Annotated in this window: 54 protein-coding genes, 1 tRNA gene and 1 pseudogene (1 of these 56 only partly in view); 26 read left to right on the top strand and 30 right to left on the bottom strand. The window is 74.0% G+C overall.

Annotation, left to right across the window (positions count from 1 at the left end):
- The 6 genes and pseudogenes from ACSMHG_RS13725 to ACSMHG_RS13750 all read left to right on the top strand — a co-directional run.
- Positions 1–274, top strand: a pseudogene (locus tag ACSMHG_RS13725) (DNA polymerase III subunit gamma/tau); the annotation flags it as partial.
- 115 nt (positions 275–389) lie between these two features.
- Positions 390–773 (top strand): YbaB/EbfC family nucleoid-associated protein, encoded by a 384-nt coding sequence (locus ACSMHG_RS13730; RefSeq protein WP_435746001.1) that lies wholly within the window; start codon positions 390–392, stop codon positions 771–773.
- 12 nt (positions 774–785) lie between these two features.
- Positions 786–1,385: a recombination mediator RecR gene (gene recR / locus ACSMHG_RS13735; RefSeq protein WP_435746004.1), complete on the top strand. Its 600-nt coding sequence runs from the start codon at positions 786–788 to the stop codon at positions 1,383–1,385.
- Positions 1,378–2,145 (top strand): DUF5063 domain-containing protein, encoded by a 768-nt coding sequence (locus ACSMHG_RS13740; RefSeq protein ID WP_435746006.1) that lies wholly within the window; start codon positions 1,378–1,380, stop codon positions 2,143–2,145. The genes recR and ACSMHG_RS13740 overlap by 8 nt, the downstream gene beginning before the upstream one ends.
- Positions 2,146–2,188: 43 nt before the next feature.
- On the top strand, positions 2,189–3,463 hold the full coding sequence (locus ACSMHG_RS13745) for an aspartate kinase (protein WP_435746008.1): 1,275 nt from the start codon (positions 2,189–2,191) through the stop codon (positions 3,461–3,463).
- 73 nt (positions 3,464–3,536) lie between these two features.
- On the top strand, positions 3,537–4,577 hold the full coding sequence (locus ACSMHG_RS13750) for an aspartate-semialdehyde dehydrogenase (RefSeq protein WP_435746011.1): 1,041 nt from the start codon (positions 3,537–3,539) through the stop codon (positions 4,575–4,577).
- Positions 4,578–4,585: 8 nt separating this feature from the next.
- Here ACSMHG_RS13750 and ACSMHG_RS13755 read toward each other — a convergent pair whose 3' ends face one another.
- The 3 genes from ACSMHG_RS13755 to ACSMHG_RS13765 form a co-directional block, all read right to left on the bottom strand.
- Positions 4,586–5,431 carry a hypothetical protein gene (locus ACSMHG_RS13755; protein ID WP_435746013.1) on the bottom strand — a complete coding sequence of 282 codons (846 nt, stop codon included), beginning with the start codon at positions 5,429–5,431 and terminating at the stop codon, positions 4,586–4,588.
- A gap of 84 nt (positions 5,432–5,515) precedes the next feature.
- Positions 5,516–5,589 (bottom strand) — tRNA-Pro (locus tag ACSMHG_RS13760).
- A gap of 172 nt (positions 5,590–5,761) precedes the next feature.
- Positions 5,762–6,703: a metallophosphoesterase gene (locus ACSMHG_RS13765; protein ID WP_435746015.1), complete on the bottom strand. Its 942-nt coding sequence runs from the start codon at positions 6,701–6,703 to the stop codon at positions 5,762–5,764.
- Positions 6,704–6,729: 26 nt separating this feature from the next.
- Here ACSMHG_RS13765 and ACSMHG_RS13770 point away from each other — a divergent pair, with 26 nt between their 5' ends.
- Entirely contained in the window at positions 6,730–7,188 is a 459-nt protein-coding gene (locus ACSMHG_RS13770) for a GatB/YqeY domain-containing protein (protein WP_435746018.1), read from the top strand.
- A gap of 66 nt (positions 7,189–7,254) precedes the next feature.
- Here the strand turns inward: ACSMHG_RS13770 and ACSMHG_RS13775 are convergent, their stop codons facing one another.
- Positions 7,255–9,390, bottom strand: a complete 2,136-nt coding sequence (locus ACSMHG_RS13775; protein ID WP_435746020.1) for a transglycosylase domain-containing protein — start codon at positions 9,388–9,390, stop codon at positions 7,255–7,257.
- 196 nt (positions 9,391–9,586) lie between these two features.
- On the opposite strand from ACSMHG_RS13775, the gene ACSMHG_RS13780 reads away from it, so the two are divergent.
- Complete coding sequence (locus tag ACSMHG_RS13780) at positions 9,587–9,889, top strand: WhiB family transcriptional regulator (protein ID WP_435746023.1); 303 nt, start codon at positions 9,587–9,589, stop codon at positions 9,887–9,889.
- A 42-nt stretch (positions 9,890–9,931) separates the two neighbouring features.
- On the opposite strand, the gene bagB is transcribed toward ACSMHG_RS13780, so the two are convergent.
- The 6 genes from bagB to ACSMHG_RS13810 form a co-directional block, all read right to left on the bottom strand.
- The gene (bagB, locus tag ACSMHG_RS13785) at positions 9,932–11,143 is read right to left on the bottom strand and encodes an ArsA family ATPase (RefSeq protein WP_435746025.1); all 1,212 of its coding nucleotides are present in this window, start codon (positions 11,141–11,143) and stop codon (positions 9,932–9,934) included.
- A gap of 24 nt (positions 11,144–11,167) precedes the next feature.
- Positions 11,168–12,190 (bottom strand): ATPase BagA, encoded by a 1,023-nt coding sequence (bagA, locus tag ACSMHG_RS13790; protein WP_435746027.1) that lies wholly within the window; start codon positions 12,188–12,190, stop codon positions 11,168–11,170.
- 88 nt (positions 12,191–12,278) lie between these two features.
- Positions 12,279–14,717: an FtsX-like permease family protein gene (locus ACSMHG_RS13795; protein ID WP_435746029.1), complete on the bottom strand. Its 2,439-nt coding sequence runs from the start codon at positions 14,715–14,717 to the stop codon at positions 12,279–12,281.
- Positions 14,714–15,478: an ABC transporter ATP-binding protein gene (locus ACSMHG_RS13800; RefSeq protein ID WP_435746032.1), complete on the bottom strand. Its 765-nt coding sequence runs from the start codon at positions 15,476–15,478 to the stop codon at positions 14,714–14,716. Before ACSMHG_RS13800 ends, ACSMHG_RS13795 begins: the two co-directional genes overlap by 4 nt.
- Before the next feature lie 65 nt (positions 15,479–15,543).
- Positions 15,544–16,206 carry a response regulator gene (locus tag ACSMHG_RS13805; protein WP_435746124.1) on the bottom strand — a complete coding sequence of 221 codons (663 nt, stop codon included), beginning with the start codon at positions 16,204–16,206 and terminating at the stop codon, positions 15,544–15,546.
- Positions 16,207–16,240: 34 nt separating this feature from the next.
- Positions 16,241–17,440, bottom strand: coding sequence for a sensor histidine kinase (locus tag ACSMHG_RS13810; protein ID WP_435746034.1), 1,200 nt, complete (start codon positions 17,438–17,440; stop codon positions 16,241–16,243).
- A 79-nt stretch (positions 17,441–17,519) separates the two neighbouring features.
- On the opposite strand from ACSMHG_RS13810, the gene sp36 reads away from it, so the two are divergent.
- From sp36 to ACSMHG_RS13835, 5 genes are all read left to right on the top strand, one after another.
- On the top strand, positions 17,520–17,678 hold the full coding sequence (gene sp36, locus ACSMHG_RS13815) for a Sp36 family protein (RefSeq protein ID WP_091025199.1): 159 nt from the start codon (positions 17,520–17,522) through the stop codon (positions 17,676–17,678).
- A gap of 3 nt (positions 17,679–17,681) precedes the next feature.
- The gene (locus tag ACSMHG_RS13820; protein ID WP_435746037.1) at positions 17,682–18,164 is read left to right on the top strand and encodes a RidA family protein; all 483 of its coding nucleotides are present in this window, start codon (positions 17,682–17,684) and stop codon (positions 18,162–18,164) included.
- The gene (locus ACSMHG_RS13825) at positions 18,161–19,045 is read left to right on the top strand and encodes an NUDIX hydrolase (protein WP_435746040.1); all 885 of its coding nucleotides are present in this window, start codon (positions 18,161–18,163) and stop codon (positions 19,043–19,045) included. The genes ACSMHG_RS13820 and ACSMHG_RS13825 overlap by 4 nt, the downstream gene beginning before the upstream one ends.
- Positions 19,042–19,842 carry an MBL fold metallo-hydrolase gene (locus tag ACSMHG_RS13830; RefSeq protein ID WP_435746043.1) on the top strand — a complete coding sequence of 267 codons (801 nt, stop codon included), beginning with the start codon at positions 19,042–19,044 and terminating at the stop codon, positions 19,840–19,842. The genes ACSMHG_RS13825 and ACSMHG_RS13830 overlap by 4 nt, the downstream gene beginning before the upstream one ends.
- Before the next feature lie 185 nt (positions 19,843–20,027).
- Positions 20,028–20,942: a type IV toxin-antitoxin system AbiEi family antitoxin gene (locus ACSMHG_RS13835; protein ID WP_435746045.1), complete on the top strand. Its 915-nt coding sequence runs from the start codon at positions 20,028–20,030 to the stop codon at positions 20,940–20,942.
- Between the two features lie 39 nt (positions 20,943–20,981).
- On the opposite strand, the gene ACSMHG_RS13840 is transcribed toward ACSMHG_RS13835, so the two are convergent.
- From ACSMHG_RS13840 to ACSMHG_RS13850, 3 genes are all read right to left on the bottom strand, one after another.
- Positions 20,982–22,316, bottom strand: a complete 1,335-nt coding sequence (locus ACSMHG_RS13840; protein ID WP_435746048.1) for a WD40 repeat domain-containing protein — start codon at positions 22,314–22,316, stop codon at positions 20,982–20,984.
- The gene (locus ACSMHG_RS13845) at positions 22,313–22,831 is read right to left on the bottom strand and encodes a SigE family RNA polymerase sigma factor (protein ID WP_435746050.1); all 519 of its coding nucleotides are present in this window, start codon (positions 22,829–22,831) and stop codon (positions 22,313–22,315) included. The genes ACSMHG_RS13840 and ACSMHG_RS13845 overlap by 4 nt, the downstream gene beginning before the upstream one ends.
- A gap of 79 nt (positions 22,832–22,910) precedes the next feature.
- Positions 22,911–23,588, bottom strand: a complete 678-nt coding sequence (locus tag ACSMHG_RS13850; RefSeq protein ID WP_435746052.1) for a Crp/Fnr family transcriptional regulator — start codon at positions 23,586–23,588, stop codon at positions 22,911–22,913.
- A 221-nt stretch (positions 23,589–23,809) separates the two neighbouring features.
- Between ACSMHG_RS13850 and nth the strand changes: the two genes are divergently transcribed.
- From nth to ACSMHG_RS13865, 3 genes are read left to right on the top strand one after another with little or no spacing between them, the layout of a single operon-like run.
- The gene (gene nth, locus ACSMHG_RS13855) at positions 23,810–24,541 is read left to right on the top strand and encodes an endonuclease III (RefSeq protein ID WP_435746055.1); all 732 of its coding nucleotides are present in this window, start codon (positions 23,810–23,812) and stop codon (positions 24,539–24,541) included.
- Entirely contained in the window at positions 24,538–25,266 is a 729-nt protein-coding gene (locus ACSMHG_RS13860; RefSeq protein WP_435746058.1) for an NUDIX hydrolase, read from the top strand. The genes nth and ACSMHG_RS13860 overlap by 4 nt, the downstream gene beginning before the upstream one ends.
- Complete coding sequence (locus ACSMHG_RS13865; protein ID WP_435746060.1) at positions 25,263–26,438, top strand: MarP family serine protease; 1,176 nt, start codon at positions 25,263–25,265, stop codon at positions 26,436–26,438. The genes ACSMHG_RS13860 and ACSMHG_RS13865 overlap by 4 nt, the downstream gene beginning before the upstream one ends.
- Before the next feature lie 51 nt (positions 26,439–26,489).
- Here the strand turns inward: ACSMHG_RS13865 and ACSMHG_RS13870 are convergent, their stop codons facing one another.
- The 10 genes from ACSMHG_RS13870 to ACSMHG_RS13915 all read right to left on the bottom strand — a co-directional run bounded on the left by ACSMHG_RS13870 (position 26,490) and on the right by ACSMHG_RS13915 (position 37,179).
- Positions 26,490–26,906: a phage holin family protein gene (locus ACSMHG_RS13870; RefSeq protein WP_435746062.1), complete on the bottom strand. Its 417-nt coding sequence runs from the start codon at positions 26,904–26,906 to the stop codon at positions 26,490–26,492.
- 74 nt (positions 26,907–26,980) lie between these two features.
- Positions 26,981–27,415, bottom strand: a complete 435-nt coding sequence (locus ACSMHG_RS13875) for a cation:proton antiporter (RefSeq protein WP_435746064.1) — start codon at positions 27,413–27,415, stop codon at positions 26,981–26,983.
- Positions 27,412–27,672 (bottom strand): MrpF/PhaF family protein, encoded by a 261-nt coding sequence (locus tag ACSMHG_RS13880; protein WP_435746066.1) that lies wholly within the window; start codon positions 27,670–27,672, stop codon positions 27,412–27,414. The genes ACSMHG_RS13875 and ACSMHG_RS13880 overlap by 4 nt, the downstream gene beginning before the upstream one ends.
- Entirely contained in the window at positions 27,669–28,079 is a 411-nt protein-coding gene (locus ACSMHG_RS13885; RefSeq protein WP_435746068.1) for a Na+/H+ antiporter subunit E, read from the bottom strand. Before ACSMHG_RS13885 ends, ACSMHG_RS13880 begins: the two co-directional genes overlap by 4 nt.
- A complete protein-coding gene (locus tag ACSMHG_RS13890) occupies positions 28,076–29,584 on the bottom strand; it encodes a monovalent cation/H+ antiporter subunit D family protein (RefSeq protein WP_435746070.1) in 1,509 nt (502 codons plus the stop codon). Before ACSMHG_RS13890 ends, ACSMHG_RS13885 begins: the two co-directional genes overlap by 4 nt.
- Positions 29,581–29,913 carry a sodium:proton antiporter gene (locus tag ACSMHG_RS13895; protein ID WP_435746072.1) on the bottom strand — a complete coding sequence of 111 codons (333 nt, stop codon included), beginning with the start codon at positions 29,911–29,913 and terminating at the stop codon, positions 29,581–29,583. The genes ACSMHG_RS13890 and ACSMHG_RS13895 overlap by 4 nt, the downstream gene beginning before the upstream one ends.
- Positions 29,910–32,750, bottom strand: a complete 2,841-nt coding sequence (locus tag ACSMHG_RS13900; RefSeq protein ID WP_435746075.1) for a DUF4040 family protein — start codon at positions 32,748–32,750, stop codon at positions 29,910–29,912. Before ACSMHG_RS13900 ends, ACSMHG_RS13895 begins: the two co-directional genes overlap by 4 nt.
- 342 nt (positions 32,751–33,092) lie before the next feature.
- Complete coding sequence (gene acs, locus ACSMHG_RS13905) at positions 33,093–35,093, bottom strand: acetate--CoA ligase (RefSeq protein WP_435746078.1); 2,001 nt, start codon at positions 35,091–35,093, stop codon at positions 33,093–33,095.
- Between the two features lie 113 nt (positions 35,094–35,206).
- The gene (locus ACSMHG_RS13910) at positions 35,207–36,892 is read right to left on the bottom strand and encodes a sodium:solute symporter family protein (RefSeq protein ID WP_435746080.1); all 1,686 of its coding nucleotides are present in this window, start codon (positions 36,890–36,892) and stop codon (positions 35,207–35,209) included.
- Positions 36,889–37,179, bottom strand: coding sequence for a DUF4212 domain-containing protein (locus ACSMHG_RS13915; RefSeq protein WP_435746082.1), 291 nt, complete (start codon positions 37,177–37,179; stop codon positions 36,889–36,891). Before ACSMHG_RS13915 ends, ACSMHG_RS13910 begins: the two co-directional genes overlap by 4 nt.
- Before the next feature lie 254 nt (positions 37,180–37,433).
- On the opposite strand from ACSMHG_RS13915, the gene ACSMHG_RS13920 reads away from it, so the two are divergent.
- The 8 genes from ACSMHG_RS13920 (at position 37,434) to ACSMHG_RS13955 (ending at position 47,928) form a co-directional block, all read left to right on the top strand.
- Complete coding sequence (locus tag ACSMHG_RS13920) at positions 37,434–37,844, top strand: hypothetical protein (protein WP_435746084.1); 411 nt, start codon at positions 37,434–37,436, stop codon at positions 37,842–37,844.
- Between the two features lie 114 nt (positions 37,845–37,958).
- Complete coding sequence (locus ACSMHG_RS13925; RefSeq protein WP_435746087.1) at positions 37,959–39,503, top strand: MFS transporter; 1,545 nt, start codon at positions 37,959–37,961, stop codon at positions 39,501–39,503.
- Between the two features lie 33 nt (positions 39,504–39,536).
- Positions 39,537–41,687 carry a molybdopterin oxidoreductase family protein gene (locus ACSMHG_RS13930; protein WP_435746125.1) on the top strand — a complete coding sequence of 717 codons (2,151 nt, stop codon included), beginning with the start codon at positions 39,537–39,539 and terminating at the stop codon, positions 41,685–41,687.
- On the top strand, positions 41,684–43,138 hold the full coding sequence (locus tag ACSMHG_RS13935; RefSeq protein ID WP_435746090.1) for an FAD-dependent oxidoreductase: 1,455 nt from the start codon (positions 41,684–41,686) through the stop codon (positions 43,136–43,138). The genes ACSMHG_RS13930 and ACSMHG_RS13935 overlap by 4 nt, the downstream gene beginning before the upstream one ends.
- Positions 43,135–45,654, top strand: a complete 2,520-nt coding sequence (nirB, locus tag ACSMHG_RS13940; RefSeq protein WP_435746092.1) for a nitrite reductase large subunit NirB — start codon at positions 43,135–43,137, stop codon at positions 45,652–45,654. The genes ACSMHG_RS13935 and nirB overlap by 4 nt, the downstream gene beginning before the upstream one ends.
- Entirely contained in the window at positions 45,651–46,070 is a 420-nt protein-coding gene (nirD, locus tag ACSMHG_RS13945) for a nitrite reductase small subunit NirD (RefSeq protein WP_435746094.1), read from the top strand. Before nirB ends, nirD begins: the two co-directional genes overlap by 4 nt.
- Positions 46,067–47,182: a uroporphyrinogen-III synthase gene (locus tag ACSMHG_RS13950; protein WP_435746096.1), complete on the top strand. Its 1,116-nt coding sequence runs from the start codon at positions 46,067–46,069 to the stop codon at positions 47,180–47,182. The genes nirD and ACSMHG_RS13950 overlap by 4 nt, the downstream gene beginning before the upstream one ends.
- Positions 47,179–47,928, top strand: coding sequence for a sirohydrochlorin chelatase (locus tag ACSMHG_RS13955; RefSeq protein ID WP_435746099.1), 750 nt, complete (start codon positions 47,179–47,181; stop codon positions 47,926–47,928). The genes ACSMHG_RS13950 and ACSMHG_RS13955 overlap by 4 nt, the downstream gene beginning before the upstream one ends.
- A 15-nt stretch (positions 47,929–47,943) precedes the next feature.
- Here the strand turns inward: ACSMHG_RS13955 and ACSMHG_RS13960 are convergent, their stop codons facing one another.
- On the bottom strand, positions 47,944–48,618 hold the full coding sequence (locus ACSMHG_RS13960) for a hypothetical protein (RefSeq protein ID WP_435746101.1): 675 nt from the start codon (positions 48,616–48,618) through the stop codon (positions 47,944–47,946).
- A 308-nt stretch (positions 48,619–48,926) separates the two neighbouring features.
- On the opposite strand from ACSMHG_RS13960, the gene ACSMHG_RS13965 reads away from it, so the two are divergent.
- A complete protein-coding gene (locus ACSMHG_RS13965) occupies positions 48,927–50,150 on the top strand; it encodes an ATP-binding protein (protein WP_435746103.1) in 1,224 nt (407 codons plus the stop codon).
- Between the two features lie 21 nt (positions 50,151–50,171).
- On the opposite strand, the gene ACSMHG_RS13970 is transcribed toward ACSMHG_RS13965, so the two are convergent.
- The 6 genes from ACSMHG_RS13970 to ACSMHG_RS13995 form a co-directional block, all read right to left on the bottom strand.
- A complete protein-coding gene (locus ACSMHG_RS13970; RefSeq protein WP_435746105.1) occupies positions 50,172–50,630 on the bottom strand; it encodes a SpoIIE family protein phosphatase in 459 nt (152 codons plus the stop codon).
- A gap of 107 nt (positions 50,631–50,737) precedes the next feature.
- The gene (locus ACSMHG_RS13975; RefSeq protein ID WP_435746107.1) at positions 50,738–52,252 is read right to left on the bottom strand and encodes a sodium/solute symporter; all 1,515 of its coding nucleotides are present in this window, start codon (positions 52,250–52,252) and stop codon (positions 50,738–50,740) included.
- Positions 52,253–52,267: 15 nt separating this feature from the next.
- Positions 52,268–52,639: a hypothetical protein gene (locus tag ACSMHG_RS13980; RefSeq protein ID WP_435746109.1), complete on the bottom strand. Its 372-nt coding sequence runs from the start codon at positions 52,637–52,639 to the stop codon at positions 52,268–52,270.
- The gene (locus ACSMHG_RS13985; protein ID WP_435746111.1) at positions 52,636–53,415 is read right to left on the bottom strand and encodes a LytR/AlgR family response regulator transcription factor; all 780 of its coding nucleotides are present in this window, start codon (positions 53,413–53,415) and stop codon (positions 52,636–52,638) included. The genes ACSMHG_RS13980 and ACSMHG_RS13985 overlap by 4 nt, the downstream gene beginning before the upstream one ends.
- Positions 53,412–54,527 (bottom strand): sensor histidine kinase, encoded by a 1,116-nt coding sequence (locus tag ACSMHG_RS13990; RefSeq protein WP_435746114.1) that lies wholly within the window; start codon positions 54,525–54,527, stop codon positions 53,412–53,414. The genes ACSMHG_RS13985 and ACSMHG_RS13990 overlap by 4 nt, the downstream gene beginning before the upstream one ends.
- Before the next feature lie 11 nt (positions 54,528–54,538).
- Positions 54,539–55,444: a class I SAM-dependent methyltransferase gene (locus ACSMHG_RS13995; RefSeq protein WP_435746116.1), complete on the bottom strand. Its 906-nt coding sequence runs from the start codon at positions 55,442–55,444 to the stop codon at positions 54,539–54,541.
- Positions 55,445–55,479: 35 nt separating this feature from the next.
- On the opposite strand from ACSMHG_RS13995, the gene ACSMHG_RS14000 reads away from it, so the two are divergent.
- Positions 55,480–56,085, top strand: partial view of a Fic family protein gene (locus tag ACSMHG_RS14000; protein ID WP_435746118.1) — the 5' portion only. It continues 114 nt past the right edge of the window; 606 of the gene's 720 nt are visible here — the first part of the coding sequence; its start codon is at positions 55,480–55,482; its stop codon lies off the right edge, out of view.

Raw genomic sequence — 56,085 nt, forward strand, 5'->3', positions numbered from 1 at the left:
GCCGCCGCCTGCAGAGGCGCCGCCCGCGCCCGAGCACCACGCCGACCGGCCGGCCGACTCGCCGACGGACCCGCGGGCCATCGCCGCCGCCCGTGCCCGCATCCAGCAGACCCGGCCGGGTGGCCCGGGCGCACCGCCGCCCGAGGACCTGCACGACCCGGACGCCGACGCCCATCCCGACGACCTCGACGCCGACAGCGACGGCCTCGCCGGCGCCGACCTGCTCGCCCGCGAGCTCGGCGCACACGTCATCGAGGAGATCCGGCACCAGTGACCCGGCCGCCGACCGGCCGCCGACGACACGGCGGGAGACGGCCCTCTGAGATCCGCACGAGCGGGCACCGGTCCCTTGATCCGCCCATGACCACCACACACCGAAGGAACACGCCATGAGCCAGAACCCCTTCGACGCCCTCGGCGGCGGCGGACTCGACATGAACGCCCTGCTGCAGCAGGCGCAGCAGATGCAGCAGCAGCTCCAGGCGGCCCAGGAGCGGCTCGCCGACACGACGGTGCAGGGCACCGTCGCCGGTGGCCTCGTGACCGTGGAGGTCAACGGCGTCGGCGAGCTGGTGAAGGTCGACGTCAAGGCCGGCAGCTTCGACGGCGGCGACGCCGACAGCCTCGCCGACCTCGGTGACCTCGTCGTCGCCGCCTACCGCGACGCCAAGTCCCAGGCCGACGCGCTCGCCGGCGAGACGCTCGGGCCGCTCGCCGGTGGCGGGGGCGACGAGGGACCCGGCGGGAACCCGCTGGGCCAGCTCGGCTTCTAGGGGCCACCGCACTTGTACGAGGGTGTCGTCCAGGACCTGATCGACGAGCTGGGCCGGTTGCCCGGGGTCGGTCCCAAGAGCGCGCAGCGGATCGCCTTCCACCTGTTGCAGGCCGACCCGACCGACGTACGCCGCCTCGCCGACGTGCTCGTCGAGGTCAAGGCGAAGGTGAAGTTCTGCTCGATCTGCTTCAACGTCTCCGAGGACGAGCAGTGCCGGATCTGCCGGGACCCCCGGCGTGACCCCTCGGTGCTCTGCGTCGTGGAGGAGTACAAGGACGTCGTGGCGATCGAGCGCACCCGGGAGTTCCGGGGCCGCTACCACGTCCTCGGCGGGGCGATCTCGCCGATCGACGGCATCGGGCCGGACCAGCTGCGGATCAGGGAGCTCATGCAGCGTCTGGCCGACGGCACGATCGTCGAGACCATCCTGGCCACCGACCCGAACCTCGAGGGCGAGGCGACGGCGACGTACCTCACCCGGATGTTGAAGCCGCTGGGGTTGCGCGTGACCCGCCTGGCGAGTGGACTTCCCGTGGGTGGGGACCTGGAGTACGCCGACGAGGTCACGCTCGGCCGAGCATTCGCAGGAAGACGGAGCGCAGATGACTGACGACCACGACCACACCGACCCGACCACCCTGCTCGAGCAGGCGGTGATGGCGGGGGCGCTCCCCGATCTCGACGAGCCACCGCTCGACGTCGACAAGGCGATCGCGGAGCTCACCACCCGCGACCCGGGCGCCGACGAGGCCGTCGGCGCCGTCGACCCCGCCACCCAGGCCTTCGCCCAGCAGATCGCGGACTCCGCCGCCAGCTTCCTCATCGCCCTGCGCGCCGTGGCCCGCGAGGAGGAGCCCGGCCGGGCGATCTCGATGCTGCTGCTCGAGATCAGCCAGGCGCTCCTCGCCGGTGCCCGGCTCGGTGCGCAGCGGGACTTCACCCCGCGGGCGGAGTACCAGCCCGACATCGGGCCGGACAGCGACCTCGACGCGCTCCGGATGCGGCTGGCCGCCCTCCTCGAGCCGGTCGACACCTACAGCCTGGTCTTCGACCCGTACGCGCCCGAGGTCGTCGAGAGCCAGCTCTCCGACGACCTGGCGAGCATCGCGCTCGACCTCGAGACCGGCTTGCGGCACTTCCGGGAGGGCAACACCGAGGAGGCGCTGTGGTGGTGGCAGTTCTCCTACGTCTCCTCCTGGGGCAACCTCGCGGGAGCGGCGCTCAACGCCCTGCTGTCGGTCGTCTCCCACGACCGGCTGGACCGCGACGTGCCCGGTGAGGACGACGCGCTCGCCGCGGCCGAGGCCATGCTGGCCCAGCAGCTGCGGGCTCGTGAGATCGGCGACGGAGGCACCCCGGCTCCTCGGTAGACTCGGGCCCGGCCACCTTCCCCCGAACCCGAGGACTCCCACCGTGGGCATTGTCGTGCAGAAGTACGGCGGCTCGTCGGTCGCCGACGCGGCCGGCATCAAGCGGGTCGCCCAGCGCATCGTCAACACCCGCAAGGCGGGCCACGACGTCGTCGTCGTGGTCTCGGCCATGGGGGACACCACCGACGAGCTGCGCGACCTCGCCGAGCAGGTGACGCCGCTGCCGCCGCCGCGCGAGCTGGACATGCTGCTGACGGCCGGCGAGCGCATCTCGATGGCGCTGGTGGCGATGGCGATCGCGCAGCTCGGCCACAAGGCGCAGTCGTTCACCGGCTCCCAGGCCGGCGTCATCACCGACTCCGCCCACGGCCGGGCCAAGATCATCGACATCACCCCGAGCCGGATCGAGGCCGCCATCAAGGACGGCGCGATCGCGATCGTCGCCGGCTTCCAGGGTGTCTCGCAGGACACCAAGGACGTCACCACGCTGGGTCGCGGCGCGTCCGACACCACGGCCGTGGCCCTGGCCGCGGCCCTCGGCGCCGACGTCTGCGAGATCTACAGCGACGTCGACGGCGTCTTCACCGCCGACCCGCGGATTGTCCCCGCCGCCCGCAAGCTCGACCGCGTCTCCGCCGAGGAGATGCTCGAGATGGCGGCCTCCGGCGCCAAGATCCTCCACCTGCGGTGCGTCGAGTACGCCCGCCGCTACAAGATGCCGGTCCACGTGCGCTCCTCCTTCTCCCAGAAGGAGGGGACGTGGATCATCCCCGAGCCGCAAGAGGGAGAAGAGCCCATGGAGCAGGCGATCATCGCCGGCGTCGCCCACGACCGCAGCGAGGCCAAGATCACCGTGGTCGGCGTGCCCGACAAGGTGGGCGAGGCGGCTCGGATCTTCGAGACGCTGGCCGGCACCGAGGTCAACATCGACATGGTGGTGCAGAACGTCTCGGCCGCCGCGACCGGCCTCACCGACATCTCCTTCACGCTGCCGCGCAGCGACGGCCAGGCGGCCATGGGCGCGCTCGCGCGGATCCAGGACGAGGTCGGCTACGACAAGCTGCTCTACGACGACCAGGTCGGCAAGGTGTCGCTCATCGGCGCCGGCATGCGCTCGAACCCCGGCATCACCGCCCGGTTCTTCGCCTCGCTCGCGTCCGCCGGTGTCAACATCGAGATGATCTCGACCTCCGAGATCCGGATCTCCGTGATCGTCGACGAGGCGCAGGTCGACGACGCGGTGCGCGCGACGCACACGGCGTTCGACCTCGACGCCGACGAGGTCGAGGCGGTCGTCTACGGAGGCACGGGGCGCTGAGCCCCACCACGTTCTCACTCCCCCGCTCCGCTCCTCCGCGACAACGCGGCGGGGACCCCGAAAGGAACAAGACATGACCCGCATCGGGATCGTCGGCGCCACCGGCCAGGTGGGCGTCGCCATGCGCCAGATCCTCGAGGAGCGCGGCTTCCCCGCCGAGGAGGTCCGCTTCTTCGCCTCCGCGCGCTCCGCCGGCACGGTCCTGCCCTTCGCCGGCGGCGAGGTCACGGTCGAGGACGCGACGACCGCGGACCCGAGCGGCCTCGACATCGCGCTCTTCTCGGCCGGGGCGACCACGTCGCGCAACCTGGCGCAGACGTTCGTCGACGCCGGCGTCATCGTCGTCGACAACTCCTCGGCGTTCCGCAAGGACCCCGACATCCCGCTGGTGGTCTCCGAGGTCAACCCGGATGCCGCCCGGCCGGTGATCGAGGCCGGCCGCGGCATCATCGCGAACCCGAACTGCACGACGATGGCCGCGATGCCGGTGCTCAAGCCGCTGCACGACGAGGCCGGCCTGGTCCGGATGATCGCCTCGACCTACCAGGCGGTCTCCGGCTCCGGCGTCGCCGGCGTCGAGGAGCTCGCCGGCCAGGTGGCGGCTGCGGGGGACAAGGCGCGTGAGCTCGCCTACGACGGCGAGGCCGTGGCCTTCCCCGAGCCGGACAAGTACGTGCGGACCATCGCCTACAACGTGCTGCCGATGGCCGGCTCGATCGTGGACGACGGGCTGCACGAGACCGACGAGGAGCAGAAGCTCCGCAACGAGTCCCGCAAGATCCTCGGCATCCCCGACCTCCGGGTCTCCGGGATCTGCGTGCGGGTGCCGGTCTTCACCGGCCACTCGCTGGCCCTGAATGTCGAGTTCGAGCGGGCGATGACCGTCGAGCGGGCGCGGGAGCTGCTCGCCGGGGCGCCCGGCGTCGAGCTGACCGACGTCCCGAACCCGCTGCAGGCGGCCGGCAAGGACCCGTCGTACGTCGGGCGGCTGCGGCAGGACCCTGGCGTCGACGGCGACCGCGGGCTGGCGCTCTTCGTCTCCAACGACAACCTGCGCAAGGGCGCAGCGCTCAACACGGTGCAGATCGCCGAGCTGGTCGTCGCCTCGCGCTGACCGCCGGCTCAGTCCTCCTCGGCGACCGCGGTCGTCACCCAGTGCGAGAGCACGTAGGTGCCGACGGCGAGCAGCGGGATCACCACGACCATCGCCCAGCTGAAGAGCGACTCCACGAGGAAGAGCAGGATCAGCACGGTCAGCAGGCCCACGGCCAAGAAGCTGGTCGACCCGGCGTCGGGGACGTCGAAGAGGCGCAACAGGGCAGAGCCCGCCAGCGTCATCGCGACGAGCACCGCGACGAGCAGGAAGAAACCGGGGTCCCCGCACGAGGTCGTGCCGGTGGCGACCTCGCAGACGCCCAGCGACGCCCAGGTCAGCAGGACGGTGCCGAGGCCCACCACCAGGCCGGTGAGAGCCGCGGCGACCATGCCGTTGACGTTGCTGACCACGCGAGCGGCCCGGACCGGGCGCTCCCGTGGCGGCCGGTGCGCCTGGTCGCGGGTCGTCTCCTCGCGGGGGGTGCGACGCCAACGCGACGACCGCCCCTCCGTGACCGTCATCGGCTCCTCGGCGGCGGCCACCGTGGCGGGGTCCTCCTCGACCGGAACCTCGGCCGCGAACGCCGGCGGCTCCGGGTCGGGGGCGTGGAGCGGCCGCGCGCCGGTCGGCTCCGCGAGCGGGACGGTGTGCTTCTCGACGGGCGCGGGGCGCCGCTGGAGGGGGACGGTGTCCTCCTGGACCGGGACGGGGCGCTCCTCAGGGGGACTCGGCGGCTCCTCGGGCGGGGCCTCGGCGGCGGGGACCGGTGCCTCCGGGGCCGGCTCCTCCGCCCGGCCGCGGCGCCGCTTGCGGCCGAACAGCGAGGGCGGCTCCAGGCTGGGAGCATCCTTGCCGCGGTCGTTGCCATCCATGCGCGCCAGTCTGGCACGCGAGAGGAGCGGGGACGAGGAAGGACCCGGACCCCGTGGTGCTCCCACCGGATCCGGGCCCTGCTGTCGGGCTGACAGGATTTGAACCTGCGGCCTCCTCGTCCCGAACGAGGCGCGCTACCAAGCTGCGCCACAGCCCGATCCGCGAGCACCGGACGACGCCGGGCTCACGAGCATCGGAGCATACCGGAGCCGAGCGGGCCCTCCCCAATCGGGCCGCCCGTATCGGGTCGCCGACCGTGCGTGGTCGCCACCTCGACCGTGCGGGGGTCCCACGTCGACCGTGCGGGGTCCCACTTCGACGGGGAGGGGTCAGCGGCGGGGGGTGAGGGTCAGCAGCGTGGCCTCGGGCCGGCAGGCGACCCGGACCCGGGCGTAGGGGCTGGTGCCGAGGCCGGCGCTCACGTGCAGCCACGACGAACTCGGGTCGCCGGGGCGGGAGTCGGCGGGGTGCCGGTGCAGGCCGCGGGCCCGGGCCGGCTCGAGGTCGCAGTTCGTGGTGAGCGCGCGCCCGCCGGGGAGGCAGACCTGCCCGCCGTGCGTGTGGCCGGCGAGGATGCCGTCACAGCCGTCGGCGGCGAACGCGTCGAGGACCCGGAGGTACGGCGCGTGCGCGACACCCAGCCGCACGTCGGCCGATCGGTCGGCACCGGCCGGGCCGGTCACCTCGGCGAGCCGGTCGTAGCCCAGGTGGGGGTCGTCCACCCCGGCGAAGCCGAACGTCGTGTCGCCCACCCGGACGGTCGCCGTCCGGTTCGTGAGGTCGACCCACCCCGCGTCGGTGAACGTGGCGCGCAGCGCCCGCCAGGGCAGCTCGCCGGTGTCGGTGTGGCGGCGGCCGTCGTCGGGCAGCAGGTAGCGCACCGGGTTGCGGAAGGTCGGCTCGAAGTAGTCGTTGGAGCCGAGCACGAAGACGCCCGGCACGTTCAGCAGCCGCCCGAGGGACCGGCGCAGCACCGGCACGCTGTCGCGGTGGGCCAGGTTGTCGCCGGTGTCGACGACCAGGTCCGGCGCCAGGTCGGCCAGCCCCGCAAGCCACTCCTGCTTGCGGCACTGGCCGGGCGTCAGGTGCAGGTCGCTGAGGTGGAGCACCCGCAGCGGTCGGTGCCCCGCGGGCAGCAGCGGCACCTCGACCCGCCGCAGGGTGTAGGCCCGCGCCTCGCACACGGCGTACCCCGCGAGCGTGCCGCCGAGCGCCCCGCCCGCGGCCGTGACCAGGCCGGCAGCACGGGCGACGGCGGGCAGCGGGGGCACCCGGCAAGGCTGCCACAATGGCGTGCATGAGCCAGCTGAAGGACCGCCTGCGCACCGACCTCACCGCCGCCATCAAGGCACGCGACGAGGTGCGCTCCTCGACGTTGCGGATGGCGCTGACCGCCATCACGAACGCCGAGGTCGCCGGGAAGGAGCACCGCGAGCTCACCGACTCCGACGTGGTGGACGTGCTCTCCAGCGAGGCGAAGAAGCGGCGCGAGGCGGCGATCGCCTTCGACGACGGCGGCCGCAGCGACATGGCCGCGAAGGAGCGCGCCGAGGCGGCCGTGCTCGCCGACTACCTGCCCGAGCAGCTCTCGGTCGAGGAGATCTCCCGCATCGTCACCGAGGCGGTCGAGCAGGTCGGCGCCGCCGACGAGGGGATGAAAGCCATGGGCAAGGTGATGGGCGTCGTCCAGCCGCAGGTCAAGGGCCGCGCCGACGGGGCCGCCGTGGCCGCGGAGGTCCGCCGCCAGCTCGGCTGAGCCGGGCCGGACGTCCCACCCGTCGGGGGGACGCCCCGTGCCGCCGTCAGCCCAGGCCGGCCTGGGTCAGTCGAAGTCGTCGAAGTCGTCGTCGTCGCTGTCGAGCGGCGCCGAGTACGACCCGCCCGCCCCGGCGACGCCGGAGGGGTAGACGAACTGCTCGTCGGGGAGCTTGTCGACGACCCCCCGCATGGCGTCGCCCCACATCGGCGCCGCGTAGGCGGAGCCGGAGGCGGTGTAGATCGTCGCGGGGCCCACGTCCACGCCCTCGAGGGTCTGCGGGGTGCCGGAAGCGTTGGCACCGGCGATCATCGCGGCGGTCGACATGTTGGGCGTGTAGCCGACGAACCAGACCGCTCGGCCGTTGTTGGTCGTGCCGGTCTTGCCGGCGGCGTCCTGGGGAAGCCGCTGGCGCGCGGCGAAGCCGCCCTCGATCACGCCGCGGAGCACGTCGTTGACGGCGTCGGCGGTGGACTGCTGGAGCACCTGCTCGCAGGCGGCGTCGTACTCCTTGAGCACGTTGCCGCGGGCGTCCTCGATGGCGGTCACCGGGCGGGAGTCGCAGTGCAGGCCGCGGGCGCCGAAGGTCGCGTACGCCTCGGCCATCTCCAGCGGGCTGGCGTCGGCGACACCGAGGGTGAACGACGGCACCCGCTCGGCCAGGCCGGGCTTGTCGCCCACCGGGTTGGTGAGGTCGACGCCCATCTTCTTCGCCAGCCGGTAGGGGGCGCAGATCCCGGTGGCCTGCTCGAGCTGGGCGAAGTAGGTGTTCACCGACAGCCGGGTGCCGGTGTACATGTTCATCACGCCCGACGACGTGGAGTTGCCCACCGGCCAGGTGCCGTAGCCGTACGGCTGGCCACCGCAGTCCTCGAAGGTCTCCTCGGCGAACTCCATCTCCTCGCGGGCGTTGAACGTCGTCGAGAGTGGCATGCCCTGCTCGAGCGCCGCCGCCAGGACGAAGACCTTGAACGTCGACCCCGGCTGGAAGCCGGCGGAGTCGCCGTACTTCTGCGGGACGACGTAGTTGAGGTAGGTCTGCCCCGCGCTCTTGTCGCGACCCATCGGCCGGGACTGCGCGATCGCGCGGACCTTGCCGGTGCCCGGCTCCACCATGGCCAGGCCGCCGATCGCCTGCGCCTCCGGGTAGACGGCGGTGGAGACCGCCTGGTCGGCCGCGGCCTGGGCCTCCATGTCGATGGTCGTGCGGATGGTCAGGCCGCCCGAGAAGATCAGCCCCCTGCGCTCCTCGGGGGTGCGCCCGAGCGCGGAGTCCGTCATCAGGTAGCTGAGCACGAAGTCGCAGAAGAAAGGCGCCCGCGAGTTCACGCAGCCGTTGGCGGTCGGCTGGATGCGCAGGCCCAGGCGGCGCTCCTTGACCTTCTCCACCCGCTCCTCGGGCACGATGTCGAGCTGGGCCATCCGGTCCAGGACGACGTTGCGTCGCTCCAGGGCACGGTCCGGCGCGTTGGTCGGGTCGTAGTCGGTCGGGTTCTTGACCAGGCCGGCGAGCATGGCGGACTGCTTGAGGTTCAGCTTGCGGGCGTCGACGTTGAAGTAGTGCCGTGCCGCCGCCTGGATGCCGTGGGCGCCGTCGCCGAAGTAGGCGGTGTTGAGGTAGCGCTCGAGGATCCAGTCCTTGGTGTGGCGCTGCTCCAGGGCGACGGCGTACCGCAGCTCGCGGAGCTTGCGGGCGTAGCTGTCGTCGGTGGCGGCCTTCCGCTCGGCCGCCGTCTTCGCCTGGTTGACCAGCGTCATCTTGACCAGCTGCTGGGTGATGGACGAGCCGCCCTGGACCACGCCGGAGTTGGCCTGGTTGGTGATGAAGGCACGGATCGTGCCCTTCACGTCCAGTGCCCCGTGCTGGTAGAAGCGGTAGTCCTCGATCGCGACGATCGCCTTGACCATGGTCCGGGAGACCTGCCGGAGCGGGACGTTGACCCGGTTCTGGTCGAAGAAGACGGCGATGGTGTCGCCCTGCTCGTCGACCACGCGGGTCCGTTGCGGCAGCGCCTCCGTCTCGAGCTCGGCCGGCAGCTCGTCCATCGTCTGGGCGACGTTCTTCGCGCCGACACCCACGACCCCCGCGAAGGGGATGGCCAGGCCGGCGACGACCACGCCGAGGACGCCGGCGACGGCCAGCATGACGGCCAGGTGGGAGGCGACCCGGGAGGCGGACAGACGCTCGGGCGGGGCAGACATACCACGAGAGTACGTGGCCGGCGGGGTACCCGGCGAAAGATGACCTCCCCGGCGTAGTCATTTGTGACCATGCCACTTGGGCTGAACGTGTCTGTGGCGCTGGGGGTCGGGTCCTTTAACTTTGTGTGCAGGGGAACTCCCGGGTAGGCGTCATGGGGCGCGGACCTATCTCGGAACAAGATGTGGGGACATCATCATGTGGGTTGAGGACTGGGCGTCGCGGGCTTCGTGCAGGTCGGCACAGCCGGACCAGCTGTTCGTGCGCGGAGCAGAGCAGAACAAGGCCAAGCAGGTGTGCGCCGGCTGCCCGGTCCGCACCGAGTGCCTGGCGGAGGCGCTGGACAACCAGATCGAGTGGGGTGTCTGGGGCGGGATGACCGAGCGCGAGCGCCGTGCGCTGCTGCGCCGCCGTCCCAACGCCTCGTGGCGCACGGTCCTCGAGACCGCCCGCGAGCAGTCGACCCAGGCACCCACCGCCACCACGGTCGGCTCGGCCTGACGTCGCTCCCGATGACGCGGTCCGTCGGCTCGGTCGTCGGGCTCAGTCGTCGGGTCGGTGATCGGACGGGGGACCGTCGGGTCCCGCGGCGAGCAGCTCGCCGACCCGGCGCAGCCCGGTGAGGTCGTGGACGTCGCCGGCCAGCGCCGGCACCACCGCGGTGGGCACGTGCGGGTGCGCAGCGGTGAACCGCTGACGCAGCCCGGCCTCGCGCTGCACCGTGCGGACCCGGTCGGCGTGCAGCCGTAGCAGGCCCGCCGTCAACGACCTGCTGTCCTGCGCCTGCAGCCGCTCGGCCGCCGCCGTGGCCTGGTCCGGTGAGAGCGGCTCGGGAGGGGCCGGGCTCGCCCGGTTGACCACCAGGCCCGCCAGCGGCATCCGGTCCTCGTCGAGCCGCTCGACGAAGTACGCCGCCTCGCGCAGCGCGTCCGGCTCCGGCGCCGCGACCACCAGGAACGCCGTCCCGTCGGCCTGCAGCAGCGCGTAGGTCTGCTGCGCGCGGGCGCGGAAGCCGCCGAAGACCGTGTCGAGCGCGGCGACGAAGGTCTGCAGGTCACGCAGGACCTGACCACCGAGGATCTTGCTCAGCGCGTTGGTGACGACGCCGAAGCCCGCCGTCATCAGCTTCGCCGGCCCGCGGGCCGGCGCGAGCATCAGCCGGATGAACCGGCCGTCGAGGAAGCTCGAGAGCCGCTCGGGGGCGTCGAGGAAGTCCAGCGCCGAGCGGGACGGCGGGGTGTCGACGACGACGAGGTCGTAGCTGCCGTCGCGGCGTGCGTCGGCGTGGATCTGGCCGAGCTTCTCCATCGCCATGTACTCCTGCGTGCCGGCGAACGAGCTCGACAGGGCGATGTAGAAGGGGTTCTCGAGGATCTGCCGCGCCTTCTCCGGCGTGGCCTGGCTCAGCACCACCTCGTCGAAGGTGCGCTTCATGTCCAGCATCATCGCGTCCAGGCGGCCTCCCGCCGCCGGGTCGACGCCGGCGACCGGCCGCGGGGTGTTGTCGAGTGTCTCGATCCCCATCGACTGCGCCAGCCGGCGGGCCGGGTCGATGGTGAGGACCACGACCTTCCGCCCGCGCTCGGCGGCGCGCAGCGCCAGCGCCGCGGACGTGGTGGTCTTGCCGACGCCGCCCGACCCGCAGCAGACGATGATCCCGGTGGCGGGGTCGTCGAGCAGGGCGTCGACGTCGAGGGCCCCCGCTGCCGGCGCGGTCGCCGCCAGGGGGCCGACCCGGGTCCGGCTCCTCGTCACGCCCGCCCCCTCATGCCAGCCCCCTCATGCCAGGCCCTGCGCACGCAGCTCGGCGGCGAACCCGTACAGGCCGCCGAGGTCCACACCGCCCGGCAGCCGGGGCAGCTCGTACGCCGGGGGCCCGAGGCCGGCGACCACCTCCCGCTGGGAGTCCTCCAGCGCCCGTCGCTCGGCGTGGTCGCGCGCCTCGGCCAGCAGCCCGTCGACCAGGGCCGGCGACGCGTCGAGCGACACCGACGCCAGGTCGGCCGCGACGCGGTCCCGGTCGAGCGTGCCGGCGCGCGCGGCGGCCAGCGCCGAGGCATCGAGGTCGCGGGGCCGGACCTGGTTGACCACCACCCCACCGACGGGGAGCCCGGCCGCCTCGAGCTCGGCGATGCCGTCGGCGGTCTCCTGCACCGGCATCTCCTCGAGCACGGTGACCAGGTGGACGGCGGTCCGGGGCGAGCGGAAGAGGGTCATCATCGTGTCGGCCTGGTGCTTGATCGGGCCGACCTTCGCCAGCCCCGCGAGCTCGTCGCTGACGTTGAGGAACTGCACGATCCGGCCGGTCGGCGGGGCGTCGAGGACCACGGCGTCGTACGTGGTGGCGCCCTTGTTGCGGCTGTTGCGCTGCACCGCCTCGAAGAGCTTGCCGGTGAGGAGCACGTCGCGCACCCCCGGGGCGATGGTGGTGGCGAACTCGATGACGCCGAACCGGTCCAGCGCCCGGCCGGCGCGGCCGAGCTTGTAGTACATGGCGAGGTACTCCAGCAGCGCCGCCTCGGGGTCGACGTGCAGGGCGTGCACGACGCCGGCGGCCCTCGGCGCCGCGGCCGCCGGAGCGGCGGGGTCGTCGGCCAACCCGGTGGCGATCCGGCGCTCCTCGTAGGGCAACGGGTCCACGTCGAACATCCGCGCGATCCCCTGGCGCCCCTCGACCTCGCACAGCAGGACCTGCCGGCCGTGCGAGGCGAGCGCCAGGGCGAGGGACGCGGCCACCGTGGACTTGCCGGTGCCGCCCTTGCCGGTCACCACGTGCAGCTGCACGCGGGGCCAGTCGCTCATGCCGAGAGACTAGCCACGGGGACCAGCCCGGTGGCGGACCACCTCGACGAGCCACCTCGACCCGCCGGGGCGAGGGTGGCACCGGACCTCAGTCGAGCGTCAGTCCCGCCGCGGGCGCCGTCCGCGCCGCCCGCCGGGCGGGCAGCACGCAGGACGCCAGGCCGGCGACCCCGGCGAGCAGCACCACCAGGGCCAGCTGGCCCCAAGGCAGGACGAGCGCCGCGCCGGGGACCGCGGAAGTCACCAGTGTCTGCACCGCCACCCAGGCGAAGGACACGCCGATGGCGGTGCCCAGCACCGTCGCGACGACCGAGAGGAGCAGGGCCTCGGCGGCCAGGGTGCCCGAGAGCTGCCGCCGGGTCAGGCCCAGGGCGCGGAGCAGGGCGTTCTCGCGGCCCCGCTCGAGCACCGAGAGACCGAGCGTGTTGCCGATCCCGACCAGGGCGATGACCACCGCGATGCCCAGCAGTGCCGCGACGGTCGCGGTCAGCACGTCGAGCTGCACGTGGACCCACGACCGCTCGCCCAGGGTGTTCACCAGGTCGGCGCCGGCGTCGGTCGCCACGGCGTCGAGGTCGCCCGCGAGGTCCTCGGCATCCGCGTCGTCGTCGGCGCGCACCCACACCGCCCGCGGCTTCGGCTCCTCGCCCAGCCGGGCGAGGACCGCGGGCGCGACCACGGCCACCTCGCCCCAGCCCTCGCCGCCGCGCAGGCGGAGCACCTTCGTCCGGCCGCCCACCGCCACCTCGACCCGTGCGCCGTCGGTCCGGTCGGGCACCAGGTCCCAGGGGACCCAGATCTCGCCGGGCTCCGGCGAGGCCACCTCGGGGCTGCCGTGGACCGCCTGGGCCGTGTCGGCGGGTGCCGCGACGACAGGGATCCGACCCACGCCGTCGGAGAGCCGGGCGTCGACGCCCGAGGCCACCACGGCCGCCGCGACGCCGCTGGTCGCGCGCACGTCGGCGAGCAGGTCGGCCGGGAGCGCGCCCTCTCCCGCGACGAGCGCCAGGTCGATCGGGTACTGCGCGTCCATCTCGGCCTCGACCGAGTCGCGTGAGCTGGCGAGCCCGGCCAGCACGGCGGTGGTCAGCGTGACACCGACGAGCAGGGACGCGGTCGTCGCCGCGGTGCGCCGCGGGTTGCGGACCGCGTTGCTGGTGGCCAGCCGGACCGCCGGACCGCCGCCCCCACCAGGCAGCCGGCCGGCGACCAGGCCGGCCAGCCCCCCGGCGGCCTGCACCGCCGCGGGGACGAGCACCGGGCCCAGGAGCAGCACGCCGCTGAAGGCGGCCATCCCGCCGGCCAGCATCGGCACGACCTCGTGGCTCGCCACGGCGAGGGCGAGCAGTCCCACGCCGACCGCCAGCACGGCGCAGCCGAGGGCGACCCGGAGCCGGCCGGCCCGGGTGCGGACGTCGACGTCGTGCGGCCGCAGGGCGGCCAGCGGGTCGACGGAGGTGACCCGCCGGGTCGGCAGCCACGCCGCGACCAGGGTGACCAGCAGGCCGGTGCCGAACGCCGCGACGTACCACAGCGGGGAGGGCGTCGCCAGGCCCATCACGTCGACCCGGCCGCGGGCGAGGGCGACCAGCCCGGCACCGATGGCGGCACCGACGAGCAGGCCGAGGGTGGACGCTGCGGCACCGAGCACCAGCGCCTCCACCCGCACCGAGCGGCGGACCTGACCACGGGAGGCGCCGACGCAGCGCAGCAGCGCGAAGTCGCGGGCGCGCTGGGCGAAGAGGATCGAGAAGGTGTTCGCGATGACGAGCGTCGCGACGAAGAGGGCGATGGCGGCGAAGAGGAGCAGCAGGATGGTGACCACGTCGACCTCCTGGGTCAGCTGCGTCTGCCGCTCCTCCACGAACGCGTCCCGCGGCTGTGCCCGCCCGTCGCTGCCCAGCCTGTGCTGGAGCACGTCCGCGGAGGCCCCGGCGTAGGCGACGCTGTCGACGAACAGCTCGTCGAGGAACGGGTCCAGGGCGGGCCAGGGCAGGTACAGCGACGCGGCGACGCTCGCGGACGGCGTGTCGACGAGGCCGACGACGGTCGCCTCGGCGGTGTCGCTGCCGGTGCCGACGACCACCTCGTCGCCGACGGCGATCCCGTCGCCCTTGGCGGCGTTGACGTCGGCCACCGCCTCGGCGGGCGACCGCGGGAACCGGCCCTCCTCGAGCCGCTGCCAGCGCAGCTGCGGGCTGTCGGCGAGCGGGCCCACGTCGATCCGCTCCGGCAGCAGGCGGCCCTCGACCCGGGTCTGCTGGAGCGTCCAGCCGAGCACCGCCGCCCGCTCGCCGCGGTCCGCGGCGTCGCCCACCAGCTCCTGGGCGGTCGCCCCGTCGAGCTGGTCGACCACCGCGTCGGCCCCGCGGTAGGGGAGCTCCACGCCGGCGACCATGCCGTTGCGGGCGGAGGACGCCAGGGCGGCCGTGACGACGACGAACGCGACACCGACGACGACCGCGACGGTGGCCGCGACGTAGCGGCGGGTGTGGGTGCGCAGCGAGGCGAGCAGCACGGTCCTCATCGGGTCCGCTCCCCGCGCAGCACCGCGACCAGCTGGTCGGCGGTGGGCTCGACGAGGTGGTCGCGGACCTCCCCGTCGGCGAGCACGACGACGTCGTCGGCGTACGCCGCTGCGTCGAGCTCGTGGGTCACCATGACGACGGTCTGGCCGAGCTCCCGCACCGAGCGGCGCAGCAGGTCCAGCACCTCCGCCGACGCCTCGCTGTCGAGGTTCCCGGTCGGCTCGTCGGCGAAGACGATGTCGGGGGCGGTCACCAGCGCCCGCGCGATCGCCACCCGCTGCTGCTGCCCGCCCGAGAGCTCGCCGGGCCGGTGCTCGAGCCGGTCGCGCAGCCCCAGCACGTCGACGACCAGGTCGCGGCGCGCCCGGGTGGCGGCGTCGGGGCGCCGACCGGCCAGCTCGAGCGGGAGGTCGATGTTCTGGCCGGCGGTCAGCATCGGCAGCAGGTTGAAGGACTGGAACACGAAGCCGACGTGCTCGCGGCGGAAGACGGTGAGCGCGGTGTCGTCCATCTGCTCGAGCGCGCGGCCGGCGACCGACACCGAGCCGGAGGTCGGCACGTCGAGGCCGGCCAGGCAGTGCATGAGCGTCGACTTGCCGGACCCCGAGGGGCCCATGACGGCGGTGAACCGGCCGGCGGGCAGGTCGAGGTCGACGCCGCGGAGGGCGTGCACGGCGGTGTCGCCGCGGCCGTGGACACGGGTGAGGTCGCGCGCGGTCGCGGCGAGTGCGCTGCGCGGGCGGGAAGGCGTGGTCGTCATGGCTCCGACGATCCCGTCCCGGCGGCCGCGGGTCGTCCGACCGCGGGACGGACCCGGCGTACGACTCAGGTCGTACGTGCCAGCCCGGTCTCGTACGCCAGGACGACCAGCTGGACCCGGTCGCGGGAGGCGGTCTTCGCCAGGAGCCGGCCGACGTGGGTCTTCACGGTCGCCTCGGCGACCACGAGCTCGGCGGCGATCTCCGCGTTCGAGCGGCCGCGGCCGACCAGGGTGAGCACCTCCCGCTCCCGCTCGGTGAGCCCGCCGAGCCGGCCGTCCGCGGGCGTGGCGCCGGCCGGGTCCGGGAGGACGGCGGCGAACCGGTCCAGCAACCGCCGGGTGGTGCTCGGTGCGACGACGGAGTCGCCGGCGTGGACGGCGCGGATCGCGCCCAGCAGCTCCTCGGGGCCGGCGTCCTTGAGCAGGAAGCCCGCGGCGCCCGCCTTGATCGCGGCGAACGCGTACTCGTCGAGGTCGAACGTCGTGAGGATCAGGACCCGGGGGCCGTCCGGCCGCTGGGCGAGCGTGCGCGTGGCCGCCACGCCGTCCACACGGGGCATCCGGACGTCCATCAGCACCACGTCGGCGCGGGTCACGGAGAGCCGCTCGAGCGCCTCGGCTCCGTCGCCGGCCTCGCCGACCACCTCGAGGTCCGGCTGGCTGTCGACGAGCATCCGGAACCCGCCGCGCACCAGCTGCTGGTCGTCGACGAGGAAGACCCGGATCACGTCGCTCACCCCGGCATCCTCACAGGCGGGGTCTTCACAGTGGGATCCTGGCGGCCACCGCGAACCCGCCGCCCGGCCGGGGGCGGGCCTCGACCGTTCCGCCGTGCGCGGTGACGCGCTCGCGCATGCCGAGCAGCCCGAGGCCGCGGCCGTCGTCCTCCGCCGCGGCGCCACGGCCGTCGTCCTCGACCCGCACCTCGACCACTCGGCCGCCGCCGCTGGCCGTGCCGCTCACGGCGACCTCGACCCGGACGGCGGCGTCCGGCCCGGCGTGCTTGCGGACGTTCGAGAGGGCCTCCTGCACGACGCGGTACGCCGTGAGGCCCACGCCGTCGGGCACGTCGGCGGCGGTGCCGGGTCCGGGCAGACGGGCGTCGACCCGGGCGCCGGCGGTCCGCGCCTCGGCGACCAGCGCGTCCAGGTCGCCCACGCCCGGCTGCGGCCGGAGGGCCGGCGCGCCCTCGCCGTCCTCGGCGCGCAGCAGCCCGAGCATCCGGCGCATCTCCGTGAGCGCCTCGCGCCCGGTCGCAGAGACCGTCTCGAGCGTGCGCGCGGCGACCGCCGGGTCGGTGCGTGCGGCGTACCGCGCCCCGTCGGCCTGCACGACGATCACCGACAGCCCGTGGGCGACGACGTCGTGCATCTCCCGGGCGATCCGGGCGCGCTCGTCGGCCGCGGCGAGCGCGACCTGCTGGGCGGCCTCCCGCTCGACCCGCTCGCTGCGCTCGACCACCGCGTCGACGTAGGCCTGGCGGGTGCGGCCCAGCGTGCCGAGCGCCCAGGCGGTCGCGGCGACCGCGCCGAGGAAAAGCGTGTTGGCGACGATCGTCTCCAGCTGCATGGTGGTGGCCGTGCCGCCCCAGTCGAGCGCCGCCGTCACCGCGGCGCAGGCGCTCACCGCGAGGGCAGCCCACCCGTGCGCGGCCGGCGCGTACCGGGCGACGGAGTAGACCGCGACCGGCCAGGCGAGCTGGCCGAGCACCGGCTCGTCGACGACGAAGACCTGCAGCACGTGCACCGCGGTCACGGCCCAGAACACCGCCACGGGGTGCGCGCGGCGCCACAGCAGCGGCAGCACCGCGAGGACGCTGAGCACCGCAGGCACCGGGTCACCGGCGAGCACCGGGAACGGGACCGGCGCCAGGAGGCCGAGGACCAGCAGCCGGTCGAACCACACCCGTCCCCGCGGGCCCAGTCGCCGCGGAGGGCCCTGGACGGGCAGGTACGCGCTCACGGGCTCGACCCTAGGCGGCGGCGGGCGCCCGCGCGTCCGACCACGGGATGACCTCGACCGGCCGCAGTAGGGTGCGGCCATGACGAAGTGGGAGTACCTGACCGCGCCGATCCTCACGCACGCCGCCAAGCAGATCCTGGACAACTTCGGGGCCGACGGCTGGGAGCTGGTGCAGGTGGCGCCTGGGATGAACCCGGAGAACCTCGTGGGCTACTTCAAGCGGCCGGTCGAGGGCTGAGCCGTGCCGGAGAGTCCCGCGACGCCGGAGGAGCGCCTCGCCGAGCTCGGCCTCGAGATCCCGGAGGTGGCCGCGCCGGTGGCGGCGTACGTGCCGGCCGTGCGCTCGGGTGACCAGGTCTTCACCTCGGGCCAGCTGCCGATGCGCTCGGGCGAGCTGCTGCTCACCGGCAAGGTCGGCGGCGAGGTGAGTCCCGAGGAGGCCTACGCGTGCGCCCAGCAGTGCGCGCTCAACGCCATCGCGGCGATCCGCGCCGAGGTCGGTGACCTCTCCCGCGTCGAGCGGGTGGTCAAGGTGGTCGCGTTCGTCGCCTCGACGCCCGACTTCACCGGGCAGCCCGGGGTCGCCAACGGCGCGTCCGAGCTCTTCGGCAACGTCTTCGGCGACGCCGGCGTCCACGCCCGCTCCGCGGTGGGCGTGCCGGTGCTGCCGCTGGACGCGCCCGTCGAGGTCGAGGTGGTCGTGGCGGTCCGGGCGGACGCGTGAGGATCCCGCTGCCGCCGGTCCCGCTGCCCGAGCACCTGCTCGACGTCGCCCGGGCCTACGACGCGGGGGACCGCACGCCGGTCGAGCCCCGGGACGCCGCGACCGTCGTGCTGCTCCGCCCCTCGGACGGCGCCGGCCCGGAGGTCTACCTGCTGCGCCGCCAGGTCTCCATGGACTTCGCCGGCGGCATGGCGGTCTTCCCCGGTGGCGGGGTGGACCGGCGCGACTTCGACGCCTCGGTCGCCTGGGCCGGCCCCGGCCCGGCGGAGTGGGCGCGCCGGCTCGGGACCGACGAGGAGCGTGCCCGCGCGCTGGTGTGCGCAGCGGTCCGCGAGACCTTCGAGGAGTCCGGCGTCCTGCTCGCCGGGCCGTCGGCGGAGACGGTCGTCGACGACACCACCGGCGAGGACTGGGAGGCCGACCGGGCCGCGCTGGAGTCGCGCGAGCTGGCGATGACCGACTTCCTCAACCGCCGGGGCCTGGTGCTGCGCACGGACCTCCTTGGCGCCTGGGACGGGTGGCTGACGCCGGTCTTCGAGCCCAAGCGCTACCGCACCTGGTTCTTCGTCGCCCGGCTCCCCGCCGGCCAGCGGACCCGCGACGTCTCCACCGAGTCGTCGTCGGTGACCTGGCTGCCGGCGCGGGTGGCGGCCGAGCAGGCCGACGACGGCGCGCTGGCGATGCTGCCCCCGACGTACCTCACCTGCCTGGAGATCGGCACCCATGCCTCCCCCGAGGAGGTGCTCGAGGTCGCGGGCCACCGGACGGTGGAGATGTTCACGCCGAGCGTCGAGCCGCTCGAGGACGGGTGGACGCTCTCGATGCCCGACCGGTTGCGGCCGCTCGTGGCCCAGCGGTCGACACAGCGGCGCCGCCCGTGACGGGGGCCTGGTCCGGTGGGACCTTCGGCGAGCGGGGCACCTGCGTGCTCGCCCCCAACGCCGACATCATGACCCTCGACGGCACCAACACCTGGGTGCTCCGCGAGCCCGGCGCCCGCCGGTCGGTCGTGATCGACCCCGGCCCCTCGATCCTCGAGCACCTCGACGCGGTCGCGGAGGCCGCCGGCGAGGTCGGGGTCGTCCTGCTGACCCACCACCACCTCGACCACTCCGAGGCGGCGCGGGAGTTCGCCGACCGGGTGGGCTGCGGGGTGCGCGCGCTCGACCCGGCGTACCGGCTCGGCTCGGAGGGCCTCGGCGGTGGGGACGTCGTCGAGGTCGACGGCCTCGAGGTCCACGTCGTGGCGACGCCGGGCCACACGGCGGACTCCCTGTCGTTCCTCCTCCCGGGGGAGGGCGCGCTGCTGACCGGCGACACCGTGCTCGGGCGCGGGACGACGGTCGTGGCTCACCCGGACGGGCAGCTCGGCGCCTACCTCGACAGCCTGGACCGGCTCCACGCGCTCGCCGAGACCCACGAGGCCCGCACCATCTGGCCCGGCCACGGCCCGGTCATCGACGACGCCCTCGGCGCGCTGGACTTCTACATCGCCCACCGGCGCGAGCGGCTGGCCCAGGTCGAGGCGGCCCTGGAGCAGCTGGCCGGCGCCGAGGTGCCGGCCGAGGAGCTGCCGCGCCGGGTGGTGGAGGTGGTCTACGCCGACGTCGACCCCGTCCTGTGGGGCGCGGCCGAGCTCTCGGTGCGGGCGCAGCTCGCCCACCTCCACGCCCGTTGAGTCGGGACCTCTGACGGTCGAGTCGGGACCTCTGACGGTCGAGTCGGGACCTCTGACGGTCGAGTCGGGGCTTTGTCAGGGTCCCCGAGCCCGCCCGTCGTCCACAGGCAGCCTTCGTCCGGCTCTCGTCCACAGCGGGTCGCCGGACGTCCCCGCGGCCGCGGTGACGGCCGCATCGTCCCGGCATGGAGACCGTCTGGCCCGACGAGCCGTTCACCCGTGCCGAGCAGGTCGTACTGGGCTTCACCGCGGCCGATCTGAGGCGCGCACTCGAACAAGGTGATCTCCGGTCGCCGGCGCGAGGCGTGTACGTCGCCGCGCACCTGCCCGACACCATCGACCTGCGAGCCCGTGCCGTCGCGAAGGTGGTCAGCGAGCACCACGTCATCACGGACCGCACCGCTGCCTGGCTGCACGGCGTCGACACCCACGTCCATGGTGAGCACGACGGCGTGCCGGTGATCGAGTCGTGCGCCCTGCGGTGGCACGAGCCGACCACGCTCCCGGGGGTCGACGGCCGCACTCGCGACCTGGCCCCGCGCGACGTGATGACGGTGCACGGCGTACGGGTCACGACGCCGCTGCGCACCGCCCTCGACCTCGGCTGCTGCCTCAGGCGCCGGGAGGCCTTCGGTGCGATGGTGATGCTCGCGCGGCTGCACGGCCTCACCGCGGGCGACCTCGTGCGGGAGAGCGGCCGCTACCGCCGGCGGCGTGGAGTGGTGCAGCTGCGGAGCCTGACCGGCCTGGTCGATCCCCGGCTCGAGTCCGAGCGCGAGGCGTGGGTGCTGCTCGCGATCGCCGACGCGGGCCTGCCGCTCCCGGAGCCGCAGGTGTGGGTCGACGTCGACGGGGTCCCGACGTACCGGCTCGACTTCGCGTACCGGCGCCGGCGGGTGGCGGTGGAGTACGACGGGGGCGAGGGCCACTCGAGTCCCGCGCAACGTGAGCATGACGAGCGCCGTCGGGCCTGGCTGCGCGAGCACGGCTGGACCGTCATCGTGGTGCGCGCCGGTGACTTCACCGGCGAGGCGCTCGATCGGTGGCTGGCGGAGCTTCGCGAGGTTCTGCGCGCGACGTACTCGAACAGGCGCTGGTGATACCTCCCTAGTGGAACGGCAGAGGTCCTGACTCGACCGTCAGAGGGCCCGATTCAACGCGCGGCGGCGGACGAGGAGCACCAGCAGCAGCACCCCGCCGAGCCCGACGGCGATGGTGGCGACCCACCGCTCGGTCGACCAGGGCCACTCCGGCTCCGGCCGGGCCACCGTCGGCTCCTCCGGGCTCATCAGGTCGACGGCGACGGTGAGCGTGTCCGGCACGTCCGACTCCACCGTCCCGACGACGCGGGAGCCGCCGTCGCGGTCGAGCAGGAGCAGCTCGCCCGGGGCCTGGTCGAGGGAGCGCGTGCGGAGCAGCACCTGGTCGTCCACCGCGCCGAGGGCGTCGGTGGACCCGCCGCCGACGGGAGGCAGGCTGCCGGCGGCCTCGATGGCCGTCGTCCCCCCGTCCTCGACCAGGACGGCCGCGAGATCCTCCGTGCCGAGGGCGAGCGCGCCGTCCGGCAGCGCAGCGGCCGTCAAAGGGAAGCCCGGCATGCGCAGGCGCGTGCGCCGGGGATCGCCCTGGCCGTCCCACCGGTGCAGCTGCCCGTCGACCACCCAGGAGACGACGCCGCGCTCGCCGACGGCGAGGGCCAGCTGGTCGTGGTCGATGCGGACGCTGCCGGCGGGGGCACCGTCGCGACCTATGCGGCCGACGACGTCGTGGTCCGGCCCGTAGGAGCCCGCCGTCCAGCTCCGGGCCACCTGCCCCGCCCAGGCCAGCCACCGGCCGCCCGGCGACCACGCCAACCGGGTGACTGCGGTGCCCTCGCCCGCGGTCAACGGCACCTCCTCGACCTCGCCGGTCACCAGGTCGACCACCCGCACGCCGCTCGGGATGGGCGCGGTCGCCGCGTCGGGGCCGATGACACCGTAGGAGTACGCAAGGCGCGCCCCGTCGGGGGAGAGGGCGAGCGCCGGCGGGGCGAGCCCGTGGGCCATGACCATCTGGTTGCCGGTGAAGTCCGGCAGGTCCAACAGGTGGTAGCCGCCCTCGGCAGCGTCGACCACCACGGGCAGGCCGCTGTCGAGGAGGTACGCCGCGGCAGCCCGTCCGACCGCGAGCTCGTCGGTGACCAGGTCGGCCGACCAGCCGCCGTACCCGTCTTGCTCCGTCAGCCGCTCCGGCACGCCGTACAGGTGGTCGGGCACGCCCAGCCCGCCCACGTCGGTGTCGGCGACGGGCGGATCCGCCGTCGGCAGGCCGGGTCCGGCCACCAGCGCCACGACGGCGACCACGGCCGCGGCCAGGCCAGCCGCCCCGAGCCGTTCGCGGCGCCGCGAGCGCCGGGCGCGGTCCCAGGTGTCGGCGGGGACCTGCGCCACCGGCGCCCGGTCGGCGACCCGGGCGAGCTCCTCGTGGAGGGTCATCGCGCCTCCTCAGCCGTCACGCCGACGAGCTCGCCGAGCTCGGGGCTCAGGGCACGCAGCCGCCGCAGGGCCTGCCGGGCGGTCGACTTCACCGTCCCGGCGCCGATCCCGAGGGCGCGGGCGGTCTGCACCTCGGTGAGGTCCTCGTAGTAGCGCAGCACCAGCACCGTCCGCTGCCGAGAGGTCAGCCGCGCCAGCGCCTGCTCGAGGGTGATCCGCAGGTCGGGGTCGACGGCCGGCGCGGGGGCGTCGTGGGCGCCGAGCGCGGTCTCCGCCACCCGTCGGCGCCGCCACCGGGAGACGTTCTGGGTGTAGAGGATGCGGCGGACGTAGGGCTCCGGGTCGCCGGAGATGCGCGGCCACGCCTTGGCCGCCTGGAACAGCGCCGTCTGCACGAGGTCCTCCGCGTGGTGGGCGTCCCCGGTCAACAGGTACGCCGTGCGCGTCAGGGCAGTCGTGCGCGCGACCACGAACGCGTCGAAGCGCTCGCGGTCGGTCGGTTCCTCAGTCGGCACGTCGCCCCCTTCCACCCGTGAGTACGCGGCGGAGGGGGCCGCCGGGGGTCACCCCGGCGTCACTTCCTGGCGGCCAGCCTCAGCGGGCGCGGCGGGAGAGCCGCTCGACGTCCATGATGACGACCGAGCGCGGCTCCAGGCGGAGCCAGCCGCGGGAGGCGAAGTCGGCGAGCGCCTTGTTGACCGTCTCGCGGGAGGCGCCGACCAGCTGGGCCAGCTCCTCCTGGGTGAGGTCGTGGTGGACGTGCACGCCGTCGTCGGCGGTGCGGCCGAATCGGTCGGCGAGGTCCAGCAGCGCCTTGGCCACGCGGCCGGGCACGTCGGAGAAGACCAGGTCGGCGACGACGTCGTTGGCCTTGCGGAGCCGGCCGGCGAGCTGGGTGAGCAGGCCGCGCGCGACGACCGGGCGGCCCTCGAGCCAGCGCAGCAGGTCCTCGTGCGAGAGCGAGGCGAAGGAGGCGTCGGTGACCGCGGTGACCGTGGCCGAGCGCGGGCCCGGGTCGAAGAGCGACAGCTCGCCGAACATCTGCCCGGGGCCGAGGATCGCCAGCAGGTTCTCCCGGCCGTCGGAGGAGGTGCGGCCGAGCTTCACCTTGCCGTCGAGGACGATGTAGAGCTTGTCGCCGGAGTCGCCCTCGTGGAAGAGCACGTCGCCGCGGCGCAGCCGGTTCTCCGACATCGAGGCGCGCAGCGCCGTGGCAGCCTCGTCGTCGAGCGCGCTGAACAGCGGCGCCTGACGCAGTACGTCGTTGTCCACCGGACCTCCTGGCTCTGCGCGACCCACGGACACGGGCCACGTACGGGCCGATCCTATCCGTGTGGCAGGTCACAGGCCGCATCGCGGTCGGCCTCGGCGCGGGACGCGCTCGCCGGGCGGGTGCACGGGCGCGTGCACGGGCGGGTGCGCGCGGCGGCCAGACGGGCCGAGCAGGCGAGCGTCCGCGCCCGCCGTCGGCGCTGGTCCGTACCCTTGGCGCCGTGCCCGCCGACCCGATCCCCGCCGAGGACCCCACCGCAGAGTCGCCCACGGCGCTGGTCCGGCGGGCGCGCAAGATCAACCGCGTCCTCGCCGAGACCTACCCCGACGCCCGGTGCGAGCTGGACTTCGACGACCCGTTCCAGCTGCTGGTCGTCACGGTGCTGAGCGCGCAGACCACCGACCGGCGGGTCAACGCCGCACGGCCCGCGCTCTTCGCGGCGTACCCCGACGCCCGCGCGATGGCGGCGGCCGACCGGGCGCACCTGGAGCAGCTGGTCGGGCCGCTCGGGTTCTTCCGCGCCAAGACCGAGGCGCTGCTGAAGCTGAGCGCCGCGCTCGTCGCCGACCACGGTGGCGAGGTACCGCCGCGCCTCGACGACCTCGTCAAGCTGCCCGGGGTGGGGCGCAAGACGGCGAACGTCGTCCTGGGCAACGCCTTCGGCGTCCCCGGCATCACGGTCGACACGCACTTCGGCAGGCTGGTCCGCCGCTTCGGCTGGACCGAGGAGACCGACCCGGTCAAGGCCGAGCACGCCGTCGGCGCCCTCTTCCCGAAGCGGGACTGGACGATGCTGTCCCACCACGTCATCTGGCACGGCCGCCGACGCTGCCACGCGAAGAAACCGGCGTGCGGGGCGTGCCCGGTGGCGCGCTGGTGCCCGTCGTACGGCACCGGCCCGACCGACCCCGAGGAGGCGGCGGCGCTGGTGAAGACCCAGGGCCCCGCATGAGCGCCGGGCGGCGGGCGTCGAGCTACCCGGGCTGGATGGGCGAGGTGGTCGACGCGGTCGACACCATCGAGGCCGGCGACCTGACCCGGTTCGTCCCTCCTGAGGGCGCCGACACCCGCGCCGGCGCGGTGCTGGTGCTCTTCGGGGAGGGCCCGCGCGGGGGCGAGGTGCTGCTCACCGAGCGCGCGCACGACATGCGCAGCCACCCGGGACAGGTCTCCTTCCCCGGCGGGTCGCTCGACCTGGGGGAGACGGTCGTCCAGGCCGCGCTGCGCGAGGCCGAGGAGGAGATCGGCCTGGCGCCGGGCTCGGTGGAGGTCGTCGGGTGCCTGCCCGAGCTCTGGCTGCCTCCGAGCAACTTCGCCGTCACGCCGGTCGTCGGCTGGTGGCGGGAGCCCTCGGCCGTCTCGATCGTCAGCCGCGCCGAGGTGCACGCGATCCACCACGCCGTCATCGAGGACCTCCTCGACCCGGACAACCGGATCACCGTGCGCCACCCCAACGGCTACACCAGCCCCGGCTTCCTCATCGGGCCCGAGCGCGACGTCATCCTCTGGGGCTTCACCGGCGGGATCATCGCCCGGCTCTTCGACTACCTCGGCTGGACCCGCCCGTGGGACCCGGCCCGGGTGCGGGACCTCCCGCCGTACATGCTGCAGGGTGAGTCGCCGACCCAGCGCAACGCTCGCGCGGGCATGCTCGACATCGAGGAGCCCGACCGGTGAACCCGCTCGACTGGGTGCTGGTCCTGCTGGTCCTCGCCTACGCGCTCTCCGGCTACTGGCAGGGCTTCGTGACCGGCGCCTTCGCCACCTCCGGCCTCCTGCTGGGCGGGCTCGCGGGCGTCTGGCTGGCGCCGATCGCCCTCGGGGACGCGGCGCCCTCGCTGCTGGTCTCCCTCGGCGCGCTCTTCATCGTCATCCTGACGGCCTCGCTGGGCCAGGCGGTGCTCCAGTACGCCGGGTCGCGGATCCGGGATCGGATCACCTGGCAGCCGGCCCGCGCCGTGGACGCCGTGGGCGGGGCGGCCCTCAGCGCGGCCGCCGTGCTGCTCGTGGCCTGGGCGCTGGGCGTGGCGGTGTCGGGCTCCGCGATCGCGGGCGTCACGCCGTTGGTCCGCGACTCCACCGTGCTGGCCAAGGTCGACCGGGCGCTGCCGCAGTCGGCGGGGAGCGCGCTGGACGCCTTCAACGACGTGGTCGGCACCACCTTCTTCCCGCGTTACCTCGAGCCGTTCGCGCCGGAGCGGATCGTCGAGGTCGGCCCGGGCCCCAAGCGGCTGCTCCGGGACCCCGACGTGGAGGCCGCCCAGGCGAGCGTGCTGAAGATCCGCGGCAACAACGTCTGCGGCCGAGGGATCGAGGGGACGGGCTTCCTGTACGCCCCCGACCGGGTGATGACCAACGCGCACGTCGTCGCCGGCGTCGCGGACCCCGAGGTGGAGATCGACGGGCAGATGTCCTCCGCCGAGGTCGTCTACTACAACCCCGAGCTCGACGTGGCCGTCCTCGCGCTCGAGAGCGGCAGCCGGCCCACGCTCGCCTTCGACGAGGGCGCCGGCCCCGAGGACGGGGTCGCGATCCTCGGCTACCCCCAGGACGGGCCCTACCACGTCAGCGCGGGCCGGATCCGCTCCGAGCAGCGGCTGCGCTCGCCGAACATCTACGGCGACGGGACCACCATCCGCGAGGTCTTCTCGCTCCGCGGCATCGTGCGCCCCGGCAACTCGGGCGGCCCGATCGTCTCCTCGGGCGGCGATGTCGTGGGTGTCGTCTTCGCCGCGTCGGTCACCGACGACGACACCGGCTACGCCCTGACCGCCGCGCAGGTCGCCGACGCCCGACGGATCGGGATCACCAACACCGAGGAGGTCTCGACCGGCGACTGTGCCGGTTGAGGGGCCGGTCGAGGGGCCGGTCGAGGGGCCGGTTCAGGATCCCCCGGTGGGTCAGGCCTGGCCCTTGAGGGCCCTCGGGATCTCGCGACCCTGCTCGATGGCACGCTCCGGCGCGCGCACCTGCTTGACCTTCTTCAGGCCGACGAAGCCGAGCACGCCGGCGAGGAGCAGGTAGAACCCGAAGACGATGAGGTAGGCCCAGTGCAGGTCCAGCCCGTCGCCGTTCCAGTGGATCAGGTAGGCGATCGCGAACGACAGCATGATGATCGCAAGGACGGCCAGGAAGCCGGCGGCGGCGAAGAGGCCGACGCCGATCCCGCCGGCCTTGACGCTGACCTTCAGCTCCGACTTCGCCAGCTCGATCTCCTTGGAGACCAGCGTCGAGATGTCGCGGCTGGCGTCGGCCACGAGGCGCCCGATCGTGGGCTCCTCCGGCTGGGGTCGGGCCGCGTCGATCTCGGTTGCCATCTGGGGTGCTCTCCTCTGTCTGGTACGGCGTCGTCGGTGACCCTAGCGGAGTCCGCCGGCGCCCCCGGCACGGTTCATGCTCGGTCGCCGGTGCCCGGATCGCCGTCCGCTGACACCTCGTCCTCCGGACCGGACGACGGCTCCGGCGGCTCCGGCCTCTCCAGCGTCTCCAGGGCGTTCGCGACCGTGCGGGGGTCGAGCTCCCGCTGGGTCCGGTAGGCCGCTCGTCCCAGCATGTTGCTGGCGACCGAGGAGACCGCGAGCGAGGCGCCGATCGCCAGGACCGCCTTGACGCCGTCCGTGACGGTGAGCTCGTCCTGTGCGAGGTGGTGCACCACGGCGCCGAGGATGATCAGTGGCAGGCCGGCACCGGTGGCGGGGCTGAGGTTGTTGACCCGGCTGATCGCGTCCCGCGCGCGCATCATGCCGACGGCGGTCACCAGGAAGAACAGCGAGCCGACGAGGAGCAGGACGCCCCCGGCGAGCGAGCCGGCGGTCGAGGCGCTCATCGCTGCCCCCTGGTGAGCATCCGGGCGAAGGCGGCGGTGGCCAGGATCCCGCACAGGGTGCCCAGCAGCACCACGTCGAAGAGCACGCTGGAGCCCTGCAGCACCCCGACGACGACGAAGATCGCGATGGCGCAGAAGAAGAGCAGGTCGCCGACGACGGCTCGGGTGGCGTCGTCGGGACCGAGGGCGATCCGGACGGTGCCGAGCAGCGACGAGACGACCAGGACCCCGATCGCGATGGAGGCCAGCACGGTCATGGGGTCTCCCGGAGCAGCTCGTCGGTGTGGGCCCGCGCCTCGGCGCGCCCTCGGGTGGCCAGCAGGACGCGGTGCCGCATCTCCTCCAGGCCCTCGACCAGGGCGCGCTCGTCCTCGCCGAAGAGGCCCTGCACGTAGATGGTGGCCGGGTCGTGGCCGCGCTCGGGAGCGATGCCGAGCACGAGGGTGCCCGGAGTGATGGTGATCGAGCTGGTGAGCAGGGCGACCTCCAGCTCGGTCAGGCCGGCGACCGACAGCGCCACGATGCGCGGTCGTTGCGTGGATCGCGGTGTCCCGACGTCCCGGGCCAGCGCCAACGTCGAGACGACCAGCTGCCAGGCCAGCCACGGCCCGAAGAGGAGCAGGACGCGTAGGGTGGTGGCGACGGAGGCGCGCAGCCTGGTCATCGGCCGGCCACCTCCTCGGCGTACGTCGAGACGTCGAGCAGGCCGTCCACGGCTCGGAGGGCCGCGTCCCAGGGCGGGGCCGGCACGACGAAGAGCAGCAGCGACGTGGCCAGCAGGACGGTCGCCGGAGCGGTGAGGCGGCGCGGCGACCGGGTGCCGGGCGGCACGTCGATCGGGTCGGTGTCGGTGCTGCCGCGTGAGGGCATCTCCTCCAGCGGTGGACCCCAGAAGACGTCGCGCCACAGCTTGAGCATCGCGACGAGCGTGCCGAGGCTGGCGAGGACCACGGCGGCCAGGACGACGACCCGCTCCGGTTGGTCCAGCTCCGCGGCCGCCCGCACGATGCCGACCTTGGCGAAGAAGCCGGAGGACGGGGGGAAGCCGACGAGGGAGAGCAGCGCCAGCGCGGTGACCGTCGCCAGCAGCGGCTCCCGACGCATCAGCCCCGACATGCGGACGAACTGGCCGCTGCGGTAGGTCTGCTCGATGGCCGCCGCCGCGAGCAGGAGCGCGCCCATCACCAGGATGTGGTGCACCATGTAGAAGAGGCCGGCGGCCAGGCCGAGCCGGGTCCCGATGAAGAGCCCGAGCAGGATGTAGCCGACGCCGGCGACCATCTGCCAGGCGAGGCTCCGCCGGATCGCCCGCTCGCCGAGCGAGCCGTAGGCGCCCACGAGCATGGTGACCACGGCCAGGGCCAGGGCGGGCAGCGCCCAGTCGGGCGCGCCGTCGAGGACCACGCTGTGGACGCGGTAGATCGCGTAGAGCGCGACCTTGGTGTGGAGGGCGGAGAAGAGTGCCATCACCGCTCCGGAGGTCGCCGGGTAGGCGCGGGGCAGCCACCCGTGCACCGGCACCACGCCCGCCTTGACCATCAGCGCGAGCAGCACCACGCCCACGGCGAGGAGGAACCGCGGGTCGTCGTGGTCGGCGTCGGCGAGCACCGCCATGTTGACCGACCCCGCGACGCCGTACACCAGGCCGACGCCGGCCAGCAGGATGGTCGAGGTCACCAGGTTGACCACGACGAAGAGGCGGCCGATCCCCAGCCTCCGCCAGGTGCCCGTCATCGCGATGAGCGCGTACGACGGCAGCAGCATGACCTCGATGAACACGAACAGGTTGAACAGGTCGCCGGTCAGCAGCGCGCCGTTGACCCCGGCGGTGAGCATGAGGGCGAGGCTCGGGAAGAAGCGCAACCGCGCCTCGCCGCCCAGCACGGCGTACGCCACGCAGACGGCACTGGTCAGCCCCGTCACCGTGAGCATCACCGCGGACAGGGTGTCGGAGACCAGGGGGATGGCGATCCCGGGGACGAAGCCGCCGACCTGGTGGACCAGCACGGGGTTCTCGGTGTGCTCGACGAGGAGCGCCAGGGCGCCCGCGGCGCCGAGGAGGGGCGTGGGGACCAGCACCGCACGCGCGGCGCGGGACGGCAGGACGACCGCCAGGGCGGCCACGGCCAGGGGCACGGCGACGAAGAGGGGGAGGACGGCGGCGGTCATCCGTGGTGGTCCTCTCCGGTCTCGGGCACGTGGTAGGTGTCGTCGTCGCCGCCGATGCGGGCCAGCGCGAGCATCAGGACGGTGACCGCGAGCGTGATGACGATGGCGGTGAGCACGAAGGCCATGGGGAGCGGGTCGGCGCTGCGCGAGCCCTCGGACGTCCCCAGCGGCTCGGTGCGCCAGGCCGTCACGCCTGCCGCGAGCAGCATCAGGTTGGCGCCGTGGCTGAGCAGGGTGATGCCGAAGATGATCCGGACCATGCCGGCCTGCAGCAGCAGGTAGGCACCGCCCGCCATCAGCACCGCGACGGTCAGGGGCAGGACGCTCATCGGCGCTCCTCCTGCAGGACGGGCGCCGGATCGGCCGGGTCGCCGGTCCGGGCGTCCGGCTCGGCGGCGCCCAGCCGGTCGAAGGTGACCATCACCAGGCCGAGCACCGCGGCGTAGACCCCGACGTCGAAGAGGATCGAGGTGGTGAGGTGGACGCCGGCGACGTAGCCGTGGAGGGGAGCGAGGAAGGCCTCGTGGGCGTACCCGATGACACCGGTGAGCAGCGCCGTCAGCACCCCGCCGGCGATGAGCAGGAGGTGCACGCGCGGCCGACCGACGGCGCGGTCCTCGGGCCGGGCGAGGTACACGAGGGCGACCGCGGCAGCGGCCACCAGGGCGGCGATGAAGCCGCCGCCCGGCTCGTTGTGGCCTCGCCAGAAGATCAGCGCGGAGAGGGCGGCGAGGACGGGGACCACCACCCGCAGCAGGAGCTGCAGCGGGCGGAGGTTGGTCGCGGCGTCGGTGAGCGCGCGGCCGGCGCGGGTGTCGGCGGCAGCGGGGCGAGGCGGCGAGTCGTCGTCGGCCTCACCGCCGGCCCGAGCGGGGACGGTGGCCAGGATCGCGATGATGGCGACGCCGGCGAACCCGAGCACCGCCAGCTCGCCGAGCGTGTCGAGCGCGCGGAACTCGACGAGGATGACGTTCACCAGGTTCTCGCTGCCGGTGACCTCGGCGCCCTCGTCGATGAAGTACCGGGCGGGGTCGGACTGCTCCCGCCGGCCGGTCAGCAGCCAGGTCGCGGCGCCGGCCGACGCGCCGAGGGCGAGTGCCAGCACCACCGGGGCCCGGCGTCGGCTCAACCGCCGGTGGCCGAAGCCGGCGGGCAGGCCGCGCAGCACCAGCATGATCACGATGACCGTCAGGACCTCGACCATCAGCTGCGTCAGCCCCACGTCGGGCGCGCCGAGGGCGAAGAGCTGCACGGTCACGGCGATGCCGACCCCGCCGAGGTAGACCGTCGCCGCGATGCGGGAGGAGGACAGGCAGACGCCGACGACGGCGAGCGCGACGAGGACCAGCAGGGCCGCGTCGATCGGACGACCGAGGCCGGGCTGGGCCGCGGGCACGTCACCGAGCGCGACCACGGCCAGGGTGCCGCCACCGAGCAGCACGGCGAGCACGGCGAGGGGCGGGAGCACGTGACGGCGGGGACGGTCGACGGCCACCAGCTGGCTGAGCCAGGACCCGGCGTCGGCCGCGGAGTGGACGACGCGCTCGATCACCTGGGCGCCGTCGAGCGGGAGCAGGTCGCGCTCCAGGCGCGGGCGCAGCCAGGCGCGCCGGCTGATGACCAGCACGCCGCCGAGCACCACCACCAGGGTGGCGAGCAGCTCCGGGGTGACGCCGTGCCACAGGTGCAGGGCGTAGCCGGCACTGCCGCTGATCGCCTCGACGGCGGTGTCCACGGGTGCGTCGAGGACCGTCACGAACAGGCCCAGGGGCAGGCCCGCCCAGATCGGGAGCATCGCCGGCACGAGCAGCGCGGGCCCGGCCTCCTTGACCTCGTCGACGGGGCAGTCCTCGAGATCACGTCCGCCGTCGATGAAGGCCCCCAGCACGATCTTCGCGCAGTACGCGAAGGTCAGGACCGCGCCGGCGGTCGCGGCGACGAAGGCAGCCGGGCCCGTCCACGACGGGCCCGGTGCGTCGAGCATCGCCCCGAGGATCATCTCCTTGCTCACGAAGCCCAGCAGGGGCGGCAGGCCGGCCATGGCGGCCGTGCCGGCGATCACCGTGGCGAAGCTGACGGGCATCAGCCGCCAGAGCACGGGCAGTCGACGGATGTCCCGGCTGCCGGTGTGGTGGTCGATGACACCGACCATCATGAAGAGACCGGACTTGAAGAGCGCGTGGGCGATGGTGTGCAGGACCGCGGCGGTGAGCGCCTTCGGGGTGCCGATGCCGATGGCCGCCGTGATCAGCCCCAGCTGGCTGACCGTCGAGTAGGCCATCAGCCGCTTGAGGTCGGTCTGGCCGAGCGCGAAGAGCGCGGCCATCGCCGCGGTGAAGAGGCCCGTCGTCACGAGGAGGGCGTTCCAGGCAGGCACCTCGGAGAACGCCTCGGAGAACCGCAGCATCAGGTAGATGCCGGCCTTCACGACAGCCGCCGCGTGGAGGTAGGCGCTCACGGGCGTCGCCGCTGCCATCGCGTCCGGGAGCCAGGGATGGAAGGGGAACTGCGCTGCCTTGGTGAAGCCGCTGACCGCCACGAGCAGCGCGACGACCGTCGTCAGCGCGCCGTTCTCCTGCCACACCGGTGACGCCAGGGCCTCGGAGAGGCTGGTCGTGCCGGTGGCGCCGATCATCAAGGCGACCGCGACGAGCAGGGTGAGGCCGCCGATGAACGTGATGAGCAGGGTCCGCGTGGAGGCGGCCTCGCCGCCCGAGCCGGACCGGGCGATCAGCAGGAACGAGGCGAGGGAGGTGATCTCCCAGCACAGGAAGAGCAGCACCAGGTCGTCCGCGAGGACGAGCCCGACCATCCCGAGCGCGAAGACCGTCATCCACAGGTAGAACCCGAGCTGTCGGCCGGGCGCGAGGTACTCCGCGGAGTAGGCGAACACCGCCGCCCCGATGACCAGGGCGATCATCACGAACACCAGGCTGAGGCCGTCCAGCCGGAGCGCGAGGTCGACGTCGAGCGCCGGCAGCCACGGACGGGACCAGGTCACCTCCCCGCCGCCGACGACGTCACGGCCGGTGGGCACCAGGGCGGCGGCCAGAGCGAGGAAGACGACCGCCAGCGGCCATCCGGAGCGTCGGCCGGCCACGTGCGCGAGCGGGACGACCAGCACCGGGACCGCGGCCATCGCCACGAGCAGGAGGAGCGCGGTCATCGACCACCTTCCGTGGGCCCCGGCGGGGCGGTGCGGAACGGCTGCAGCATGTGGTCCCCCTGGGGTCGGCACGGCAATGCCGACCAGACTTCCCGGCGCACCGCCGACCAGCCTAGAGGGCGACGTGTGACCCCGGTGCCGCCCCGGTCGTTCACCTGCCGATCACCGTGCTGTCGATCACCGTCTGGGCCGAGCCCTCTCCTCCGTCGTCGCCGGTGGCACTCGCCGCTGACTGCCCGTGGCGGGACAGTCACCGACGGTCCCGGCCGTTGGCGGGGTGGTCAGGCACCGAGGCGTCCGTGACCACCCCACCAGCCGCCGTGTGGGTGCGCGCGGGGTCGGTCAGTCGTCGCCGCCCTGGCCGGAGGTGAGTCGGCCCTGGATGAGGTCCATGACGGTGGAGTCGGCGAGCGTGGTGACGTCCCCGACCTCGCGGTGCTCGGCCACGTCGCGCAGGAGCCGGCGCATGATCTTCCCCGACCGGGTCTTGGGCAGCTCGGGCACCACCATGACCTGGCGCGGCTTGGCGATCGGCCCGATCTGGGTGCGCACGTGGTTGCGCAGCTCCTCGACGATGTCCGCACCGCCGTCGCCCGCCTCGTCGCGGAGGATGACGAACGCGCAGACCGCCTGGCCGGTGTCGTCGTCCGCGGCGCCGACGACCGCGGCCTCGGCCACCTTGGGGTGGGAGACCAGGGCCGACTCGATCTCGGTGGTGGAGAGCCGGTGGCCGGAGACGTTCATGACGTCGTCGACCCGGCCGAGCACCCAGATGTCGCCGTCGTCGTCCTTCTTGGCCCCGTCGCCGGCGAAGTACCAGCCCTTGCCGTCCTCGCCGAAGCCGGCGTACCGGGACCAGTAGGTGTCCTTGAACCGCTGGTCGTCACCCCAGATGGTGCGGAGCATCGAGGGCCACGGCTCGGTGAGCACGAGGTAGCCGCCGGACCCGTGCGTGACCGACTCGCCCTCCTCGGTGACGACGTCGGCGGAGACGCCGGGGATCGGCGTCATCGCGGAGCCGGGCTTGCCGTGGGTGACGCCCGGCAGCGGGCTGATCATGATCGAGCCGGTCTCGGTCTGCCACCAGGTGTCGACGACCGGCGTGCGCCCGCCGCCGACGACCTCGCGGTACCAGACGTAGGCCTCGGGGTTGATCGGCTCGCCGACCGATCCCAGCACCCGCAGGCTCGACATGTCGCGGGCGTCGGGGATCTCGCGGCCCTGCTTCATGAACGAGCGGATGGCGGTGGGTGCGGTGTAGAAGATCGTGACGCCGTACTCCTCGATGATCCGCCACCACCGCCCCTTCTCGGGGAAGTCGGGGGTGCCCTCGTAGAGCACCTGCGTCGCCCCGTTGGCCAGCGGGCCGTAGACGATGTAGGAGTGGCCGGTGACCCAGCCGATGTCGGCGGTGCACCAGTAGACGTCGGTCTCCGGCTTGAGGTCGAAGACCGCCCAGTGGGTGTACGCCGAGCCGACGAGGTAGCCGCCGGTGGTGTGCAGGATGCCCTTCGGCTTGCCGGTGGTGCCGGAGGTGTACATGACGTAGAGCGGGTGCTCGGCGTCGAAGGCCTCCCACTGGTGCTCGGCCGGCGCCTGCCCCACCGTCTCGTGCCACCACACGTCGACCTGCTCGTCCCACTCGACGTCCTGGCCGGTGCGCCGGACGACCAGCACCTTCTCGACCGTGTGGCCGTCCCGGTCCGCGGCCTTGGCGCGGGCCTCGTCGACGGCCGGCTTCAGGGCCGACGGCGCCCCGCGCCGGTAGCCGCCGTCGGCGGTGACGACCACCCTCGCGCCGCAGTCGACCAGCCGCGAGGCGAGCGCGTCGGAGGAGAACCCGCCGAAGACGACGGTGTGCGGCGCGCCGATCCGGGCACAGGCCAGCATCGCGACGATCGCCTCGGGGATCATCGGCATGTAGATCGCGACCCGGTCGCCGGTGCCCACGCCGAGGTCGGTCAGCGCGTTCGCGGCCCGGCAGACCTCCGCCTGCAGCTCGGCGTAGGTGATCGAGCGCTTGTCGTCCTCCGGCTCACCGACCCAGTGGAGAGCCACCTTGTCGCCGCGGCCGGCCTCCACGTGCCGGTCGACGCAGTTGTACGCCGCGTTCAGCCGCCCGCCGACGTACCACTTGGCGAACGGCGGGTCGGACCAGTCGAGCACCTCGTCCCACCGCTGGGCCCAGTCCAGCCGCTCGGCCTGCTCGGCCCAGAAGCCGAGCCGGTCCCGGGCGGCCCGCTCGTAGGCGTCGGCCTTCAGGTTGGCGTCGGTCGCCAGCTGGGCCGGCGGCTCGAACCGGCGCTCCTCCTTGAGGAGGTTGGACAGGGTCTCTTCGCTCACGTCTGCTCCTGGGCTCGAAGTCTGGCTCGGAAGTCTGGCTCGGAGGTCCGGCTCGGGAGTCCGGCCTGGTGCCGCCACACTAGGCCGGACCTCCCGGGTCCGCGAGGCGCTGGTCAGCCGAGCTCCCCCTCGGCGTGCTGGGCGACGAGCCGGGTGCGGCCGGGGTAGCGGATCTCCTCGACCAGCTCCTGCATGACCGGGCTCGGCTTGGGGGTGAACTGGGAGACGATGATCGTCACGGCGAAGTTGATGAGCATGCCGATCGTGCCGAAGCCCGTCTCGAGGATCCCGAAGATCCCGTCGCCGTTGCCGTAGATGTCGATCGTCCACAGCATGTAGGCCATCGTGGTGCCGAGGCCGGCGATCATGCCCGCCGTGGCCCCCATCGCCGTGCAGTTCTTCCAGAAGATGCCGAGCACCAGGACCGGGAAGAAGCTGGCGGCCGCGAGCCCGAAGGCCAGGGCCACGACCTGGGCGACGAACCCTGGTGGGTTGATGCCGAGGTAGCCAGCGACCAGGATCGCGCCGGCCATGGCGATCCGGCCGACCATGAGTTGCCGGGCCTCCGTGGCCTGCGGGTTGATCTTCTTGAAGTAGACGTCGTTGGCGACCGCGCTGGAGATGACCAGCAGCAGGCCGGACGCCGTCGACAGCGCCGCGGCCAGCGCGCCCGCTGCCACCAGGCCGACGATCGGGGCGGGCAGCCCGCCGATCTCCGGCGAGGCCAGCACGATGATGTCGTTGTTGATCAGGATGTCGCTGTAGTTCACCGTGGCGGTGGCGCCCAGCTCGGAGATCGGCGAGCCGTCGGCCTGGGTGATCAGGCCGACGTCGGCCCAGGTGTCGAACCACGACGGCATCTCGTCCAGGGCGGTGCCGTTGACGTCCTGGATGATCTGCAGCTTGCTGAACGCTGCCACCGAGGGGGCGGTGGTGTAGAGCAGCGCGATGAAGAACAACGCCCACAGTGCGGAGTACCGCGCCGCGCGCACGCTCTTGGCGGTGTAGAAGCGGACGATCACGTGCGGGAGGCCGGCGGTGCCGAACATCAGCGCCGCCGTGATCAGCACCATGTTCAACATGTTCGTGCTGCCGAAGGCCGCGGTGTACTCCGCGATCCCGAGCTCGGCCTGCAGGGCGTCGAGCTCCTCGAGGATCCGGCCGAACCCGACCTGGGGGATCGGCACGTCGGTCACCTTCGCGGAGACCGCGACCGCCGGGATCAGGTAGGCCACGATCAGCACGCTGTACTGCGTCACCTGGGTCCAGGTGATCCCCTTCATCCCGCCGAGGACGGCGTAGAAGAACACGATGGCCATGCCGATGACGACGCCGGTGGTGGTGTCCACCCTCAGGAAGCGGGTGAAGACCAGGCCGACGCCGGCCATCTGGCCCGCGACGTAGACGAACGAGACGACGATGGCGGCGACCACCGCCACCAGGCGCGCGGTCTCGTTGTAGCGGTCACCGACGAAGTCGGGGATCGTGTACTTGCCGAACTTGCGCAGGTACGGCGCGAGGAGCAGCGCGAGGAGCACGTAGCCGCCGGTCCAGCCCATGAGGTAGACCGAGCCGCCGTACCCGTTGCCCGCGAAGGCGATGATGCCGGCCATCGAGATGAACGACGCCGCGCTCATCCAATCCGCCGCGATGGCGGCGCCGTTGGCGGGGGCCGGGATGCCGCCGCTGGCGACGTAGAAGCCCGCCGTCGTGCTCACCCGGCTCCGGTAGGCGACGAAGATGTAGGTGCTGAAGGTGAGGATCACGAACACCAAGGTCCAGGTCTGGATGTCGCTCACGAGTGGTGCACCTCCTGCTCGTACTCGTCGACCCCGAACTCGGTGTCGAGCTTGTCCATCCGGGTGACGTAGACCCAGATCAGCACCACGAAGGTGAGGATCGATCCCTGTTGGGCGAACCAGAAGCCCACCGGGAAGCCGGCGACGACGATCTCGTTGAGGGGCTCGACGAACAGGATGCCGGCCCCGAAGGACACGAGCGCCCAGATGGTGAGCAGGACCGCCATCAGTCTCAGGTTCCGGCGCCAGTAAGCCCGGCGCTGCGCTTCATCCACGGTGACCTCCACAGGTGAACGGACACGATGGCCGGAGCGAAACAGTGGGCCCGGCGGGCGGTCAAGGCTGGAACGTGACTGCGGTCACACCGATCGGCGAGCGGTAGGAACTCGTCGGTGAACGGTGCGGCTGCCGCCTCGCGTGGCGGGCAGCCGGACCGCGGCGGCCCGTTCGTCGCGCGCGACCGACCGCTCGTCGCGCCAGCAGCGCCGTTCGACGTCCTGGCTCCTGCCGCCTGCCCCGCCGGTTCCGTACAGTCCGACCCATGACCGGAGCAGCGGGCACGAACCTCGTGCGGACGCGCCGCCGGCCGGACCCGGCGAGGCGCCGGCTGGCCGGTGCGGTCGCGATGGTGCTCCTGGGCTCTTTCCTGCCCTGGGTGGACACGGCCGTCGGCTCGGTGTCCGGAGCCCGTGGCGCCGGGCTGTGGACCTCCTACGCCGCGATGCTGGGCCTGGCCGGTGCGCTCGTGCCGCTGCGTCGGCTCGCGGCGGTGCAGGCGGCCGTGTTCGCGGCCGTGGCGCTGCTGGTCCCCGCCTGGCAGGTGGTGCACCTGCTGGGGCTGGTCGGCACGGAGGGCTGGGTCCCGGGGCCGGGCCTGGTGCTGGTCCTGGGCGGCGGGGTGCTCGCCGCCACCGCTGCGGCCCAGCTGTTCCGCGCGCCTGCCCACGGCTGACGACGCACACGGCCACGGGGGAGCCGCCGGGTCCGTGAGGTTGTGAGGACAAGTTGACGTCGGCGATGCAGTGGCCGGCGCGTGGTGTTACGTCCGGCGGCGACGGTGGTCCGCATGACCACCACCGCTCCCTCCCCAGGTGCTTCGACAGGTGCTTCGACGGGCGCTCCGGCCGGTGCCCCGGCCACGACCGACGCCGGCGCCACCGCTCGCCGCACCGGCCGCTGGATCGAGGACTGGCGCCCCGAGGACCCCGAGTTCTGGGAGTCGACCGGCCGCTCGGTGGCCCGGCGCAACCTGGCCTGGTCGATCTTCGCCGAGCACCTGGGCTTCTCGGTGTGGTTGATCTGGAGCGTCAGCTCGGCGTTCCTCGTCTCGATGGGCTTCGACTTCACCGCCCAGCAGCTCTTCCTGCTGATCGCGCTGCCCAACCTGGTCGGGTCCCTGCTGCGGATCCCCTACACCTTCGCGGTGCCGAAGTTCGGGGGACGGAACTGGACGATGGTCAGCGCCGGGCTGCTCCTGGTCCCGACGCTGCTGTTCGCCTACGCCGTGCAGCACCCGGGCACGCCGTACTGGCTCTTCTGCCTGATCGCGGCGACGGCCGGTCTCGGTGGCGGGAACTTCGCCTCGTCGATGGCCAACATCAACTTCTTCTACCCCGCGGCCAAGAAGGGCGCCGCCCTGGGCCTCAACGCCGCCGGCGGCAACATCGGTGTCGCGCTGATCCAGCTCCTGCTGCCGGTCATCGTCGGCGGCGCGGGCATCTTCGGGATGGTGCAGGCCAGCGAGGGCGGGATCCACCTCGAGCGCGCCGCGTGGGTCTACGCCGGCCTGGCGGTCGTGGCGACCTTCGCCGCCTGGCGCTGGATGGACAACCTGGGCACGGCGGTGAGCCGCCCCCGCGAGCAGCTGCAGGTGGTGCGGAACCGGCAGACCTGGATCATGGCCTTCCTCTACATCGGCACCTTCGGCTCCTTCATCGGCTACTCCGCCGCGATGCCGCTCCTCATCAAGCTCAACTTCTGGGTCCCGGACCCGGCCCCGCTGGGCACCGGCATCTTCTTCGCCTACTACGCCTTCCTCGGCGCGCTCGTCGGCTCCGCCACCCGTCCGCTCGGCGGCTGGCTGGCCGACAAGTACGGCGGCGCGAAGGTCACCCTCGGCGCCTTCACGGGGATGATCGGCTTCACCCTCGCGGTGCTGTGGACCCTCACCCGGCTCACGCCGAACCCGGGCCAGGACCCCGCGATCGCCACCGACAACCAGTCCTGGTTCCCGTGGTTCCTCGGGTTCTTCCTCTGCGTCTTCGCCGCGACCGGGATCGGCAACGGCTCGACCTACAAGATGATCCCGGCGATCTGGCGTACCCAGGCGGAGCGGGCGACGACCCCCAGCACCCCGGAGCGGGCGAGCGCGCTCGACCTCGCCACCAAGCAGGCGTCCGCGGCCATCGGCGTCATCGGCGCGGTCGGTGCCGTCGGCGGCTTCCTCATCCCGCTGGCGTTCAGCGCGCCGTGGGTGGCCGACCCGATGTCGGCGACCAAGGGCGCCTTCCTGGTCTTCACGGCCTTCTACGTCGTCTGCGCCGCCGTCACCTACGGCGTCTTCCTGCGCCGCACGGCCGGCGCGACCAGCCTGGCGCGGGCGGGGATCTGAGCCGTGGCCCCTTCGACGACCCCGGCCACCGGGGTGCGGACCCACTGTCCCTACTGCAGCCTGCAGTGCGGCATGACCCTCGAGCCCGGCCGCCGATCGCTCGAGGTGCAGCCGTGGGCGGAGTTCCCGGTCAACGAGGGCGCGCTGTGCCGCAAGGGCTGGACCGCCGCCGGGCTGCGCGGCCACCGGGAGCGGCTCACCACCCCGATGGTGCGCGACCGGGCCACCGGTGAGCTGCGTGCGGCCGGCTGGGACGAGGCGCTGGACCTCGTCGCCGACCGGATGCTCGCCCTCCAGGACGTGCACGGACGTGACGCCGTCGCCGTCTTCGGCGGCGGCGGGCTCACCAACGAGAAGGCCTACCAGCTCGGCAAGCTCGCCCGGGTCGCGCTCGGGACCAGCCAGGTCGACTACAACGGCCGGTGGTGCATGAGCTCGGCGGCCTCCGCCGCCAACCGCGCGCTCGGGATCGACCGCGGCCTGCCCTTCCCGCTGGCCGACGTCGAGCGGGCCGACGTCGTCGTGCTCGTCGGCTCGAACATCGCCGAGACGATGCCGCCGGCCGCCCGTCACCTCGACCGGCTCCGCGAGAACGGCGGCACCGTCGTGGTGGTGGACCCGCGACGCACGGCCACCGCAGACCGGGCCGACCACGTCCTGCAGCCCGTGCCCGGCACCGACCTCGCGGTGGCCCTCGGCCTGCTGCACCTGCTCGACGCGGCCGGCGCCGTCGACGAGGAGTACGTCGCCACGCGCACCACCGGGTTCGACGAGGTGCGCCGGTCGGTCGCCGGCTGGTGGCCCGAGCTGGTCGAGCGGGTGAGCGGCGTGCCGGCCGCGCAGCTGCGCGCGCTGGCCGGGCTGCTCGCCGGCTCCGAACGGGTGATGGTGCTGACCGGCCGGGGCGCCGAGCAGCACAGCCAGGGCACCGCCACGGTGCACGCCTGGCTCAACCTCGCGCTCGCGCTCGGCATGGTCGGGCGCGAGGGTGCCGGTTACGGCTGCCTCACCGGCCAGGGCAACGGCCAGGGCGGGCGCGAGCACGGCCAGAAGGCCGACCAGCTCCCGGGCTACCGGATGATCGACGACCCGGCCGCCCGCGCGCACGTCGCCCGGGTGTGGGGCGTCGACCCCGACGACCTGCCCGGGCCCGGACGCTCGGCGTACGAGCTGCTCGACGCCCTCGGCACCGAGGACGGCGCCCGGGCGCTGCTGGTGCTCGGCAGCAACATCGTGGTCTCCGCGCCCAACGCCACCTCCGTCACCGAGCGGCTTGCCGCGCTCGACCTGCTCGTCGTCGCCGACCTCGTGATGTCGGAGACCGCGGCCATGGCCGACGTGGTCCTGCCGGTCACCCAGTGGGCGGAGGAGACGGGGACGATGACCAACCTGGAGGGCCGCGTCGTCCTCCGGGAGCGGGCCGTCGCGCCGCCCGACGGCGTGCGGACCGACCTCGAGCTGATGGCCGGCCTCGCCGCGCGGCTCGGCTCCCCCGTGCCGTTCGCCACCGACGCCGAGGAGGTCTTCGCCGAGCTCGGCCGCGCCTCGGCCGGGGGTCGGGCCGACTACGCCGGCATCACCTACGACCGGATCCGCGCCGAGCACGGCGTCTTCTGGCCCTGCCCCGCTCCTGCCGACGGGCCCACGGGCGGGCCCACGGGCGGGCCCACGGGCGGGCCCACGGGCGGGCAGAGCCACCCGGGCACGCCACGGCTCTTCGCCGACTCCTTCCCGACCCCCGACGGGCGGGCGCGCTTCGTCGCGGTCGACCACGTCGGTGCGGCCGAGCAGCCCACCGCGGACTTCCCGGTCCACCTCACGACGGGCCGGGTGCTCGCGCAGTACCAGTCCGGCGCGCAGACCCGCCGGGTCCGCGAGCTGCCCGACGAGGGGCCGTTCGTCGAGCTGCACCCGATGCTCGCCGAGCGGATCGGCGCCACCGACGGCACGCCGGTCGTGGTCGCCACCCGGCGCGGGGAGCTCACCGCCCCCGCCCGGGTGGTCACGACGATCCGGCCCGACACCGTCTTCGTGCCCTTCCACTGGGTGGGCGCCAACCGGCTCACCTCCGACGCGCTCGACCCGGTCAGCCGGATGCCGGAGTTCAAGGTGTGCGCTGCGAGGGTCGGGGTGCCGGCCTCGGCCCCCCGCGCGGACGAGACCCGGGGCCGGGTGGTCGTGTGAGGACCGTTGTCGTCGGGTCGGGCATGGCCGCGACCCGCCTGGTCGAGCACCTCGTCGCCCGGGGCCTCGGCGCGGGCCTCACCGTGCTCGGGGACGAGCCGCACGCGCCGTACAACCGGGTCCTCCTCTCCGCCGTCCTCGAGGGGACGCACCGGGTGGACGCACTGACCCTGCGCGACCCCGCCTGGTACGCCGAGCACGGCGTCGACCTGCGCCTCGGAGCGCGCGTCCTCGAGCTCGACCGCGAGGCCGGCGAGGTGGTGCTGGTCGACGGCGACCGGGTGCCGTTCGACCGGCTGGTCCTGGCGACCGGATCGATCCCGACCCTGCCCCCGATCCGGGGGCTGGTCCGGATGGACGGCCGGCTGCACGAGCGGGTGCACGCCTTCCGCAGCCTCGACGACTGCCTGCGGCTGCTGCGGGCGTTGGGGTCTCGACAGGCTCGACCAGCGAGGAACCGCGCGGTCGTGGTCGGCGGCGGCCTCCTCGGCCTGCAGGTCGCCCGGGCCCTCAGCGTCCGGGGCCTGGCCACCGAGGTGGTCGAGGGCGGCGAGCACCTGCTGCGCAGCCAGGTCGGTGCGCCCGCCGGCGCGGTCCTCGCCCGCGACCTGCGCCGGCTCGGCACCACCGTCTACACCGGGGCCCGCGCGGTGCGGCTCACCGACGAGGGGACCACCAGCAGGCTCAGCCTCGACAACGGCTTCGTCCTCGACGACATCGACCTCGTGGTCCTGACGGCCGGAGGCCGGCCCTCGACCGCGCTCGCCCGCCACGCCGGGCTGACCGTCCGCCGCGGGATCGTGGTCGACGACCAGCTCCGCTCGCCCGACGACGACCGGGTGCACGCCCTCGGCGACTGCGCCGAGCACCTCACGCCCGAGGGCGGCCGGACCACCGGCTTCGTGCCGCCGGCCTGGGACCAGGCCGCCGTCCTCGCCGCGCACCTCGCCGGCGAGCAGGCGGCGTACGACGGCTCGCGCACCGTGGCCCGGCTGCGCGCCACCGACCTGGACGTGGCCGTGCTCGGCGAGCCCGAACGGACCGACGGCGAGGTGGTCGAGATGACCAACCCGGTCGCCGGCTCCCACCGCAAGCTCGTGGTCCGCGACGGCGTCATCGTCGCCGCCACCTTCGTCGGCGACCTGTCGCGCATCGGCCTGGTCACCCAGCACTTCGACCGCCGCACCGTGCTCGGCCCGGCCGAGCCCGGCGCCCTGCTCCTGGCCGACCGCGCCACCGCGCCCGCCGGCCCGGCCACCCTGCCCGACGACGTGGAGGTGTGCGCCTGCGCCGGCGTCACGGCCGGCGCCGTCCGGGCCTGCTCCTCGCTCGCCGACGTCCGGGAGACCACCCGGGCCACCACCGGCTGCGGCGGCTGCGCCGCCACCGTCCGTGACCTGCTCGCCAGCCCCGCCCCCTCCGGCACCACCCTCGAGAGGACCCCCCGATGAGCCCCCACCTGCGCAAGACCCTCGTCGTCGTCGGCCACGGCATGGTCGGCCACCGTTTCGTCCAGGCCGCCGTCGAGCGCGGCCTCACCGAGACCCACGACGTCGTGGTGGTCGGCGAGGAGCCGCGGGCGGCGTACGACCGCGTCGCGCTCACCTCCTTCTTCGAGGTCGGCGCCGACGCGCTGTCCCTGCTCCCGGACGGCGAGTACGACGACCCACGGGTGCGGCTGGTGCTGGGCACCGCGGTCACCGGCGTCGACGCCGGCGCGCAGGTCGTCGCCCTGGACGACGGCACCGAGCTCGCCTACGACGAGCTGGTCCTGGCGACCGGCGCGGCGCCGTTCGTGCCGCCGGTCCCCGGCCACGACCTGCCGGGCTGCTTCGTCTACCGCACCATCGAGGACCTCGAGGCGATCCGCGAGGCGGCCGCCGGCGCCCGGACCGGCGCGGTGATCGGTGGCGGCCTGCTCGGGCTGGAGGCGGCCAACGCGCTCCACCAGCTCGGGTTGGAGACGCACGTCGTCGAGATGGCGCCGCGGCTGATGCCGGTCCAGGTCGACGACGCGGGCGGTGCCGTGCTCGCCCGCCACGTCGAGGCGCTCGGCCTGCAGCTGCACACCGGCGTCGCCACCAAGGGCGTCGTCGAGCGGGCGGGCCGCGCCGCCGGGCTGGACCTCGGCGAGGCCACGGTGGAGGCCGACGTGGTCGTCTTCTCCGCCGGCATCCGGCCGCGCGACGCACTCGCCCGGACCGCCGGCCTGGCGGTCGCCGAGCGCGGCGGCGTGCTCGTCGACGAGCAGTGCCGGACCTCCGACCCGCACGTGTGGGCCGTCGGGGAGTGCGCGGCGCCGGCCGGCCGGATGTACGGGCTGGTCGCCCCCGGGTACGCCATGGCCGAGGTCGTCGTCGACGCGCTGCTCGGCGGCCCGGGCGCCTTCACCGGCGCCGACATGTCCACGAAGCTGAAGCTCCTCGGCGTCGACGTCGCCTCCTTCGGTGACGCCTTCGCGGCGACCGAGGGCGCGCTCGAGCTGGTCTTCGCCGACGCGGTCGCCGGCATCTACAAGAAGCTGGTCGTCAGTGACGACGGCCGCCGGCTGCTCGGCGGGATCCTCGTCGGCGACGCCTCGGCGTACGGCGTGCTCCGGCCGATGGTGAGCTCCGGCATCGCGCTGCCGGACAACCCCGAGGAGCTCATCCTGCCCGCGTCGCGGGGCGGGGCCGAGATCGGCCTGCCCGACGAGGCCCAGGTCTGCTCCTGCAACGACGTCTCGAAGGGCGACATCGTCGCGGCGGCCGCCTGTGACGGCACCACCCGCGCCGGCGCCACGTGCGGCTCCTGCAAGACCCTGGTCAAGTCGATCATCGAGGAGTACTACGCCAGCCAGGGCAAGGTCGTGGACCGCAGCCTGTGCGAGCACTTCGCGATGACCCGCGCCGAGCTCTTCGACGTCGTCGCAGTGCACGGCTACACCCGCTTCGACGACATCATCGAGGCGCACGGCCGGGGCCGGGGCTGCGACGTCTGCAAGCCCACGGTCGCCTCCATCCTCGCCAGCCAGCTGGGCGGCCACGTCCTGGAGGCCGAGCGGGCGACGCTGCAGGACACCAACGACGCCTACCTGGCCAACATCCAGCGCAACGGCACCTACTCGGTCGTCCCGCGCATCGCCGGGGGCGAGATCACCCCGGAGGGGCTGATCGTGATCGGCGAGGTCGCCCGCGACTTCGGGCTCTACACGAAGATCACCGGAGGCCAGCGGATCGACCTCTTCGGTGCCCGGCTGGAGCAGCTGCCGGACATCTGGCGGCGGCTCGTCGACGCCGGCTTCGAGTCCGGCCACGCCTACGGCAAGTCGCTGCGCACGGTGAAGTCGTGCGTCGGCTCCACCTGGTGCCGCTACGGGGTGCAGGACTCGGTGCGGATGGCGATCGACCTGGAGCTGCGCTACCGGGGGCTCCGGTCCCCGCACAAGCTCAAGGGCGGGGTCAGCGGGTGCGCCCGCGAGTGCGCGGAGGCGCGCGGGAAGGACTTCGGGATCATCGCGACCGAGAAGGGCTGGAACCTCTACGTCGGCGGCAACGGCGGTGCGAACCCGGCCCACGCCCGGCTCCTCGCCGGCGACCTCGACTCCGAGACGCTGGTGCGCTACCTCGACCGGTTCCTCATGTACTACGTGCGCACGGCCGACCGGCTGCAGCGCACCGCGCCGTGGATCGACTCGCTCGAAGGTGGGCTGGACCGGGTCCGCGCGGTCGTGGTCGACGACGTGCTCGGCCTCGGCTCGGAGCTCGAGGCGGCGATGGCCCGCCACGTCGAGGGGTACGTCGACGAGTGGAGCGCCACGATCGAGGACCCGGAGAAGCTGGAGCGCTTCGTCTCCTTCGTCAACGCTCCCGGGACGCCCGACCCGCACATCTCCTTCCGTGCCGAGCGCGGGCAGGCGGTTGCCGACGACGGACCGGCCGCGCCGGTGGTGCTCGGGTCGACCATCCCGGTCGGGGTGCCGCGATGAACCCCGCGACGAACCCCGCGACGAACCCCGGGACCGACGCCGGCACGGCGGCGTACACCGTGGTCTGCCCCGTCGACCGCATCCCCCGGGACGGCGGGGTGTCGGCGCTCGTGGACGGCCACGCGGTCGCGGTCTTCCGGACCTGGGACGACGAGGTCTACGCACTGTCCAACTACGATCCCTTCTCGCGGGCGTCGGTGCTGGCCCGCGGCATCGTCGGCACGCGCGAGGACATCCCCTTCGTGGCGTCGCCGATGCACAAGCAGGCCTTCGACCTGCGCACCGGCCAGTGCCTCGACGACGCGGCGGTGCAGGTGCGGACCTACGAGGTGGAGGTGCGAGCCGGCACCGTGCTGGTGGGGCCGGCGCGGACGACCAGGACGCCGACGAGGAAGACATCCAGGGAGGGTTCGTGACGCAGGCGCTGCCGCTGCTCGGCTACCGGATCGGCGTGACCGCCGCCCGCAAGGTCGAGGAGCAGGTCGCGCTGCTGGAGCGCCGCGGGGCCACGGTCGAGTGGGCGCCCGCACTCTCGCTGGACCCCCACCACGTCGACGACGCCTCGCTGCGTGCCGCGACCGAGGAGGTGCTGGCGCGCCCGGTCGACATGTTCCTCGCCACCACCGGGGTGGGGATGAAGGCCTGGTTCGCGGCGGTCGACGCCTGGGGCCTCACGGACCGGCTGGTGGCGGCGCTGGCGGACGCCGAGATCCTCGCCCGCGGTCCGAAGTCGGTCGGCGCGCTCCGCCGGCGTGGGCTCCGCGAGCTCTGGGCGCCGGAGTCCGAGCGTTTCGAGGACGTGCTCGAGCACCTGCGGGGCCGCTCGCTCTCCGGGCTCCGGATCGTGGTGCAGGAGCACGGGCAGTCGCTGTCGATGGTGGCCCACGCGCTGCGCCGGCAGGGCGCCGACGTGACGGTGGTGACGGTCTACCGCGTCGACCCCGCCGAGGACCTCGACCCGCTCTTCCGCCTCGTCGACCTGGTCGCCGACCGGCAGCTCGACGCGGTGACCTTCACCTCCGCGCCGGCGGTCGCCGCCCTGATGGAGGCCGCGGGACCGACCGGTCGCCGCGAGGAGCTGGTCGCGGCCTTCCAGGCCGACGTCGTCGCCGCCTGCGTCGGTCCGGTCACCGCCGCGGCGTTCGAGCTGTGGGGGGTCCCGACCATCCACCCGGAGCGCAACCGGCTCGGCGCGATGGTCAAGCAGCTGGAGTCCGAGCTCCCGTCGCGCAGCGCCGGCGTCAGCCTCGAGGTCGCCGGCCACACGCTCCTCCTCCACGGCGACGAGGTGCTGCTCGACGGCGCGGAGGTGAAGCTGTCGCCGGCGCCCTTCGCGCTCCTGCAGGCGCTGCTGGTGAACCCCGGGCACGTGGTGTCACGCCGCGAGCTGCTCGCCGCGCTGCCGTCAGGCACCGCCGGCTCCGAGCACGCCGTCGAGATGGCCGTGGCCCGGCTCCGCGCCGCGATCGGCACCCGGCTCGTCCAGACGGTCGTCAAGCGGGGCTACCGGCTGGCCGTCTCCCCGTGAGCACCGGTGACGGCCCGGTGGCCCCTCGCCTGGTCACCGTCGCCCACGGCACCCGGCACGGCCCGGGGAACGACGTGGCCCGGGAGATCTGCGCCGCGGCCGCCGCCCGGCTCGGCGTGCCCGGCACCTCGGCGTACGTCGAGCTGGCCGAGCCGCTCCTCACCGACGTCGTCGCCACGACCCCCGGCCCGGGCGTCGTGGTGCCGCTGCTGCTCTCGACCGGCTTCCACGTCCGCTCCGACCTGCCCGCCATGCTCGCCGGCTCGGCGTACCTGCTCGGCCGGCGGCTCGGGCCGCACGCGTTGCTGGCCTCGGCGATGGCGGACCGCCTCCGCGAGGCCGGCGCCGAGCCGGGCTGCCCCGTGGTGCTCGTCGCCGCCGGCTCGAGCGACCCCCTCGCCACCCCAGACCTCGTCCGGGCGGCCGACCTGCTCGGTACGGCATGGGGGGCGCCGGCGCGGGTGGCGACCCTCTCGGGCCGGGGCGAGCGTCCGGCCGAGGTGGTGCGGCCGGGCGACGCGGTCGCGCCGTACCTGCTCGCCGGAGGCTTCTTCTCGCGCCGGTTGGCGGACGAGGCCCGCGCGGCCGGTGCCGGTGTGGTGGCCGGCGTCATCGGCGCGCACGACGCCGTCATCGACCTCGTGGTCCGGCGGGCCCGGGCGCTCCTCGACGTGTCAGCGATCCCTGGCGCTGGCCCGGACGCGACGGTGGGGACGGACCCGAGGGTCCGCCCCCACCATGGGTGACTCCGGTACGTCGTGTCAGCGGACCACGCCGCGGGCGTCGCTCGCGCTGGTGCGCGCCGTGTCGCGACCGGGCCAGATCTTCGCGCCGACGGCACCACCGGCGGCCGAGGAGAGCAGCGCCAGCAGCAGGCCGAGGAGCGACCAACCGGCCGCGGTGCGCGCGCTGTCGAGGGCCTGGCTCACCTGGTCGCTCGAGACGTTGTCGAGGTTGGCCTCCTGCACCTGGACCAGGTCGCTGGCCACGGTGGAGATCGGTCCGAGGAGGGCGCCGCCGCCGAGGAGGGCGAGCAGCACGAGGCCGACGGTCGCGAAGGCCCAGAGGATGATGCCGTTGAAGAGGCCGTCGGACACGCTGTGCCACAGCGCGGTGGCCCCGGCGACGAGGCCGCCGAGGAAGAAGGCGATGAGCGCGGCGGCAGCGGTCAGCCAGGTTCCGGCGTCGCCCTGGGAGCCGAAGAGGTCAGCGGCGAAGATCGCCAGCTGCATCACCAGGAAGCTGGCGATGGTCACCAGGACGCCCGCCCAGAGGGGGCCCCAGCGGACGCGGTCGCGATGGGCGGCGAAGTCCCCGTCATGGCGCCCGTGGTGGGTGTCGTGCTGGGTCTCGTGGACGGCGGTCGGGTGCGCCCCGGCGTCCTCGTGGCGGCCGGTGACAGGCACGCCGTGGTTCCCGTCGTGAGGGGTCGTCATGTGTCGCTCCTTTCGGACGGAGGGCCGACCGGACGTCGACCCGCGCTGTTGAGTTCCCACTCCGGTGCCCGTCGCCGGACGAGGCATCCCCCGACACGCCCGCCAGCCTTCGGGATCCAGGACGTGTCACCATGGGTACCGGAAGGTGCGTCCCCGCTCGCGGGCGTCGTCGTGTCCAAGACGGCTCTTCGTGCCAGACTGCGGCGCGCGCCTGACCCAGGCGTGGTCCGGACAGACGCGAGCCAACCGGTGGGGCGGGTGGGACGATGAGGTCGACTGACGCGGGTGCCCTCCGCCTGCCTTCCGACGTGCGCAGCGTCGGAAGCGCCCGGCGGCACCTGCGGGAGGCCCTCGAGGGGAGCGCAGCCGCGTACGCCTTGGACGCCGCCGAGCTCGCCGTCTCCGAGCTGGTCACCAACGCGGTGGTCCACGCCGGGACCGCCGTGGTGCTGCGCATCCACACCAGCGGCCGGGCGCTACGGGTCGAGGTCGGCGACGGCAGCCCGCACCTGCCGGTGCGCCGCAGGTTCGCCACGACGTCGGGCACCGGACGGGGCCTCCACCTGGTGGACGAGTGCGTGGACCGGTGGGACGTCGAGGTCGAGGACGACGGGAAGGTCGTCTGGTTCGAGATCGGGCGGCCGGAGGGAGAACGCCTCGCGGCCAGGCCCCCGACCGCGGGACCGACGACGGTGGAGGTGGTCCTCCAGCAGGTGCCGCTCCTCATGCATGCCGCCTGGCAGGAGCACGCCGCCTCGCTGCTGCGCGAGCAGCTCCTCGCCACCCTCGACGAGGACGTCGACGCGTTGGAGCAGCACTCCCAGGCCAGCGACGCCCTGAACGTCCTGGCCGAGCAGCTCCCCGTGCCCGACCTCGCCGAGGAGCCCGATGCCCTGATGTCGGACGCCACGGAGCCGCGCGTCAGCGCCGAGCAGATCTCGCTCCACGTGCCCGTGGCGACGGTCGAGCGGTTCGCCGTCCTCGACGAGCTGCTCGGCCGAGCGGTCCGCGAGGCCGCCGCGGGGCGGTTCCTCGGCCCACCGACCCAGCCCGAGATCGACGAGATGCGGCGCTGGTTGTGCAGGGAGGTGGTGGCGCAGGCGGCGGACGGTCAGCCCCCCACTCCGTGGGCGGCCCGCGTGGACACGAGGTCGCCGCTCGAGATCGACGAGGCGGTCGGAGGGCTGTACCGCGAGCTCGCCGCGTCCGACGAGGCCGTCGTCGTCACGAACGAGGCCAGCGTGATCGTCGCCGTCACGACGCCGTTGCTCGAGGCCCTCGGCTATGCCGACGAGTCGGACATCATCGGTCGCCGGGTGCTCGCGGTGGTGCCGGCCCGGTTCCACCAGGCGCACATCGCCGGCACGACCCTGCACGTCACGAACGGGCGGGCGCCGCTGATCGGTGTGCCGGTCACGGTGCCGGTGTTGCGCGCCGACGGCACGGAGGTACCCCTCCGGCTGACCGTGGAGGTCCGGCGGCTGGCGCCGGGGCGCCAGGTCTTCCTCGGACGCTTCGACCTGTCCGGCTGAGCGCCGGGGACCGGGTCGGCCTCAGGCCCGCCGCTCGACGAGCAGGAGGGCGAGGTCGTCGTCGAGCTTGCAGGCGGCCAGCTGCCGGAGCCGGGCGAGCACGCCCTCGAGCGCATCCTCCAGGCTCGGTCCCCGGACCGGACGGAGGATCTCCGCCAGGTCGACGAACCCCCCGTCGGGGCCACGGGTCTCCACCAGCCCGTCGGTGAAGAGCAGCAACCGGTCACCGACGCCGAGGTGCCCGTGGCCGACCGTCGGCTCTCCGCCGAGGCCCAGCGGTGGTGCGTGGTCGGCGAGCCCGCCGATGACGGCCGTGGGACGGGGGTCGGCGCTGGTCGAGGCGACGACGGCCGAGGCGTACACCGCGGCGAGCTGGACCTCGCTGACCGCACCGATGCCGAGGAGGACCACCAGCAGCGCGACCGCGCCTCCGAGGGCGAGGCCGGCGCCGTGCCGACCCGTGCCCGCGACGTGTGCCATGCCACTTCCTCCGAGGACCCGTCACTGCCGACCCTGGTCGGACCCGCGCGGCACCGGCCGGGTCCGCCACCGGAGTCCAGGCTGCCTCCCTGCCCTCGGTGGGGCGTTCAACCACGGTCGAGAGGGAGCGCCTCCGGGGTGTGCAACCGGACCATGAACCGACGGGTGTGTGGCGGCACCCGGGAGGCGGTCGCGAGGCTCGCGACCGCCATCGTGGCGAAGGCCAAGGGCACCGACCAGGCGGCCGGCTGCTCGACCAGCGCCGCCGCCCATCCCGACCTGGGGCCGCCGGTCAGGGTGAGCACGACGGCGGTGCCCGACCCCAGGCCACCGGCGGCCAGGCCGGCGATCGCGCCCACGTCGGTCAACCGAGGCCACCAGATCCCGAGCAGCAGGAGCGGGCAGAACGTGGAGGCGGCGACCGCGAAGGCCAACCCCACGGCCCGAGCGACCCCGACGTTCGGCGCTCCGAGCGCGGCCACCGCGGGCAGCAGCACCGCCAGCACGGCGCCCAGGCGGAACGCTGTCACGCCGCTGAGCCGCCGGCCCCGCCACGGTCGCCCGGTGACGTCCTGCGACAGGACTCCGGCGACCGCGATGGCCAGCCCCGAGGAGGTCGACAGGAAGGCCGCGAACGCCCCCGCCGTCACCAGTCCGGTCAGCACCTCGCCCCACAGGCCCGGGACCATCAGCCGGGGCAGCTCGAGCACCAGCGCGTCGGTGCGGCCGGAGGCCGCGAGCTCCGCGGCGTACACCCTGCCGAGCGCGCCGTAGACCGGCGGCAGCAGGTAGAAGACGCCGAGCAGCACGAGCACCACGAGCGTCGTGCGCCGAGCGGCCCGGCCGTCGGGGTTGGTGTAGAAGCGGACCACGACGTGCGGGAGGCCCATGGTGCCCAGGAACGTCGCCAGGATCAGCGAGTAGGTGAGGTAGAGGCCCTGCCCCCCGCCCGACGCGAGGGGCGCGGACCAGGCGAGGGTCGACGTGGTGTCCGTGGCGCCCGGGCGGCCGTCGGCGAGCCACACGGCGCCGAGGACCGCGGCCGGGAGGAGGAGCGCCCAGAGCTTCAGCCAGTACTGGAAGGCCTGGACGAGCGTGATGCTGCGCATCCCGCCGGACGCGACGTTCGCGAGCACCACGAGCGCGACCATCACCGGCCCCACCCACAGCGGCGCGCCGACGGCCGAGCGCAGCGTCAGGCCCGCGCCCTGGAACTGGGGGAAGAGGTAGAGCAGCCCGATCAGCACCACCAGCGCCGAGCAGACCGACCGGACCGGGCTCGACCCGAACCGCGCCTCGGCGAAGTCGGGCAGCGTGTAGGCGCCGGATCGGCGCAACGGGGCCGCCACGAGCACCAGCAGCACGAGGTAGCCCGCGGTCCAGCCGACCGGGTACCACAGCATGTCGGCGCCGAAGGCGAGCACCAGGCCGGCGACGCCGAGGAACGAGGCGGCGGAGAGGTACTCCCCGCCGATGGCGGTCGCGTTGAGGCGGGGGTTGACCGACCGGGACGCCACGAGGAAGTCGCTGGTCGTGCGCGAGACGCGCAGGCCCCACGTGCCGATCGCGAGGGTCAGCACCGTCACGAGCGCGACCGCGACGACCCCGGGCGCGGCGTTCACCGCCGCCCCGGACGCTCAGGCATCGGCTCCGCCCATCAGCTCCGCGAAGTCCCGCTCGTTGCGCTCGGCACTGCGGACGTACCACCACCCGAGCCCGACCAGCACCGGGTGGACCAGGACGCCGAGCAGGAGCCACGGCAGCGGCAGGCCGCCCACGTCGAGGCCGGCCAGCCCCGGCCAGAGGTGGAAGAGGAGCGGCAGGGAGCCGACGCTGACGGTCAGGACACCGAGCACCCGGGCGGCCAACCACAGCTGGACGCCCACGAGCGAGCCCATGTAGACCCCGCCGAGGCGGGTGCCGGCGTCGATGTCGCGGGTCCGCGCCGCAGGGGTACGGCGCCGTGGTGGGCCGGTGACGCGCACCCGCGGTGGTGGCTGGCCGGTCACGCGCCGGACCGCCGCAGCAGCAGGTCCCGCAGCTCGCGGGTGTGCCGGCGACTGACCCCGAGCTCCCGGCCGCCGGTGACGAGCACCGAGCACCGCCCGGCGTCCATGCGGACCTCCGTGACGTGGGCCAGCGCGACCAGCAGGGAACGGTGGATCCGCACGAAGCCGGCGGCGCGCCACTCCTCCTCCAGCTGCGAGAGCGGAGCACGCACGAGGTGGGAGTCACCCGGGACGTGCAGCCGGGCGTAGTCGCCCTGCGCCTCGACGTGGGTGATCCCGGAGCGCGCGAGGAACCGGGTGACCCCGCCGCGCTCTACCGGCACCTGCAGGTCGTCGGCCGCCGACGCCCCGTCGTCGCGCCGACCGCGGCCGGTGGCCGCGACCACCCGGCGCACCGCCTCGGCCAGGCGGTCTGCGCGGACCGGCTTGAGCACGTAGTCGACCGCGGCCACGTCGAAGGCCTCCACGGCGTGCTCCTCGTGGGCGGTGACGAAGACGATCGCCGGAGGGGTCCGGAACCGGCCGAGCAGCTGGGCGAGGTCCAGCCCGGTCAGCCCCGGCATCTGCACGTCGAGGAAGACGACGTCGACGTCGGCGTCCTGGAGCACCCGCAACGCCTCGGTCGCCGAGTCGCAGGCCACCACCGTGCCGACGCACGGATCCCGCTCGAGGAGGTAGCGCAGCTCGTCGAGCGCGGGCGGCTCGTCGTCGACCACCAGCGCGGTCATCGGGCCGGGTGCGGACACCGGGCCCGGCCCGGCGAGCGGCGCGGTCATGCGCGCACCCCCGCCGCGAACTTCGGCACCCGCACCACGACCTTGGTCCCGGCACCCGGCGCGGTCTCGACGACCAGCCCGAAGTCGTCGCCGAAGGCGTTGCGCAGGCGGGCGTCGACGTTCCCGAGGCCGATCGAGTCCAGGGACGCGTCGCCGGCCAGCGCCCGGCGCACCCGCTCGGGGTCCTCGCCGGCGCCGTCGTCCTCCACCTCGATGACGCACTCCTGCCCGCGGTCGTGCGCGGTGATGGTGATCCGCCCGCCGCCATCGGCCGACTCCAGGCCGTGGCGCACGGCGTTCTCGACGAGCGGCTGGATGCACAGGAACGGGACCGCGACGGGGAGCACCTCCGGGGCCACCCCCAGCGTCACGCGCAGGCGCTCGCCGAACCGCGCCTGCTCCAGCATCAGGTAGCGCTCGACCGAGCGCAGCTCCTCGGCCAGGGTGGTGAACTCGCCGTGCCGGCGGAAGGAGTACCGGGTGAAGTCGGCGAACTCCAGGAGCAGCTCGCGGGCGCGCTCGGGGTCGGTGCGGACGAAGCTGGCGATCGCCCCCAGGGAGTTGTAGATGAAGTGCGGGCTGATCTGCGCCCGCAGCGCGCGGACCTCCGCCTCCATCAGCCGGGTCCGCGAGGCGTCGAGCTCGGCCAGCTCCAGCTGGCCCGACACCCACTGGGCGACCTCGTCGGCCGCGCGCGCCAGGCCGGCGGTGGGGTACGGCGCGAAGGCCTGCAAGGTGCCGACGACCCGCTCGTCGACCACCAGCGGCGAGGCCACGGCCGTCCGCACCGGGCAGCCGGCCTCCCGGCACGACAGCTCGGCCCGGTCGAACCCTCGGGTCGCGCCGCGCTCGACCGTGGCCGCCACCAGGGCCGGCACCTGCGCCGCGTGGTGCCGGCCCGTCCCGTCCCAGGCGAGCAGTCCGGCGGTGTCGGTCATCGCGAGCGCCGGCGTGCCGAGCAGGGACCGCAGGTGGCGGATGCTCCGCTCGGCCGACTCCACGGTCAGGCCCTGACGCAGCGCGGGGCTGGCGAGCGAGGCCGAGTGGAGGGCGCGGAACGTCGCGCGGTCGGCCTCGCTGCCGAGGTGCGTGCGGCGCCAGCGACGGACCACGGCTCGTCCCGCTACCGGAAGTCGATCAGCAGCATGTCGGTGTCGGTGCCGTCGGAGACCGGGTCCGTCGCCGGGTCGCGGGGCTCCTCCGGCGACGCGACCGGCCCGTCCGGCTCCGTCCGCGGTCCGCCGTCGGGCGCCGGTGTGACGTCCTCGGCAGGCGGCTTCGCGCCGTCGACCCGGTCCACCACGGTGGCGCGGAAGCAGCGGGCGGCGTAGGGCACCTGCATGCCGTCCATGCCTCGGCCGTACTCGTCGTACAGCGCGACGACCTCGGCCAGCCGGTCGGCCTGCTCCTCGGCGCCGAGGGTGGCGACCGCCGAGCGCGAGAGCGCCAGGTCGCGCACCGACTCCCGGTCGACCACCTGCCAGTGCTTGAACGACGCCTCCTCCACGGGGCCGAAGAGCCCCGAGCCGGTCAGGGCCTCCTCGGGGTCCCGCTCGCCGGCGTGGCCGAGCAGGGCGACGAGGCGGCGCACCCACGGGATCCGGGTGTCCTGCTGGTTCCAGACCAGTGCGACCCGCCCGCGAGGCCGGAGCACGCGGGCGATCTCCGGCACTGCGCGGTCGAGGTCGAACCAGTGGAACGCCTGACCGCAGACCACCACGTCGACGGACCGGTCCGGCACCGGCAGCTCCTCGGCCGCGGCCGCCGTCGTGCGCACCCGGGGCAGCCGGCGGCGCAGCACCTCCAGCATCGCGGAGTCGGGATCGGTGGCGTGCACGTCGTGGCCCAGCTCGACCAGCCGCTCGGTCAGCTTGCCGGTGCCCGCCCCGAGCTCGAGCACCGAACGCGGCTCCGCTCCTGCGAGCCAGCCCGCGGCCTGCACCGGGTACGTCGGGCGGCCGCGGTCGTAGGCCTCCGCCACGCCACCGAAGGAGAGCGCGGGCCCGGGCGCGGGGGACTGGTCTGCCATCGGCCCGAGGCTACCGGCTGCGTACCCTTCTGGCCGTGACCGACGACCCGCTCGCCTGGCTGGTGTCCCTCGAGGGCGTGCCGTCCGCCTACGCCGCCGCGCGCGACGGGATCGACGTCCTCCTCCGCGACCGCGGGCTGCGCCGGACCTCGCCGGAGACGACCGCAGAGTCGCTGCTGCGGGGCGCCCACGCGAGCGCCGTGCTCGAAGGGTCCGGGTCGACCCTCGAGGAGGTGCGTGAGGGCGCCGGCGACCCGATCGCGCAGGACGCCCTGCGGCTCTCCACCGAGCTGCTCGGGCTGGCGCCGCTGCTCTCCCGCGCGCCGCTCCAGGCGTTCGCCCGGATGCATGCCGTGGCCGCGCGCGGCTCGGTCGCCGAGGACCGGCTCGGCCGGCCCCGCGACGGGGAGTCCGCCGCCCGCCTGCGCGACGTCGCCGCGCTGCTGACCAGTGACACCGAGGCCCCTGCGCTGCTGGTGGCCGCCGTCGTCCACGCCGACCTCGTCTCGGTCGCCCCCTTCCCGTCGCACAACGGGATCGTCGCCCGGGCGACCGAGCGGCTGGTGCTCGTGGCGCGCGGGGTCGACGCGAAGTCGCTCGTGGTCCCGGAGGCCGGGCACCTGGCCAACCGCGCGGCGTAC

The organism is Nocardioides ureilyticus (assembly GCF_051280745.1).
Lineage (GTDB): Bacteria > Actinomycetota > Actinomycetes > Propionibacteriales > Nocardioidaceae > Nocardioides.

Excerpts from the sequence above, each read along its gene's own strand:
- ACSMHG_RS13730 (WP_435746001.1), top strand. The coding sequence starts at position 390 with ATGAGCCAGAACCCCTTCGACGCCCTCGGCGGCGGCGGACTCGACATG.
- ACSMHG_RS13740 (WP_435746006.1), top strand. The coding sequence starts at position 1,378 with ATGACTGACGACCACGACCACACCGACCCGACCACCCTGCTCGAGCAG.
- ACSMHG_RS13750 (WP_435746011.1), top strand. The coding sequence starts at position 3,537 with ATGACCCGCATCGGGATCGTCGGCGCCACCGGCCAGGTGGGCGTCGCC.
- ACSMHG_RS13755 (WP_435746013.1), bottom strand. The coding sequence starts at position 5,431 with ATGGATGGCAACGACCGCGGCAAGGATGCTCCCAGCCTGGAGCCGCCC.
- ACSMHG_RS13770 (WP_435746018.1), top strand. The coding sequence starts at position 6,730 with ATGAGCCAGCTGAAGGACCGCCTGCGCACCGACCTCACCGCCGCCATC.
- ACSMHG_RS13775 (WP_435746020.1), bottom strand. The coding sequence starts at position 9,390 with ATGTCTGCCCCGCCCGAGCGTCTGTCCGCCTCCCGGGTCGCCTCCCAC.
- ACSMHG_RS13780 (WP_435746023.1), top strand. The coding sequence starts at position 9,587 with ATGTGGGTTGAGGACTGGGCGTCGCGGGCTTCGTGCAGGTCGGCACAG.
- bagA (WP_435746027.1), bottom strand. The coding sequence starts at position 12,190 with ATGAGCGACTGGCCCCGCGTGCAGCTGCACGTGGTGACCGGCAAGGGC.
- ACSMHG_RS13795 (WP_435746029.1), bottom strand. The coding sequence starts at position 14,717 with ATGAGGACCGTGCTGCTCGCCTCGCTGCGCACCCACACCCGCCGCTAC.
- ACSMHG_RS13800 (WP_435746032.1), bottom strand. The coding sequence starts at position 15,478 with ATGACGACCACGCCTTCCCGCCCGCGCAGCGCACTCGCCGCGACCGCG.
- sp36 (WP_091025199.1), top strand. The coding sequence starts at position 17,520 with ATGACGAAGTGGGAGTACCTGACCGCGCCGATCCTCACGCACGCCGCC.
- ACSMHG_RS13835 (WP_435746045.1), top strand. The coding sequence starts at position 20,028 with ATGGAGACCGTCTGGCCCGACGAGCCGTTCACCCGTGCCGAGCAGGTC.
- ACSMHG_RS13840 (WP_435746048.1), bottom strand. The coding sequence starts at position 22,316 with ATGACCCTCCACGAGGAGCTCGCCCGGGTCGCCGACCGGGCGCCGGTG.
- ACSMHG_RS13860 (WP_435746058.1), top strand. The coding sequence starts at position 24,538 with ATGAGCGCCGGGCGGCGGGCGTCGAGCTACCCGGGCTGGATGGGCGAG.
- ACSMHG_RS13870 (WP_435746062.1), bottom strand. The coding sequence starts at position 26,906 with ATGGCAACCGAGATCGACGCGGCCCGACCCCAGCCGGAGGAGCCCACG.
- ACSMHG_RS13875 (WP_435746064.1), bottom strand. The coding sequence starts at position 27,415 with ATGAGCGCCTCGACCGCCGGCTCGCTCGCCGGGGGCGTCCTGCTCCTC.
- ACSMHG_RS13880 (WP_435746066.1), bottom strand. The coding sequence starts at position 27,672 with ATGACCGTGCTGGCCTCCATCGCGATCGGGGTCCTGGTCGTCTCGTCG.
- ACSMHG_RS13885 (WP_435746068.1), bottom strand. The coding sequence starts at position 28,079 with ATGACCAGGCTGCGCGCCTCCGTCGCCACCACCCTACGCGTCCTGCTC.
- ACSMHG_RS13890 (WP_435746070.1), bottom strand. The coding sequence starts at position 29,584 with ATGACCGCCGCCGTCCTCCCCCTCTTCGTCGCCGTGCCCCTGGCCGTG.
- ACSMHG_RS13895 (WP_435746072.1), bottom strand. The coding sequence starts at position 29,913 with ATGAGCGTCCTGCCCCTGACCGTCGCGGTGCTGATGGCGGGCGGTGCC.
- ACSMHG_RS13900 (WP_435746075.1), bottom strand. The coding sequence starts at position 32,750 with ATGACCGCGCTCCTCCTGCTCGTGGCGATGGCCGCGGTCCCGGTGCTG.
- ACSMHG_RS13920 (WP_435746084.1), top strand. The coding sequence starts at position 37,434 with ATGACCGGAGCAGCGGGCACGAACCTCGTGCGGACGCGCCGCCGGCCG.
- ACSMHG_RS13925 (WP_435746087.1), top strand. The coding sequence starts at position 37,959 with ATGACCACCACCGCTCCCTCCCCAGGTGCTTCGACAGGTGCTTCGACG.
- nirB (WP_435746092.1), top strand. The coding sequence starts at position 43,135 with ATGAGCCCCCACCTGCGCAAGACCCTCGTCGTCGTCGGCCACGGCATG.
- nirD (WP_435746094.1), top strand. The coding sequence starts at position 45,651 with ATGAACCCCGCGACGAACCCCGCGACGAACCCCGGGACCGACGCCGGC.
- ACSMHG_RS13960 (WP_435746101.1), bottom strand. The coding sequence starts at position 48,618 with ATGACGACCCCTCACGACGGGAACCACGGCGTGCCTGTCACCGGCCGC.
- ACSMHG_RS13970 (WP_435746105.1), bottom strand. The coding sequence starts at position 50,630 with ATGGCACACGTCGCGGGCACGGGTCGGCACGGCGCCGGCCTCGCCCTC.
- ACSMHG_RS13985 (WP_435746111.1), bottom strand. The coding sequence starts at position 53,415 with ATGACCGCGCCGCTCGCCGGGCCGGGCCCGGTGTCCGCACCCGGCCCG.
- ACSMHG_RS13995 (WP_435746116.1), bottom strand. The coding sequence starts at position 55,444 with ATGGCAGACCAGTCCCCCGCGCCCGGGCCCGCGCTCTCCTTCGGTGGC.